Here is a 57,671-nt window from a genome sequence, read left to right as displayed (position 1 = left end):
ACAGCCCCTCGTATTGCTTCGCCAGCCCGAAGTTGAGGCAGATGGACTTGGCGTGGCCGATGTGGAGGTAGCCGTTGGGCTCGGGCGGGAAGCGGGTGTGCACACGTCCCGCGTGCTTCCCCGCGCGCCGGTCTTCCTCGATGATCTCCTGGAGGAAGTTCAGGCCCTGCGTCTCGTTCGTCGTCGTCATGATGGGGGCGAATCCTCGTGAAGCCGCCCGGGGCCGGCAAGGGATTCCTTTCAGAGCGAGTCCAGGAGCGTCTCCCAGGCCCCCAGCGCCTTGGCCGAGGACAGCTCCTCCGCGCGGGCCCGGGCCTTCCGGGACAGGTCCTTGCGGTGCACCTCGTCCGAGACGGCGCGGGCCAGCGCCTCCGCCAGCGCCGGGGCGTCCTCCACTGGAACCAGCACGCCGTGCCGCCCATTCTCCAGCACCTCCGCGGGGCCGGACGGACAGTCGGTGCTCACCACCGGGCACCCCAGGGCGAGCGCCTCCAGGAGCACCATGGGCAGCCCCTCGAACCGGGAGGACAGCGCGAACACCGCCGCGCGGCGCATCAGCGCGTGCGGATTGGACGCGAAGCCCGGCATGAACACGCTCGACTCCACCCCCAGCGAGCGCACCAGCGCCTTCAGCTCGGCCTCCAGCGAGCCCACCCCGAGGATGAGCAGGTGGTGGTCCACGCCCCGCTGGCGCGCCAGGGCATGCGCGCGGATGAGCACGTCGAAGCCCTTCTGGGGCTCCAGCCGGCCCACGGCGATGACCACCGGGCGCTCGAAGACGGGGCCCGCCCAGTCCGGCAGGGGCGCGTTCGCGGCGGCGCGCACCACGTCGCCGTCCACGAAGTTGGGGATGACCTGCAGCCGGTCCTCGGGCACGGGGACCAGGGACTGGAAGGAGCGCGCGGTGTCATGGCCACACGCGACGATGCGCTGCATGCGCGGGTACAGCAGCCTCAAGCCCCACAGCTGGCGGCGGGGCTGCTCGCGGTGGAAGGCGCCCCAGTCGAAGTGGATCATCCCCACCACGGGCTTGCCGAGCAGCTTCCCGGCCAGGCAGGCCAAGAGCGCCGCGCGCCCCTCCTGCCCGGCGACGATGACGTCCGCCTCACGCGCGTGGCGCAGCAGGTGCCACAGGTACAGGGGCAGGTTCTGCCGGTGGTAGTCGTAGGAGTCGGTGGCCCAGGAGACCTCGGTGTTCGCGGGCAGCCGGTCCTCGCGTCCCGGCGGAGGCCGGTGGTGGAAGAACAGCCGGGTGGCGAAGCGCCGGGGGTCCAGCCCCGCGATGACGTTGCACACCGAGCGCTCGATGCCGCCCCCGCCCAGGAACACGAGCGTGAACAGCACTCGCTTCCTCCCAGGGTCTTTCGAGGCGTCTCGTGGCACCGGCACCAGCATCCAGCCCCCCACTCCCTGAAGGCGGGTGCACCGTAACCCAAGGGTGTCACCCCCGCCAACAAGACGGACGGGTGTATCGTCCGCTGGCGACACATGACGCACGGCCCGGCGTACGCTCCGCCGGCGCCCGGGCAGACCGCCGGGCATTCCCGCCCTGTCACGCTCCGTGATGACCGCGCTCCGCCCACGACTCCTCGTCCCCCTGGCCCTGCTCCTCGGCGTGCTCGCGTCCGCGGGGGTGCTCGTCGTGAAGGGCCATCGCATCGGCCAGGGCCTGCTGCACCCACCCCACGTGCCGGTGACGCGGCCGTCCGGCGCGCCGGAGCTGGACGCGATGCAGGACGTCGCCTTCACCAACGCGGACGGGCTGACGCTGCGCGGCTGGTACGTGCCCTCGCGGAACCGCGCCGCGGTGGTGCTGGTGCATGGCTTCGCGGACAACCGCGCGCAGCTGCTCTTCGAGGCGCGCGCGCTGGCCCGGGCCGGCTACGGCGTGCTGCTGTTCGATTTGCGCGCGCACGGGGAGAGCGGCGGAGACCGCGTGACGTGGGGAGACCGCGAGCGCCGCGACGTGACGGCCGCGCTGGACTTCGTGTCGTCCCGGCCGGACGTGGACCCCGCGAGGCTGGGGCTCTTCGGCTTCTCCATGGGCGGCACCACCGCGCTGCTCGTGGCCGAGCACGACGCGCGCGTGAAGGCGGTGGCCGCCGCGGGCGCGTACCCCGCGCTGGAGGCGGACGTGTATTCGGGCTACGGCAAGTGGGGCGCGCTGAGCGCGGAGCCGGTGCTGTGGACGCTGCGCCGCGCGGGCGTGGACGTGGCCGCGGTGCGCCCCATCGACGGCATGTGTCAGCTCAAGGGCCGCCCGCTCCTGCTCGTCAACGGCGACGTGGACCCGGACGCGCCCGCCAAGCTGCAGGCCAGCCTGTTCCGCGCGGCCTGCGAGCCCAAGACGCTGTGGGTCGTCGAGGGCGCGGGCCACGGCGAGTACGCCCGCGTGGCCCCGGAGGAGTACGCGCGCCGGCTGCGCGAGCACTTCGACCGGGCGCTGTTGGGCACGGGCTGACCGGGCGGCTCAGGGCCCGGCGGGCTCGGGCTCCTCCGACGAGGCGGGCACCCAGGAGGGCTCGGCGTCCAGCGCGGGCCGCCCCTGGAGCAGCTCGTGCGGGCGGAAGCCGCCCTTGTAGCGCAGGGACGCGCAGGCCTGGACGCGGAAGCCCAGGTACACGTGGGGGATGCCCCGCGCCTTCGCCAGCTCCACCTGGAACACCACGTTGGCCGTGCCTGGGGACAGCCGCGCGTAGTCCGGGTCGTAGAAGAAGTACACCGCGCTCCACGCGCGCGGCGTCTCGTCACAGATGCCCAGCGCCACCAGCCGGGGGCCGCCCTCCGCGCCGTCGTCGTACCAGGCCACCTCGCGCGCGGAGGGGTGCGGGAAGGAGAACTGGAGTGAGTACTCGCGCACGGTGAGCGGCGAGGGCTCCCACTCCCGCGAGGCCTCCCGCTCCGCGTGCCAGGCCTGGTAGAGCGCCAGCCGCTCCTCGTCCGCCTTGGGCACGCCCACCTCCACCCGCAGGTGGGCGCACGCGGCCCGGGCGCGGCGCTGGCTGCGGTTGGGCCGGAAGCCCTCCACGGGGACGCGCAGCGACACACACTCCTGGCAGTCCGCGCATGCGGGCCGGAAGTACACCGGCCCGAAGCGCCGCCAGCCGCGCACCAGCAGGTGCTCGTACTCCTCCGGCGACACGTCCCGCAGCACCAGGTTCTCCAGCGAGGCCTGCCGCTCGGGCAGGTAGCTGCAGGGGCGCGGGGGCTCGACGTCGTGTGCCAGCAGGAGGGCCATTTCCGTCCATGTTCCTGTCCGGCCCACGGGCCGCCGTCAAGTCGGCCGAGCGCGCCCGGACGCTCCGCGCGGCCAGCGAGCCGCGCCCCGCCCGCCCTCCCCCGTCGCCCGTCGGACGGCCCCTCGCCCTCACCGGCCGTGGCATGACGACTGCAGCCTCTCTCGGCCGACCCCCACGCGAAGGCGGAAGCACATGGCGAGAGACTGCCTGCAGCCCTGGATGGACCGGCTGGCCCATGCCGACGTGGAGGTCCAGGACACCTCGCCCCGCGCCCGCTTCGGTGGCCACGCGTGGGATGGCCAGGGCCTGGCGATGCGGGCTCCCCGAGCGGAAGCGCGCCCCCTGGAGCAGGACACCGTCGCCCCACGGGCGGCGATTTCCCGGCAGGTCGAGGAGGACCCCGGGTGGGATTCGGACGACTTCGATTTCGCGGTGGCGAGCTACTGACGCCCGCGCCGCTTCTCAAGCTCATCCATTTTGAGAACGCACGTTCCCGCAACCCTTGCGCGTGGAGCAGGCGTGCGCGCAAGCCGCGCGGCGGCTCCAACCCGGAGGCGTCTTCTCAGGCCCCGGCGCGAACGCATATAAGCCTGACATGTCCGCAATCGATGTCTCGGTGGTGATGCCCACCCACCGACGAGAGAAGGAAGTGGTGGAGGCCATCCGCTCGGTGCTCCGCCAGGAGGGGGTCCACGTCGAGGTCATCGTGTTGGATGACACGCCGGAGGGCACCGCCCGGGCGTCGGTGGAGGGGCTGGGCGACGCGCGCGTGCGCTACGTGGTGAACGACCCGCCGTCCAAGGGCCGCCCCGCGGTGGTGCGAAACCACGGCGTGACGCTGGCCAAGGGCCGCTACCTGCACTTCCTGGACGACGACGACATGCTGGCCGAGGGCGCGCTGCACGCGATGGTGAGCGCGCTGGACGCGCGTCCCGACGCGGGCGTGGCGGTGGGCTGGGTGGTGCCGTTCGGCGACGACGCGGACTGGCTCAAGGACAAGAGCGAGTACTTCCAGTGGGCCGCCAAGGTGGGCGCCAGCACGCCCAACAGCGCGTGGACGGTGGCGCACATCCTGTTCCGCGGGACGCTGTACGTGAACTCCGCGTGCATGGTGCGCCGCGAGCACTTCGCGACGCTGGGCGGCTTCGACGCGTCCATCCCCGTCTATGAGGACGTGGACTTCTACCTGCGCGGCATCCGCGCCTTCGGCCACGTCTACGTGGACCGCCCCATCCTGCACTACCGCACCGGCCGGCCCTCGCTGATGCACAACCTGGGCAAGGACGGCACGCTGGTGATGCAGTCCAACGAGATGATCCACGGCAAGTACCGCAAGACGAACGGCGCGCTGGAGTACCGCGCGCTGCAGCTGCTCATGCGGACCTTGCCGTTCGACATCGCCAAGAAGCTGCCCTTGTGGCTGCCCAAGCAGGGCCGGGTCTCATGAGCTTGAAGAGTCGGTTCGTCGGCACGGCCAAGCGTCAGGTGAAGCAGACGCTGCGGCCCGTGCTCCAGCGGGCCATGGCGCCCGCGCGCACGGAGATTCCCGCGTCGTACTGGGGGCTGCAGAACGTCCCCGGCCAGGGCCTGAGCCTGGAGGGCGTGGCGCTCAAGTCGTTGGTGGAGCGCTTCGGCTCGCCGCTGCACGTGGTGCACCTGGCGGCGCTCAAGCGCAACGTGGAGCGCTTCCTCGCGGTGCCCTCGGGGCGCGCGGGCGGGTGCGAGGTGTTCTACTCGTACAAGACGAACCCGATTCCCGGCGTGTTGGAGGTGTTGCACGGGATGGGCGTGGGCGCGGAGATCATCTCCGCCTACGAGCTGTGGCTGGCGCTGCGGCTGGGCGTCGCGCCCGAGCGCATCGTCTACAACGGCCCGGTGAAGTCGGAGGCCTCCGTGCGCGAGGCCATCGGCCGGGGCATCCAGCTGCTCGCCGCGAACCACGCGGAGGAGCTGGGCATGTTCGCGCGCATCGCGGCGGAGCTGAACAAGCGCCCGCGCGTGGCGGTGCGGGTGAGCACGGACAGCGGCTGGGCGGCGCAGTTCGGCACGCCCATCGCGGGCGGCGCGGCGCTCAGGGCCTATGCGCAGGCGCGCGCGTCGTCGCACCTGGACGTGGTGGGCCTGCACGCGCACCGGGGCGCCACCATCCGCACCGAGGGCGAGCTGACGGGCTTCGTGGAGGCGGTGCTGGGCTTCACGGACACGCTGCACCAGGAGCTGGGGCTGGACCTGGAGGTGCTGGATTTGGGCGGCAGCCTCTGCACGCCGTCGGTGGAGCACATCGCCGAGCGCGACTGGCGCCTGAACCTCACCTTCTTCCGGGACGTGCCCGCGCCGGACCCGGCGGCGGCGTTGGACATCTCGCGCTACGTGGCGCTCGTGGTGGAGATGGTGGAGTCGCACTACGCGAAGAAGGGGCGCGCGCGTCCGCGCATCTTCCTGGAGCCGGGCCGCGCCATGACGGGCGACACGCAGCTGCTCCTGGGCAGCGTGCACACGCTCAAGGCGGGCGAGGACCGGACGTGGGCGGTGCTCGACGCGGGCGTGAACCATGCCGAGTGCGTGCGCAACGAGTACCACCAGCTCTTCCACGTGGACCGGCCGGACGCGCCCGCCGAGCGCGTCTACACGGTGGTGGGCCCCATCTGCACGCCGGGCGACACGCTGTACCACGCCAAGCGGCTGCCCCAGCTCGTCGAGGGCGACACGCTGGCCATCATGGACGCGGGCGCGTACTTCGTGCCGTTCGCGACGTCCTTCTCGTATCCGCAGCCGGCCATCATCGCGCTGGACGCAGGTGAGGCGCGGCTGCTGCGCCGGGCGGAGACGTTCGAAGACCAGGTGGCGCTCGACACGGTGGCGAAGAGCCCGGGCAAGCCCGAGGCCGCCTGAGCCTTCCGTCCAGCTCCGCCGCCCGTGCGCTGACACACGGGCGGCCGGGGCTTGGGCTAGCGGTTGAGCACCATCATCCGCACGAAGGCGCGCGGGTGGCGCGCGGAGCCGTAGAGGATCTGCGCCACCTCCACCGCGGAGGGCATCGGGTCGTCCGAGTCGATGAGCGGGTCCACCGCCACCTGACGGTGCGTCTGCAGCCAGCGCCGCCACTGCTTCGCCTCGTCGGCGGGCAGCGCGCCGGACAGCCGCTGGAGGTTGAGCAGCATCTCCAGGGCGATGCGGTTGCAGAACACCTCGCCGCGTCCCGTCCAGGCGCGCGCCGACTTCCCCACGCGCTCGAGCGAGTCGGAGTCCCCCAGCGCCGCGTGATAGGCCATGAGCGGCAGCGGCAGTCCGCGCGCGATGTCGAAGCCCATCTGCCCGTAGTAACGCGGGTTGAAGTCGATGAGCAGGAAGTCGTCCTTCGTCTGGATGAACTCCACCTCGAAGACGCCGTGGTAGCCCAGCTTCGCGCACAGCTTGCGCAGGCCGTCGGCCAGGTCCTGGCGCACCGGGGCGGACTCGAAGCACACGCCCACGCCCAGCCGGCGAGGGCGCTGGAGCACCTTCATGGCGCCGCGCACCTCGAACAGCGAGCCGGTCCGGTCCACGAAGCCCGACAGGCTGTAGATGCCCTGGGCCGCCTCGGGGTGGAACTCCTGCACCATGGGCCGCGCCACGGCCGGGTCGAACTTCACCAGCATGGGCGCGTAGCCGTCGCGCGCGAAGGCGCGGTACTCCTCGACGAGCTGCGAGGGCTCCGCGACGGGCAGGCCCTTGCGGTGCGTGGAGTAGAGGATCTGCGTCGTCGGCTTGATGAGGACGGGGAAGCGCGCCTCGCGCGAGATGTTCTCGAGGTCCGCCTCGGACTCGGGGAACCAGGTGCGCGGCAGCGTGAGCCCCACCGACTGGCCCGCCTCGAAGAGCTTGCGCTTGTTGAGCAGCCCGTACACCGCGTCGATGCCGGGGTCGTAGAGATGGAAGTACCGCTTCAGCTCCTCGGCGTGCACGGACACCAGCCACGCCAGCTCGTCGCTGGTCGGATACAGCACGTGACTCATGGGTGCCCGGCGTCCGAAGTCGATGAGCCACGCGAGGAACGCCTCGGGCTGGGATTCGGGAGGACACTGCACGCGATTTCCGACGAAGCGCGACCAGCTCGCGGGGCCCAGCCGCCCGGGGTCCGCCACCGTGACGCGGATGCCATTGCGCCCGAAGCACCGCGCGGCGGCGAGCGTCCCATAGAAGCCAGCGGAGAAGAGCAGCGCGGCCGGCCGCTCTCCCACGCGCTCTGTCGCCGACTGCTGCACCTTCACGTCTTCTGCCTGCACCTGTGCTGTCTCCCGTTGGAGGGCCCCACACCATATCCGCCCCCTCCACCATTTGCCCCTCCCTCTTCACGGCGCTTGATTGGAGGGCGAATCATCCAGGGCGGATGGGGACGAGGCTACCCGGCCGGGTCGGTCTCGACGGCGCGCGTGCGGGAGTGTCGCCACCCGCAGGTCGCGAGCAGCCATCCCCACACGTCGTCAGGGCGCCACGCCGCCCGGCGGCCGCCATAGCAGGTAACCCGCGTCGAGCAGCCATGAGTCGGTGGAGACGCCGTCCACCTGCTGACACAAACGTGAGACAGACTCTCGGAAGGCGTCGGCGGGCGCGGAGTGGCCAGCGTCGCGAGCCTGTTGCCAGGCGTCGACCCAGGACGTGAAGAAGGCGTGCATGCGCTCACCGGGGCGCACGCGGCGGCGCAGGTCACGAGGCAACCAGTCGCGGAACAGCAGCGGCGCGAAGCCCTGGCGGAAGTCGGTGTGGAACAGCAGGGCTTCGCGGACAGGGGGCGCATCGGGGGCGCAGTCGGAGCGACGCAGCAGGTGCGCGGTGAGCACCGAACCCTCCGGGTCCGAGCTGCCCTCCACGAGCAGGCCCGAGGGGAGCAGGAAGCGGCTGAGCGTGTGGTGCACGTCGGAGACCCGCTCCACGGGTCCCTGACGCAGCAGGTTCATGGCCCGCACGAGACGGGCGGGCTCCTCCGGGGACAGCGGCAGCGCGAAGCCGCCCTGGCGGAAGTGGGTGCGCGGCCCCGCATGGGCCTGGGCGGCGAGGGCGCGCGCGTCATCGAGTTCCACGCCGATGACGACGAGCTCCGGGTGGAGCGCACGAAAGGCGCTGGCGCTCTCGAGGGTCGTCCACGGGTGTTCGCCGAAGCCCACGTCCACGAAGACAGCGTGGGACCACGGCCCGTCGACACGAGACAACAGCGTGGGCTCGAAGCGGTGCAGGAAGGCATCGAGCGCGCGCAGCCTCCCGGGCGCGGTGCGCCCCCGCGTCTTCGCGTCGAGCGTGGACATTCCCTGGTCTTCGATGAGGTGGCCCTACCGCGTCAAGCACCCCGCTTTCGGCTGGGGCCAGTTGCAAGCATCGACGAGGCATTCCAAGCCATCGAGCACACCCGTTCTTGAGGGGGGGCATGATTGAAGCGCGTGTCGCACACTTCGACGAGGCAACCGCACTCCATCAGACCCTCCGCTTCTGTCCGAGGCGCGTGGGCCCCATGCGCCAGCCGTGCGCTTCGATGAGGTACCCGATCCCATTGAGCCCCTCGATTCTGTCCGAGGCGCGTGGGCCCCATGCGTCAGCCGTGCGCTTCGATGAGGCACCCGCCCCCATGGAGCCACCCTCCCCTGTGCGAGGCGCGTGGGCGCCATGCGTCAGCTGTGCGCTTCGAAGGCGCCCCAACCCGTCAGTCCTTCGTTGTCGGCAGGCGAGTGGGGGCGCGAGGCACGCTCCACGCATCATGGCAGCCGGCCTCCTGTTTTCGTCCGAAGCGCGGAGGCTTTAGGCTCCACTTTCGTGCGCCCCGCGTCCGCCCTCACCTGCCCCGGCTGTCAGGCGCCCCGCGTGCAGGGGGCCGAGTGTCCTCGCTGCGGCATCATCTACGCCCGCGCCGATGCTCGTGCCGCGCGCAAGGCCGAGGAGGAGCGCGCCCAGCGCGAGGCCGCCGAGCAGGCCCCCGCGCCCTTCGAGGTCGACCCCGCGTGGCTCGCGCCCCCGGACCTGAGTTCGGAGGTGCTGCCCCCAAGCACGCCGTCACTCGACGCGGGCGAAGAGGACGCGGTCCACGAGCTGCGCCTGCGCCTCGTCGTCGTGCCCTTCGCATTGCTGGTGGGCTACCTGGTCGCCACCGGCTCCGCGCGCTTCATCGTGCGACTGCTCACCATGTACGTCCACGAGGTGGGGCACGCGGTCACCGCATGGCTGTGCGGCATCCCAGCCATCCCCGCCCCCTGGGTCACACCCACGGGCTCCGAGCGGTGGTACTCGCTGGCGGCGATGCTCGCGAGCGCCCTCGGCTTCTGGGCGTGGCGCGGATGGAAGCTGCGCCGCTGGGACTGGGTGGCCTGGAGCGCGGGGTTGCTCGCAATCCAGGCCGTCTGCACGCTGGGCATCCCCTTGTGGCGCACCGAGGTGTTCATCATCTTCGGCGGAGACGCGGGGATGCTGATCCTCGGCACGCTCCTGGTCGCGTCCTTCCACGCGCGGCCCGGCGGCCACCTCCACTCGCGGGGCCTGCGCTGGGGCTTCGTCTTCATCGGCGCGCTGGCCTTCTGGGATGGCTTCCACACCTGGTGGCGCGCGCGCACGAACGCCGAGGAGATTCCCTTCGGCCGCATGGAGGGCGTCGGCCTGAGCGACCCGAGCCGACTGGTCGAGGACCACGGCTGGTCCGAGGGAGACCTCATCCGCCGCTACGTCATGCTCGGCATCGCCTGCCTCGTGGCCCTGGCCGTCTTCCACGGCCTCCAACTCTGGAAGGAGCGAGCCCGGCTTCGCGCCGCCCTGCGAGCGCTCCCCTTCCTGAATGGGCGATGAAACGTCCCGGGTTGTGACAGCGGCGTGGAACGCCAGTAGCCTCCCGGCTCAATGGCATCTCCCGTCCAACCGCTCCCTCACTCGGAGCCCTCCTCCTCGACGCCCCCCGACCCCGAGAACGTCCAGCCGCGCTTCGGCTGGCTGCCTCCCGTGGGGACCTGGAAGTACCACCTGCTGCTGAGCGCCGTGGCCCTGTTCATCCTCGGGCCCCTGGGGGGCATCGCAGCCTCGTACATGAACTTCAGCGTGGGCTTCTTCGTCGGAGGTCAGGTGCTCGCCGGCATCCTCGGCAGCGCCGTCACGTACGGCTACGGCGCGGAAGGCAAGCACGGCGCCAACTACATGCAGACGATGGCCGCGTCGGTGGCCTCGCTGTGCGCCATGTCCGTGCTCATCCAGGCCATGGTGTGGCTGGGCATGGAGATGCCGCCCGCCTGGCACCTGATGCTCTTCGTCGGCTGCGTGGGCATGTTCGCCGTGGGCGTGGGCATGCTCTACACGCCGCTGCTCGTGGACCGGCTGCAGCTCGACTACCCGTCGGGCTTCGCCGTGGCCAACATCCTGCGCGCGCTGACGGACAAGCGCCTGCTCAAGGCCTCCATCTCCAAGCTGGGCGGAGGCACGCTCCTGGGCGCCATCGCCGCGTGGATGACCGAGAAGATCGCCGTCGTGGCCGCCCTCGGCACCAGCGCCGCCACCCTGGGCGCGGGCATGATCGTCGGCAGCCGCATCACCGTCCCCGCGGTGGTGATGGCCGTCATCGGCGCATGGCAGGTGCCGCACCTGCGTGAAATGGGCTGGCTCGGCCCCGAGGACCCGTTCCGCAAGATTGGCTTCCTCATCGGCCTGGCGATGATCTGCGGCGCCGCGGTGGTGGACCTGTCGCTGCTCGCGGTGCAAGCCGTGGCGCGCGTGAAGGCCCAGGCCGACGCGCCGAAGGACGAGGAGCCCGCCTGGAAGAAGGTCAACCTGCCCCGGCTCATGGCCTGGGTCTTCGGTTGGGGCGCGGCGACGCTGGTGGTCGGCACGGCGGTGCTGGGTCAGCCCCTGGGCTGGCTGCTGTTCGGCCTCGCGCTGGCGCTCCTGTTCGTGCTCATCAACGGCATCTCCTACGGCATCACCGACCAGAACCCCATCTCCAGCGCGTTCGTCATCTCCATCATGATGATGTCGCTGCTGGGCCTGAAGAACCCGCTGGTGGCGCTGATGGCCGCGACCATCCTGCTCATCTCCACCTCCGTGGGCTGCGACATGCAGCAGGACCGCTCCACCGGGTGGCGCCTGGGCACCAACCGCGTCATCCAGTTCCGCTACCAGGTGATGGGCGTCATCATGGGCGCGCTGCTGTGCGTGGGCCTGGCCCGCGTGTTCATGACGGCCTACCCCGCGCTCGCCATCAACCAGCTCGACAACCCCAACGCCGAGGTGGGCCAGTGGGGCTCGGCGATGACATACAAGCTGGTGGGCGCCATCCGGGACTTGGGCTCGCTGTCGGAGACCAAGGTGAAGGCGATGCTGCTCGGCCTGGGGCTGGGCTTCGGCATCCAGGTGCTGCGCAAGGTGCTGCACGCCAATCAGGCCTACCAGCGCTACATCAAGGGCTCGCGCGCGGGCTTCGCGGTGGGCTGGACCATGGACTCGCTGCTGCTGGCCAGCCCCTATGCGTCCTCCTTCGGCGGCTTCGTGGCCTTCCCGGTGGCGCTGTGGTTCGGCGCGGGCGGCGTCATCGCGTCCGTGTGGAACACCGTCACGCAGAAGCGCGCCCCAGCCTCCGCGGGCAGCCCCGGCCAGGGCGAGGCGCTCCCCGAGGACATGAGCACCATGTCCCTGGTGGGCGGCGGCCTCATCGCCGGCGAGTCGCTCTTCTTCCTCATCGCCGGACTGATTGGCCTCGCGTCGCTGCTGGCGTGAGTCGAAAGGCGACGGAGCCGGGGCGCGCGACGCTCCCGGCTCCCCGTGACTTGACAGTTGCGGGAGGGGCTCATTCCTGACGCACTCAAAGTGAACATGACACAGTCCCTCGCACGGTGCGGCCGGAGCCCGTGAACCCGATTCGAGGGAGTCCCATGAAGCGTGTCTTCGTGTTGTGTGTGTCGTTGTTCAGCATGACGTGGTGGGGCTGCGGTGGCGCCGCGTCCGAGGCGGACGGGGAGTTCGTCTCCACCGAGCCCGCGCAGGAAGCCTCCCAGGAGCTCGTCACCTGTCCGGGGGGCCTCCCCCAGTGCTCCACCTATGAGGGCCAGGGCTGCGTGCGCAGGGTGGACTGCTGCGATGGAGATTTCCTCCTCTGGTGCGCCTGCAACCCCCAGACGAAACGCTACCTCTGCCTGTAGACGTCGGCTCGCGAGCACTTCGCGGCACGTCACCCCTCACGCAAATACAAGCTCTCATGGGAAAACATGGAAACAACCCACAGGGGTCGCAGGCGGTTCCATGTCGTCCTTCCGCGGGAGTTCCCATGAAGCGCGCGTTCGTGATGCTGGTGGCAATCCTCGGTGTCTCGTTGATGGCCTGTGGTGGCGAGACGCTCGAGGTGCAAGTCGATGAAGGCCCGGCGGACATCGAGCTGGAGCAAAGCACCCAGGAGCTCGTCACCTGCAGGACGGACTGCCCGGGCGGGACGTTCATCTCCTGCACGGGGAACACCTGCAGCACCGTCGAAGGCAGGAGCGTGACGTGTGACGGGGTCAGGAAGCTCTGCCCGCCCGCGGTGTGTCCGGGCGACTATCGCTCCTGCGCGGCGATGAATGGACAGCCCTGCCGGAGCGGCACGCAGCCGTGCTGCCGTGGCGACGTCGCGGGCTCTTGTGCCTGCATCGCCGGCCGCTACAGCTGCTGAGCCACCCACCCCGTGAGGGGTTGCCCGGCGGGTCTGGTTGACAATTTCCAGACCTGCCTGCATTTTGTAAGGCGTGAGCTTCGTCAACGTCATCACGACCACCCGCACCACGACTCGCTACGGCGAGGTGTGGAGCGGTGCGCGTCGCGATGTGAGCTGACGACCGCACGGTTCCTCGCCCCGCCTTCACCGGCCGGGGCAACCGTGTGTTCGCTCAGCGCTCCGACCGGCAAGGCATTCCCAACCTTCCGTACCGGAGACGAAGCAATGCTCGACGAAAACGACCACCGCGCCCTCGGCCAACGCCTGGACCTCTTCCACCTGCAGGAGGAGGCCGCCGGAATGGTCTTCTGGCACCCCCGAGGCCTCTTGTTGTTCCGCCTGCTGGAGGAGCACATCCGCCAGCGCATGCAGCGCGAGGGCTACCTCGAAGTCCGTACGCCGCAGCTCTACGCGCAGCCCCTGTGGGAGCGCAGCGGCCACTGGGAGAACTTCCGCGAGAACATGTACCTGGTGGAGGACGGCGGGCGCGCGCTCGCGCTCAAGCCGGTGAGCTGCCCGGGCCACATCGAGCTCGTGCAGCGCATGTCCCTCAGCTACCGCGACCTGCCCCTGCGCCTGAGTGAGTTCGGACTGGTGCACCGCAGCGAGCCGGGTGGCGCGTTGCATGGCCTGTTCCGGCTGCGCCAGTTCACGCAGGACGACGGGCACATCTTCTGTGCCCCCGAACAGGTCGTGGAGGAAGTCGTGAACTTCGTGCGCTCGCTGCGCGAGTTCTATGCGGGCTTGGGCTTCCACGACGTCCAGGTGGCCTTCTCCGGGCGGCCCGCTTCCCGTGCGGGGAGCGACGCCGTCTGGGACCAGGCCGAGTCCTGGCTGGCGGACGCGGCGAAACAGGCGGGCCTGGAATGCAAAGACCAGCCGGGCCAGGGAGCCTTCTACGGCCCCAAGCTGGAGTTCGTCCTGAAAGACAGGCTGGGGCGCGAGTGGCAGTGCGGGACGATTCAACTCGACCTGGTCCTGCCCGAGCGCTTCGACCTGCGCTACCAGGACTCCCAAGGCATGCGGGTCCGTCCGGTGATGCTTCACCGCGCGCTCCTGGGGAGCCTGGAGCGGTTCATCGGCGTGCTGCTCGAGCACCACCAGGGCGCGCTGCCCGCGTGGCTCGCGCCCGAGCAGGTGGTGGTGGCGCCCGTGGGTGACGCCGCGCAGGAGTACGCGCGCGATGTCGCCTTCAGCCTGCGACGGGCGGGCTGCCGCGTCCGCGTGGACGCGCGAGCGGAGTCGCTGTCGCGCAAGGTGCTGGACTCGCACCAGGGAGGAGTGCCCTGGCTCGTGGTGGTGGGCGCGCGCGAGGTGCAGGCGAAGGGCCTGCGGCTGCGACAGCGGGATGGCGCCCAGCGGGACGTGTCGTGGGACGCGGGCCTCGCGGAGCTGGTGTCCGCGTGTGTCCCCGGCGCCCCTGCATGATGAAGCCCCGAGGGGCGCGTGGGAGTCCTCTCCTCGCGCCCCTCGGTTTTCGGACACGGCTACGCGTGTTGCAGGTGCTCCAGCACCGCGCCGGCGCGCAGCACCTCCGCGGGCACGGTGGCCAGGTCATCCAGGCTCAGGATGCCCAGCGGGCGACGGGCCTCGTCCACCACGACGAGCCGGCGCACCATCTTGTCCTCCATCATCTGCTCGGCCACGTCGAGCCCCGCGTCGGGTTCGCAGGTGATGAGGGCCGTGGTCATCACCTCGCGGACCTGTGTGGTGTTGGGGTCCTGGCCCAGGGCCGTGGAGCGCACGGTGATGTCGCGGTCCGTCAGCATGCCCACCAGTTGTCCGGCCTCGGTGACGGGCAGCGCGCCGATGTTGCATTCGCGCATCCGCAGGGCGGCGACTCGCAGCGGCTCGTCCGCCTCGATGGTCTCCACGTTCCGGGTCATCAGCTCGAAAATCCGCATGGCGCCTCCGCTGACGGGTTGAGGGTAGGACTGCGTCCTCAAGCATGGGGTCGACGGTGGCGTCCGACTGGGGAGCACCCGGGCCCGGCGGTGGGGCGGGCGGGCACGCGGCCGCCGTCATTCCAGGTTGGCCAGCGAGCGCGACGATTGGGCAGGATGCGCATCTGACTGAAGCTCCCGGGCGTGGACCCGGGCAAAGGAGCGTGACGGCATGGTCGACAAGCTCACCCTCAGCGATGCGCAGTGGCGCGAGCGCCTGACGCCCGAGGAGTACGACGTCCTGCGCAGGCACGGCACGGAGCGTCCGGGCTCGGGCTGCTTCCTGGGGACGAAGACGCCGGGCACCTATGTGTGCGCCGGCTGTGGCAACCCGCTGTTCAAATCGGGCACCAAGTTCGAGTCGGGCACCGGTTGGCCGTCCTTCACCCAGGCGGTGGGGCCGGACTCGGTGACGCAAATCGATGACCGCTCGTACGGGATGGTCCGCACCGAGGTGCGCTGTGCCCGCTGCGACGGCCACCTGGGGCACGTCTTCCCCGACGGCCCGCCGCCCACCGGCCTGCGATACTGCATGAACTCGGTGGCGATGAAGCACGTGCCCGAGGGCCAGCCGCTGGAGCTGGTCCGGGCGTAGCGACGCGGTACCGAGGCACCCCGGCTCGAGTCATCGAGCCGGGTCCATCCAGCAACGCATCAGCCCAGCCAGGCGCGCGCGTTGCGGAACATGCGCATCCACGGGCCGTCATCGCCCGTCCATTCGCGGGGCCGCCACGAGTGCTGCACCAGCCGGTGGACGCGCTCGGGGTGCGGCATCGTCACGGTGAAGCGGCCATCCCGCGTGGTGACACCCGAGATTCCGTGCGGCGAGCCGTTCGGGTTGGCCGGGTACGTCGCCGCCACCTGACCGTGGTTGTCCACCCAGCGCGTGGTGATGAAGCCCGAGCCGTTGACGCGCGCGGCCGCCGCGTCGTCAGCGAACTCCGCGCGGCCCTCGCCGTGCGCCACCGCGATGAGCATCCGGCTGCCCTCCATGCCCTGGTAGAACAGCGACGGCGTGCGGGAAATCTCCACCAGCCCCAGCCGCGCCTCGTACTGCTCCGAGGCGTTGCGCACGAAGCGCGGGAAGTGCTCCGCGCCGGGGATGATGTCCTTGAGCCCGGACATCATCTGGCAGCCGTTGCAGACTCCCAGGCCGAAGCTGTCCGGACGCGCGAAGAAGCCAGCGAACTCGTCGCGGGCGCGCGGGTTGAACAGGATGGACTTGGCCCAGCCGCCACCGGCGCCCAGCACGTCTCCGTAGGAGAAACCGCCGCACGCCAGCACGCCGTGGAAGTCCTTCAGCGACACGCGGCCCGCGAGGATGTCGCTCATGTGCACGTCCACCGCCAGGAAGCCCGCGCGGGTGAACGCCGCCGCCATCTCCTGCTGGCTGTTGACGCCCTGCTCTCGCAGCACCGCCACGCGAGGACGCGCGCCCTTGCCCACGAAGGGCGCGGCCACGTCCTTGGCCACGTCGAACGTCAGGAGCGGCGACAGGCCCGGGTTGGACGCGTCGCACTTGGCCGCGTACTCCTGCTCCGCGCACAGCGGGTTGTCGCGCAGCTTCTGCAGCTCGTAGCTGACGCGCGACCAGATGCGGCGCAGGTCCATGGTGCCCGCGGACAGGAGCACCTGGCCTGCGTGCCGGACCCGGACCTCCAGCTTCGACGTGGGCCGGCCCAGCTCGTGGCAGTGCACGCCCAGGCCGTGCTGCTCGAGCACCTCACACACGCGCGCCACGTCCCCGGCGCGCACCTGCATCACCGCGCCCAGCTCCTCGTTGAAGAGCGCCGCCACCGCGTCACTCCCCAGCTTCGAGAGGTCCACGTCCACGCCGCAGCGGCCCGCGAAGGCCATCTCGCACAGCGTGGCCCACAGGCCACCGTCGGAGCGGTCGTGATAGGCGAGCAGCCGCCCCTCGGAGCTCAGCGCCTGCACCGCGGAGAAGAAGCCGGCGAGCAGCGCGGGGTCCTCCACGTCGGGGACCTCGGGGCCCACCTGCGCGTGCGTCTGCGCGAGGATGGAGCCACCCAGCCGCTGCCGGCCACGCGCCAGGTCCACGAAGACCAGCCGCGTGTCCAGCTCCACGTCCACCAGCTGCGGCGTGAGCGACTTGCGCACGTCCAGCACCGGCGCGAAGGCCGAGATGATGAGCGACACCGGGGACGTCACGGTCTTCTTCTCGCCGCCGTCCTGCCACACCGTGCGCATGGACATGGAGTCCTTGCCCACGGGGATGGTGAGCCCCAGCGCCGGGCACAGCTCCATGCCCACCGCGTTCACCGCGGCGTAGAGCTGCGCGTCCTCACCGGGGCTGCCCGCCGCCGCCATCCAGTTCGCGGAGAGCTTCACGTCGGACAGCTTGCCGATGCGGGCCGCGGCGATGTTGGTGAGCGCCTCGCCCACCGCCATGCGCGCGGAGGCCGCCGCGTCCACCACGGCCAGCGGCGTGCGCTCGCCCATGGACATCGCCTCGCCCGTGGTGCTCGTCACCGAGGACAGCGTCACCGCGCAGTCCGCCACCGGCACCTGCCATGGACCGACCATCTGGTCTCTCGCCACCTGGCCCGACACCGAGCGGTCGCCGATGGTGATGAGGAACGACTTGTCCGCCACCGTCGGGTGGCTCAGCACGCGCTCGGCCAGGGACTTCAAGTCCGAGGGCAGCGACAGCGGAGCGTGCTCCACCGCGCGCGTCGTCGCGTCGCGGTGCATGCGCGGCGCCTTGCCGAACAGCACGTCCATCGGCAGGTCGATGGGCTGCGCGCCCAGCCGCTCGTCGGACAGCTTCAGCACCTGGGCCTGGGTCGCCTCGCCCAGCACGGAGAAAGGCGCGCGCTCGCGCTCGCAGAACGCGGTGAAGCGCGCCAGGTCCTCGGGCGCCACGCCCAGCACGTAGCGCTCCTGGGCCTCGTTGCACCAGATTTCGAGCGGCGACATGCCCGGCTCCGCGTTGGGCACCGCGCGCAGCTGGAGATTCCCGCCCAGCGCATTGTCGTGCGCCAGCTCCGGCAGCGCGTTGGACAGGCCGCCGGCGCCCACGTCGTGGATGGAGCGGATGGGGTTCTTCTCGCCCAGCGCGCAGCACTGGTCGATGACCTGCTGGCAGCGCCGCTCCATCTCCGCGTTGTCACGCTGCACGGAGGCGAAGTCGAGGTCCGCCGCGCTCGCGCCCTGCGCCATGGAGGACGCCGCGCCGCCGCCCAGGCCGATGAGCATGGCCGGACCGCCGAGGACGATGAGCTTGTCACCGGGCTGCAGCTGGCCCTTCTTCACGTGCTCGGCGCGGATGTTGCCCAGTCCGCCGGCGATCATGATGGGCTTGTGGTAGCCGCGCACCTCCACGCCCTCGGGCGTGGACACCTGCGCCTCGAAGCTGCGGAAGTAGCCCGCGAGGTTGGGACGGCCGAACTCGTTGTTGAACGCGGCCCCGCCCAGCGGACCGTCGATCATGATGTCCAACGCGGAGACGATGCGGTCCGGCTTGCCGTAGGGCTGCTCCCACGGCCGCTCGTGGCCGGGGATGCGCAGGTGGCTGACGGTGAAGCCCGTCAGGCCCGCCTTCGGCTTCGCGCCGCGACCGGTGGCGCCCTCGTCGCGAATCTCTCCGCCCGCGCCGGTGGCCGCGCCAGGGTACGGCGAAATCGCCGTCGGGTGATTGTGCGTCTCCACCTTCACCATGATGTGGGACGGCTCGCGCACCGTGCCCCACTCGCCCGTGTCCGCGTCCGGGAAGAAGCGGTCCACCGTGAAGCCCTCGATGACGGCCGCGTTGTCCTTGTAGGCGGACAGCACGCCTTCCTTGTGCTGGGCGTAGGTGTTCTTGATGGCCTGGAAGAGCGAGCGCTCCTGCGGCTTGCCGTCCAGCGTCCAGCTGGCGTTGAAGATCTTGTGCCGGCAGTGCTCGCTGTTGGCCTGCGCGAACATCATCAACTCGACGTCGGTGGGGTTGCGCGAAAGCTCCGTGAAGCGCGCCACCAGGTAGTCGATTTCATCGTCCGCGAGCGCCAGCCCCAGCTCACGGTTGGCGCGGTCCAACGCCCCTCGCCCGCCGCCCAGGATGTCCACCGTGGTGAGCGGCCGGGGCTCGTGCGTGGAGAACAGGACGGCCGCGTCCTCCATCCGCGTGAGCACCGCCTGCGTCATCCGGTCGTGCAGCACCGGCGCGAGCGCCTCCACCTGCTCGCGCTCCAGCGGACGTCCCTGGGGACCCGCCACGAAGTACGCGAGGCCGCGCTCCAGGCGGCGCACCTTCGCGCCCAGGCCGCAGTTGTGGACGATGTCCGTCGCCTTCGAGGACCAGGGCGAGATGGTGCCCGGACGCGGCACGACGAGCAGCAGGCTGCCCGCGCGCTCGCCCGAGGGGACCCTCGGGCCGTATTCGAGGAGCTGGCCGAGCATCGCCTGCTCGTCGCCAGACAGGGGCTCCGGGGCGTCGAGGAAGTGCACGTGCTCCGCGTAGACGGAGGACACGGATGGCACCTGCTCGCGGCACTGAGCGAGCAGCTTGGCGAGCCGGAATTCGGAGAGGACGGGAGCGCCGCGCAGGAAGTGCATGCTGGACATGGGAAAGGGTAGGCCCTGGGTAACAGCCGGGGCGTCCTTATCACCGTGTGTCGCGAGGGCGAGCACAGACTTCATGCCAGCCCGCTCGCTGCCCGGACGGACAGGGGGCACGGTGGGTGCCCCTCACACGTCAGCGCTGGCGCGGCACGTAGGAGAGCCGGAATTACCCGCCCTTGCCGGAAGCGGCGGGCACGGGCTTCGCCTCCTCCTGGGCCTTGCGCCACAGCGCGAGCAGCTCCGCTTCACGCTCCCGTGGCAGGCCCGCGCGCGGCTTGTCGCGGCGCTCCTGCGGCAGGCCCTTGAAGTACGCCAGCGTGTCGCGGACGGTGACGTCCACGGGGCGGAACTTGAGCCCGGCCTTCACCGCCTTCGCGTTGGAGCGCAGGTGCGTGCCCGCGCTGGCGCCGGTGGGCGGCATGTAGATGGGGAGCCTCACGTCGCCCGTCTCGCCCTGCTTCTCCAGGAACTCCGCGGGCACCCACGTCACCTTCGTGTCCTTGCCCGTCACCTTCCGACAGGTGTCGAGCATCGCGCCCATCGACCACGCCTCCGAGGGGCCCACCGCGTTGAAGACGCCGTTCACCTGGCCCTCGATGAGCAACACCAGCCACTCGGCCAGGTCGCGCACGTCGATGATTTGCAGCGGGTCCTTCGGCGTGCCGGGGGCCAGCATCTCCCCGCCCTGGTCGAAGCGCACCGGCCAGTACGTGAAGCGGTCCGAGCGGTCATCCGGCCCGACGATGTAGCCCGGACGGATGTTCGCCACGCGCCCCGGCAGCGCCGCCTCGGCGGCCTCCTCGCACGCGCGCTTGAGCCCGCCGTAGAACTCGTAGTCCTTGCCCATCGTCTCCACGTTGGGGTCCGCGAGCGTCGCGGTGGGGCCGCGCTCGTCCTCGCCCGCCGTCTTGTCGCTGGCGTAGGCGGAGACGCTGGAGATGAAGACATACTGTTTCACGTTCGGCGCCAGCAGCGCCGCCGACGCGCGGACCATGCGCGGGTAGTAACCCGACGTGTCCACCACCGCGTCCCACTTGCGGCCCTTCAGCGCCTTCAGGCCCTCGTCCTTGTCGGGGTCCCTGTCGCCGCGCAGCTTCTCCACGTCGGGGAAGAGCTCCGGGCGCGTCTTGCCGCGGTTGAAGAGTGTCAGCGAATGGCCTCGCACCCGCGCGGCCTCCACCACGGCGGGCCCGAGGAAGCCCGTGCCGCCCAGGATGAGGATGCGCTTCTTCGCCACCTTCTTCGGCGCGGCCAACGACTCGGGCCCGAGCGCGAGCAACGACGCACCCGTGGCGGAATACACCAGGAACTTCCTACGCGAGGTCTTCATGACAACGGCTCCAGGGGCCGTGGTGTGCTCGGGGGGACGCGCCGGACAACGCCAGCCCGTCTGTTTCATTCCCGAGCCCGCGTCGGGTCAGCGGTCTCCCAGCGCCACGCCCACGCCCAGTGTCCACACGAACCCATGGGTCCAGTCGCCGGTGAACGGCCGCAAGCCCTGGTAGCGCGCCTCCGCGCTCGCCACGAACAACGCGCCCAGCGCCGCCTGGGCCCGCAGGCCCACGGGCACCCCGAAGCGCGAGCCCCCCTCCCACGAGAACACGCCTGCCCCCAGCGAGGCCCGCACGTCCACGCCCACCGGGTACGTCGGCCGCCACGCCCACAAGGGCGGCGACGACAGCGACAGGCTGAAGCCTCCCGTCGCCATGGGACGACGTCCCAGCCCCACGCCGCGCATCCACTCGAAGGACCACCGCGACGCATACGGAAGCGGCAGCCCCGCGCGGAGCCCGGCGACAGGGGAATCGCCCCGCGCGTCTCGCGTCATCCCGCCCAGCAACTGGAAGGACAGCTCCGGCGCGGGGCTGTAGTCGCCGGTCGAAACCCAGACGGCGCCAGGCTCGGCGACCTCCTGGAAGCGCTCGGCCGCCCAGGTGAGGAATGACTGGGTATAGACAATCGCCGCGGCGGCCCGGTCCGCCATGAACACATCAAACACTTCCGCCGAGACACCGCGCGCCTGTCCAAAGACATTCCCAGACGCGCCGTAGACACCGAACGCACCCATCGACCCCGCGTCGGGCTCCACCCAGAACTCGCGCCAGGGGACTTGCGTCCCGTCCTCGGCGCGCAGCGATTGGGTGCGCACCACCTCCAGGGTCTCCCGCGCGAGCGCCAGCTGCGCGTCGGGCCCGGACATCGGCGTCACCTCGCGCGCGGGGAGCCGCTCCAGCACGTCGCGCAGGCCCCAGCCCTCGAAGCCGTCCGCGAAGCCATGGCTCACCGGCACCACGTGCGGCGGTGAGGCCACATCCTGGATGTGGTGCGCCAGATGTCCGGCCCTGTCCCACGCGCGCGCCAGGTCTCCCCCACGCGCCGCGTCCAGCGCCTCCGCCCACAGCTTGCGCACCCGCGCCGCCGAGCCGTCGCGCGGCCCCGAGTCCACCCTCCCCTCCGGCCGGAAGTAGTGGTGCCACCCCGTCCACTTCACATGGAGATTGAGGTCCTCCGCCGTCGCCCCGTGCAGCACCGCGTCACGGTGCTTCTCCAGGCCCGGCGACGCCTGGGCCGCCCGCTCGATGGCGACCCGCGTCAGGGCTTCGTGGTCCTTCACCCAGAAGGCCCCCGCCCCCATCGGCGCCAACAACACCGAGAGGACGGCGAGCCTGGGTGCCACGACACGTCCGCTCAGGCGGCCTCCGCCCGGGGCACGTCGAGCGTGTCCAGGTGGGCGCGCGCGATGTGCAGGTTGTCGTTGTCGAGCGGGTGGAACGACGGCCGCAGGTACTCCTTGAGCCCACGCCAGAGCACCCGCACCAGCACCGGGTCCTTCTGGTGCGCGCGCCGCAGCTCGCGCCAGATGCCACCCCACCCCAGCCCCGGCTCCTGCTTGAGCAGCGTGACGGTGGCCGCGAACCACAGGCCGTACAGCGCGATGATGCCCGCGAGCATCCCCGTCACGCGCAGGCCGTAGCCCGGCGCCACCTTGCGCAGCACGTCGAAGGCCACGGCCTTGTGCTCGATCTCCTCGGCGGCGTGCCACTCGATGAGCTGGCGCATCGCGGGGTGGCCGTCCGCGAACACGCCGAGCGTCAGCGTGTTCTCACCCATGATGGCCGTGTAGTGCTCCAGCGCGGCGGTGATGGCCAGCCGCAGGGACGGCGGGAAGGATTTGTCGATGAAGCCCCAGACGATGCGCTGGTACGCCTTCATGAAGCCGGTGATGACGTAACCCTGTGACTCCAGCAGCTCGATGTAGTCCTGGTGCTCGCGGGCGTGCTGGCCCTCCTGGGCGAAGAACGCCTTCACCTGCGCGCGCAGCTCCGGCGCGTCGGCCAGCGCGGGCAGGTAGTGGTTGACGCTGCGCACGAAGAAGCGCTCCCCCTGGGGGAAGAGCAGGTTGAGACCGTTCCACAGGTGCGTCGAGCCCAGGCCGTTGTGATGCCAGACCCGGGGGAAGGTGGCATCGAAGTGAAACTTCAGGTGCGGTCTCGGGATGATGCGACCGGGTTCGGGGGGATTGACCATGAGTGGGGGGATTCTCGTGCGCCGGCGGGGGACGGCGGGTCAGAAGGAAGGGGGCGTGACGGAACGCACCCTTCGGGGGAATTCGCGCTCGAGCTCGGTTCGGAAGGCGATGAGCCGCTCCCGGGCGGTGAAGGGACCGCTGCCAGCGATAGCGCCGAAGAAGCGCTTGCGCACGCCTTTGCGCGTCACGCAGAGCACCTCCGTGACGCACAGGGCCACCCCGCCACCCACGGCGGGCAGCGGCCGCATGGTGTTGAAGTGGATGGGCGTGTGCCGCTCCAGCGCGGCCTCGTCCTCCACCTCGAGGGTGATCTTCGACAGGAGCGCGTTGCCGCACAGCGCGGTGGCCACCTGCCGGAGTCCCGGCGTGTAGGCGAAGCCGTGCGTGGTGAGCGACGGCATCCACCAGGGCAGCGACGGCGAGTACAGCGTGGTGAAGATGTCCTCCAGCACGCCGCCCTCCGCGCGGGTGTGCTCGAGCAGGTGGGAGACCTGCGCGGGCGTCACCGGGCCCTCGCTCGTGAGGGACGGAATCACCGCGATGCGGATGCGCCTCCAGGGCCGGGGCACCGACGTGGGCCCGTCCGGCAACACCGGCACCAGCATCGTCGGATTGTCCGTGCGCAGCAGCCCCCCGTGAGAGCGCCCCAGCGCGCCCAGCACCGCGCACGCCAGGTTGCGGAAGTCGAGCTGCTCGGGCAGCGCCACGCGCAACAGCGGCGAGGGGTCCTCGGGGCCCGTGAGCCACTCGCCCCCATCGCCGCCCTGGGGCAGGCGGGGCAGCGCGGAGGCAATCGCCCGCGACACCTCCATCATCGCCGTGCCGTCCATCACCAGGTGGTCGAACGCCAGCTCCAGGGAGCCCGTGGTCCGCTCCACCCGCGCCCCCAGCCAGGCGCTGGTCGTCAGCAGGTGCGACGTCCAGGCGCTGTCGCCGTGGCCCGCGGCATCCACCACCACCTGGGGATGCAGCCCGTCGCGGCGCGCCTCGGAGAGCGAGCAGGGCGCGCGCGCCTCCAGCAGCGCCGCCACCGTGTCGGGCGTGAGCGACGCGTCCACCAGGGGGAGCCGGGCCACCCGGAAGCCGCCCCCGGGCACGGTGACGGCCACGGTGAGCACGCCGTCATCCGCGACGCGCTGACGGGCATCCAGGCCCATGCGCCCCAGCCCCGCCAGCCAGACATCCGTGGGCTGGTTGTGCCGACGTCCCCGCGTGCCCAGGTGCCAGCGGGCCACCTGGACCAGCAGCGCGGGCACCCACCCTCCGCCCCGGGTGTCGATGCCCAGCGGCTGCACCGTCATCATGATGCGGCGCGAGCGCGGCTCGGTGGAGAGGAAGCGCTCCCACGACGTCAGCTCCGGCACCACGTCCGACACCTGGCTCGCCGGGAAGGTGCGCTGCCAGCCGTCGCACGCCCCCACCAGCACGGACAGCGCCTGACGCGCCACCGGCACGAAGTGCGGGAACTTGTGCGCCATCGACTCCCGCACGCGCGAGCGGGTGTCCCCGGCACGGTGAACAGGGAACGAAGGAAAGGAACCAGAGCCGTCCATGGCACGTGTCCCGCGCAAGCGCACCGGTGAGGTGACCCACTGCATTGGCCGTGGAGTGTACCGGACACTTCCCGCCAACGGGATTCTGTTGCACGTCTTCATGTCGAGACACACCCCTCACTCGTACGGGTGGTGAAGGACTCACGCCCTCAGCCCCGTTTCATCGCGCGCAGGGAACCGCGAGCGGCACCTCACCGAGTCCCAGGTCGACACACGCACAGCGCGGGCCGCCCCCACGGTCTCCAGCCGGGCGCAGCGGGGCGGGACACTTCCACTCCCAGCGGCGCGAGGGCCTCGCCTCCGGACGCCGTCCCACGTCCTTGCCAAGGAGGCCCAGCAGCCGCCACGCCGCGCTCGCCAGGCCACGTGCGCGCGGTCCGTGACACATCCGTGAGCCGTCCCTGTCGCATCGCGCACGCGTGTCAGCCGCCCACCCCGAAGCCCACGACGCACGCCGCCGTGCGGTTTCCACGCAGACGACTCCTCCAAGCACTTGCATCAGAACGACAAGCGACACGCGCGCGTGACGCGCTCGCCCGCCGACCCCTCGGGAAACCCAAACAAAATCAAACTAGATTTCACCGACAAAACAACATTGAACGACAAAGTCGCTTTAACCAGACTCACACTGGCAGTCACACCCGCAATCGGTAGGATGGGTTCGTCCAGGAGGAAGCACCCCGTCTGGACAAGGGGGGGAATCCAGCCACACGGCACTTGAACCGGCTTCGGTGCCCGCACGGTGACGGGCGGGCGACCGAGACGCCAACACGCGGCTTGCGCGCCCATGGCACGCGGGCACGGGACGGGTGCGCCCTCTATTCCTCACGCCACGCAAAAGGAATCCAATCCATGAAGAAGCTTCTCGCTACCACCGCGGCCGCGGCGCTCTCGCTCACCGCGACGCAGGCGCTCGCGGCGCCGATGTCTCCGTCCGCCAAGCCGATGTCGCAGTATTTCTCCCCCACGGTGCAGGACGCGTTCACCCTGCTGGGGGACACGGACAACAACAACCTCGTCTATTACGTCCCGCGCCGCGGCGGCGTGGCCGTCCAGTCGCCCCAGACGACCAACCCCATCCCCCGCTTCCAGATCACCTCCTTCATCCCCATCTTCGGCTACTTCGCGGGCCTGGAGCTGGCGAACCTGGGTGGCTCGTTCTCCACCACCAGTGATCTGGGCGCGCTCAACCGGCTGTCCACGGAGGCCGCCGCGCTGGGCTTCCAGATCGCCCCGGCGCCGGCCAACCGCTCCACCACGCAGTTCGTGCTGTCCGGTTACGCGCCCCTCAACGGCCGCGTGGAAGTCGACTGTGACTTCGAAATCATGGTCGTCAACGGCCGTGAGGTGCGCGTCCCCGTGTGCTTCACGCACCTGGACCCGTCCCAGCCGTACGACATCAACACCAACGTGATGTACAAGTTCAACACGCTGCCCGCCGTCAGCGGCAGCGTCGTGGCGCAGGACATCGCCTTCCAGGCGACCACCCTGCCCGGCTGGACGCCGCAGCTGCGCGCGCTGATGGCCACCGGCGCCCAGTGGGACAACATCATGACGGCGCAGATCGACTGGGACATCAAGACGCACAACCTCACCCGTCAGGCGCGCTTCACGGTGAACTGGCGCTCGCTGTTCGAGCAGGCCAGCGCCTTCGCGGCCTTCCACCTGAGCTCCTGCGTGGACATCGAGGTTCGCGCCTTCTTCGAGCGCCTGGTGACGTGTTCCGCGGAGAACCAGTGCGGCGTCCGCATCGAGTACCTCGGCACCAACGGCCAGTGGGGCCCCACGGCGCCCAGTGACGCCAACTTCGTCAACGTCGTGAACGCCGTCCAGGCCCGCCTCCAGGACGAGCTGTTCAACGAGGTGCGCCGCTACACCACGCCGGTCAACGGCCAGGTCTCCAACCAGACCAACTCCATCTTCACCATGCGCGCCAACTACGAGAAGCTCATCCTGGAGCGCAACGAGGTCGTCTACCTCCAGTACAACCCGGGCCCCACGGACTTCACCGTCAAGACCAACCTCAACGTCACCTGCCTCATGGATGGCTTCGAGATGGGCCGCGTGAACTGGAACATGAACGACGCGGGCTGCCGCGCGCTGCTCGGCCAGCCGTAATCACACGTCGCGCTGATTTTCGATTTCGGGGCGGAGGCCACCTTCCTGGCGGCTTCCGCCCCCCCTTTCCATCCTCACCCCAGGCCCTGCACCCATGCGATTGCTCTCGCTCTGTCTCACGCTCGCCCTGTGTCTGGCGGCTGCTCCCGCCCAGGCCCAGACGGACACGCCCCCGCTCGACTACGCGCGCACCATTCGCGAGTCGGAGATGGTGTTCATCCCATACATGGGCATGAACCGCGGTCCCATCTTCTATACGCAGTACGCCCAGGTCGCGACGGACTCCGTGGCCACGGTGGGCGGCATGCGGCGGCTGTTCGTGAACCTGCACCCCACCGCCCATACGCTCAACCTGTACAACGGCTTCATCAGCCGTCACGGAGTCACGGACGCGCGCCTGTTGCCCACCATGCCCGCCACGGGCTGCCAGCCGACGCAGGCCATCATCGACCTGCTCCCCGGCATCCCCGCCAGCTACAAGCCCAAGGCGGTGGGCGGCAACTACCCGCTGGTGTGCGGCATCAGCGTCCACTTCCTGCCGGCGGACGAGGCCATGGTGCGCGCCCACATCGCCGCCAATCCGGTCATCACCCTGCGCGTCACCGTGCCGCTGTGCGCGCCCTCCAGCCCGCTGCTCAACGTCCCGGGCATCAACCAGGTGCTGGCGACGAACGGCGCGCTCCAGTCGCAGCCCAGCGGCGGCGTGACGGGCAACAGCTGGGATGTGCTCTTCGAGTCCGCGAAGCTCGCGCAGACCAATCCCTCGCTCTTCGTCACCCCGGATCCGCAGGTGGGTTGGGAGACGTATGTGAAGGCCTTCACGCTGGACCTCGCCGCCCAGACGGCGACGATGACGCCCGCGGTGGCCGGGAGCTCCTCGGCCATCTGCACGCCCGCGCCGCTGGCGCTCGAGCACGGCTGACGCCGCGCCCGGACACTCGAACCCTCACATCGGCAGCCGGGGGCGGACATGGCGTGGCCATGACGCTCCCGGCTCGGGAGCTTTTCATGAAGACACGATGGGTCTGGGTCCTGATGGGACTCGTGGGATGCATGGCGTGCTCGGACAAGGACGACCCCGACGAGGGCGAGACGCCCCAGCAACGCCGCGCCAGGCTTCAACGCTGCATCGTCACCCGGCTGCCACCGCCCACGGGCTCCGCGGAGCCCACGTGGTCCGTGTCCGGCCTCGCCCTGGTGGGCGCCTACCAGGCCTGTGAGTCGAGCGCGGAGGCCGCCACCGCCGCGGACTTCCGACAGGTCGTGCAAGGCCTGGCGCGATGGGAGGCGGAAGACCTCACGCGCGTGAGGCTCACCCCACCGGAGGAGGCCGCGCCGTGAGGCCCCTGGCCGCGCTCGTGCTGGTGCTGCTCGCGGGGATGGCGTCCGCGTCCGCGCGCGGCGTGGTGGCCCAGGAGTGCACCGGGTGCCACACGTCCCAGCGCACCGAGCCCCAGACGCGCTTCGCCAACGGCCTGGGCCGGTGGACCGACAGCCAGTGCTACGGCTGCCACGCCGAAATCAACGACGTGGCCCGGAAGCGACAGAAGCGGGAGGCAGATCCTCGCTACTTCGCGGTGCCGGTGCGCGAGGACAAGCTCGTCCACCTGGCCACCACGCCGCTGTCGTACATGAACGCGCCGGAGCGGCTCGAGGAGCCCGGACACGCGGTGCCGCGCATCTCCACGCGGGGCCTCGCGGCGTTCCTCAAGCGCCCGAGCACGCTCTCGCAGAAGGAGGGCAGCCGCGCGCCCCGGATGATGGCCTACCCCACCCTCCGCCCCAGTGACGTGCAGGACATCGCCGCGCTGCTGGCGGTGCGTCTGCCCGCGAAGGAGGCGCCGCTGGCGAGGCTGACGCCCCAGGAGCGCCCCGCCGCCGAGGCGCTGTGGAAGGCACGCTGCGCCGCGTGCCATACCGGCCCGCGTCCACTCTCCGGACGCGACGGCGTGTCGCTGGGCCTCTACACGCCCGAGTGGACCTACGAGTACTGCCGCGAGCCCTCGCCCCACGCGCGCGCGGACCGGCAGATGCCCGAGGTGCCGCTCACGTTGGACGAGGCGAAGCTGCTGCACCGTCTGTTCGACGAGCAGCGACGGGAGAAGGAGCGTGAGCTGGATGCACGCGTCACGGCCCTCGCGGTGAAGCAGGCCGCCGCGCCGGGCCCCGTGCCTCCGCCGATGCTCGCGTATCTCTGGGGGCCGTTCTTCCGGGACGCCACGTGCGTGCACTGCCACGCGACGAGCCCGCGCGCCGCCAGCGCCTTCACCGCGGACGCGCAGGGGCTGAAGACCTATCTGAAGAAGAAGTCCGGCGAGGAGTTCTGGCGGCGGTTGGAGACGCGCGCGCTGGAGGCCGAGCACGGCCTGGTGGCGGCCTCGCCCGGCATGCCCATGGCGGGCGTGGAGCTGCCCTCCGAGCTGAGGGCGCTCGTCGCCCGGTGGGTGGTGGACGGCTGCGAGGATACCGAAGGCAAGTCCTGGTGCCGTCGCTGACGGCCCTCCCGAGGAGGCTCGAACATGTTCTGGAACAGGTCTGCTGCGACGTCGAGGAGTCCGCTCTCAGGGTGCCTGCTGCTCGGCCTGTGGCTGCTGGCGGGCTGCGGCGAGTGGACGGCGCCACCCGAGCCGCCCCTGCGACAGGTCCTCGTGCCGCTCGCCGGCCGCGGCTCCGCGTCGCGCCTGTCGCTGGGGCAATACCACTCGGTGGGCGTGCACTCGGACGGCACCGTGTGGGCCTGGGGCTACAACCGTCAGGGACAGCTGGGCAACGGCCAGCTCACCGACAGCCCGACACCGGTGCAGGTGAGCCAGCTCACGGACGCGGTGGCGGTGGCCTCGGGTGACTACCACTCGCTGGCGCTGCGCTCGGACGGCACTGTCTGGGGATGGGGCGACAACTACTCCGGACAGCTCGGCACGGGGACGACCAGCGCGAGCGTGCAGCCGGTGCGGGTCCAGTCGCTGACGGGCGTGCTCGCGGTGGGCTCGGGCTTCTCGCACTCGGTGGCGTTGCGCTCGGACGGCACCGTCTGGGCCTGGGGTGACAACCGCTACAAGCAGGTCGGTCCCCACTCGGCGACGAGCAACTCGCTGCCCGTCCAGGTCCCCGGCCTGCGCGAGGTCATCGCCGTGGCGGCGGGCGGCAACACGTCGCTGGCGCTGCGCTCGGACGGCACCGTCTGGGCCTGGGGCGACAACCGCAGCGGGCAGCTCGGCGATGGCACGGTTACGACCCGCGGGCAGCCGGCCCAGGTGCTCGGCCTCACGGGCGTGGCGACGGTGTCCGCGGGCGCGTCGCACTGCGTGGCCTTGCGCTCGGACGGCACGGCGTGGGCCTGGGGACTCAACGCCACGGGGCAGCTGGGAGACGGCACGGTGACCAACCGCGCCACGCCCATCCAGGTGCCGCTGACGGAGGTGATGGCCGTGGTGGCCGGCAACTACCACTCGCTGGCGGTGCGCTCGGACGGCGCGGTGTGGGCCTGGGGTGACAACCGCTACCGGCAGCTCGGCAACGGGACGCTGACGAGCAGCCGGGTGCCCATCCTCGCGGGGCTCACGGGTGGCGTGACGCTGGTGGCGGGCTTCAAACACTCGCTGACGCTGCGCGCGGACGGCACCGTCTGGGCCTGGGGCGACAACGCGTTCGGCCAGCTGGGTGACAGCACCTTCCAGCCGCGCATGTCACCGGTGCGCGTGGGGACGACCAACACGCTGGGCAACCCGGGCGTCACGTCGGGCCAGTTGCACTCCGTCTACCTGGACGCATCCGGGAACATCTGGAGCTGGGGCGACAACGAGAGCGGCCAGCTGGGCAACGGCACGGGCGCGGACCGGCTGACCCCCGCGCGCATGGGGCTGTCGGGCGCGGTGGCGGTGGCGGCCGGCAACAAGCACTCCGTGGTGCTCAAGGGCGACACCACCGTGTGGGCCTGGGGCGTCAACAGCCGGGGTGAGGTGGGCGACGGCACCCGGCAGGACCGCTCGCAGCCGGTGCGCGTGGCGAATCTCACGGGGGTCACAGCCATCTCCGCCGGGGCGCTGCACTCGCTGGCGCTGCGCCTGGATGGCACCGTGTGGGCCTGGGGCTTCAATCGCTATGGCCAGTTGGGCGACGGCTCCACGGTGGACCGCGACGTGCCCGTGCAGGTGACGGGGCTCGCGGGCGTGACGGCCATCGCCGCCGGCCACAGCCACTCGATGGCGCTGCGCTCGGACGGCACCGTGTGGGCGTGGGGCTACAACTTCGACGGCCAGATTGGCAGCGGGACGAACGCCTGGCACATCGTCCCGGTGCAGGTGGTGGGGCTGACGGGCGTGACGGGCATCGTCGCGGGCGGCTACCACTCGCTGGCGCTGCGCTCGGACGGCACCGTGTGGTCCTGGGGCTACAACGGCTCGGGACAGTTGGGGAACAACTCCACGACGAACCTCAACGCGCCCGGCCCCGTGTCGAACCTCACGGGCGTGGTCTCCATCGCGGCGGGGAACTTCCACTCGCTGGCGCTGCGCTCCGACGGCACGGTGCGCGCGTGGGGGTTCAACTTCGATGGCCAGCTGGGCGACGGGCAGCTGGAGAACCGCCACGTGCCGGTGATGGTGGCGGGGATGAGCAACGCGGTGGCCATCATCGCGGGAGACCACCACTCCATGGCGCTGCGCTCGGACGGGACGGCGTGGGCGTGGGGCTACAACGGCGAGGGGCAGCTGGGCGACGGCACGCGGGATGACCGCCTCATCCCCACACAGGTGGAGATGTTCTGAGGCGCCACGCTTCACGGGACGGCCGTCAGGTCCCTTCCGCAGCACCCGACAAGGAGACACCCATGTTGCCTCGAAGACTGAACGGGCGGGCGCCTGGCGCGCTCGCGGCCAGCGGACTTGCCCTGGTGTTGCTGGGCGGCACCGAAGCGTGGTCCTTCACCGAGGAGCACGTCATCATCCTCATCGACCGCAGCGGCTCCATGCTCACGACACGCGCCTCGGGCCAGACGCGCTTCGTGGAGGCCGTGACGCGTGGACGCGACTTCGTGCAGACGCCCAACGTCCTGCCGCGCCGCTTCGCCGTGTGGACGTTCGAGGGGGCCACCTACCGCCGTGAGCAGGGCTTCATGGACGGGGCGTCGACGGTGACGACGCTGAACAACCTGGCCTCGGGCCTGGGGGCCACGCCGCTGGCGGTGGCCGTCTGTGATGCCGCGGACGAGCTGCTCCAGTTCGAGCCCGGCGTGGACGCACGCAAGGTGGTCCACCTCATCTCCGACGGGGAGGAGAACAGCACGCCCGAAGACTCGCTGTGCTACGGGCCGTCCAGCAACAAGCGCTACCCGGACCTGGAGGAGGGCTCGTGGCAGTGGAAGGTCCGCAACATGCTCAAGACGGGCGACCCGCTGCGCGACAGCCCGAATCCCTTCCAGCTCGTGTTCGACGCGGACGTCTTCTACAACCACCTCAACCTGTCGCCCTTCGCGGACCCGCTCGAGTCCCCCTTCCTCACCTTGCTCCGGGGGCTGTCGCGCGACTCGGGCGGTCAATACATGCCCATCGAGGACTCACGACCGCTTCCCATTCCGGGTGACACGGATGGCAACGGGTGCATCGACTCGAAGGACTACTACCTCATGCTCGCCAACTACGGGCTGAGAATCCCCCCCGGAGACCCCAAGGCCGACTTCAATGGAGACAAGGTCGTGGACTTCACTGACTACAGCATCGTCCTGGGCAATCTGGGCCGAGGCTGCACGAGTGGGCCACAGCCTTGGGTCCCCGTGAACGTGCGGCGAGAATGATCGACCCCGGCACGGACCCGGCACGAAACACATCGCCGGGTCCGCACCCCGAAGCTTCAGGTCAGAAGGTCACGTTGCATCGACCGCCCATTCCCCACTGCGCGATGACCATGGAGTAGTCGTTGTAGTCGACAATCAGGTCGCCGTTGATGTCGGCCCGCCTGTCCCCCGGCGGAACGGTGTTCCCGAAGTTGGCGAGAACCAGGTCCAGGTCCACATTGTTGACGCACCCGTTCCGGTCCACGTCACCGAGCGCGGGAACGGGCTGGTTGTCCTCGACGATCGTGAGCCGACCACCTGCTTCCTCGGCAATGGCGCTCAGATACCTGACGAAGGGGCCGCCGGCGGGGGCTGGAATGTTCGCATCCGCGACAAGCCTCCCGTCCCTCGAGACCTCCGGAGCCACGTCCGAGCCGCCATCCCGAAGGGACAGGAAGCTCCCGAAGAAGGTGATGTGAGAAACAATCTCAAAGCCGGCCGGAGGCACATTGGTATTCTGGGCGTTTCCGGTCCGCAGCTTGTTTCTCACCTTCCACTGCCAGGACTGGGGCGCCGTCGTGGGGCTGTCCGGCCCCTGGCACTCGGAGCCCACGGGGCTGTCATTCTCCTGGCCGTCGGAGGTCAATTCGATCCGTTTCTGCGCGAAGACATTCGTGCGAAACCCTTTCAGCCGATTCACCGCTTCACAGGCGGAATAGGCCAGAGGGGTCGTTCCCCCCCCCGCCTGCAAGGCGCTCAAGGCGTTGAAGATGAGCTGGGGCTCCGTCGTGAAATCCTGATGCACCTGATATGAATTATTCTCGAAGGACCAGACCGCCATGTATCGCGGTATCGACGACCCCGCCTCCACGGCATCTCTGGCCATTTGCATTCCCACTGCAAATCGCTGTCGATTGTCCAATGAGCGCACAGTCGTCATCGACCCGCTGCGATCAATCAGGAAGACCACATGCATTTCTTTGAAGGGGGGAACTGGCTGCGCCATCACCACGCCTGGAATGGAGAACACCCACAGTCCCAGGAGCATGGCCCAACGAACGACGGCTGCGTGTTTCGTCACGGGGTCATCCTTTCGTCACGGAATCAGGGTCAGGCCCGCCCCACTTGGACCTCGACTTCGACGAGCGGGTCCGAAACGCCAGACAGTGGGCGTCATCAGTCCTATGCCACGCATTGCAATATCGAGAAATAGTGGACAGTCCTTACCTCAAACAAAAACACATCAACCCAGAATGAAGTCAGCCAACGCCTGATTCACCTCACGAAAGGCCGCCGCGCGAGCCCCAGGGGAGGAATGGCGACCGCCCACGCCAACGAGCAGCACGTCATCCTGCTCATCGACCGGAGTGGTGTCATGAACGCCATCGAGTCGGATGGGCGCATCCGCTTGCAGAAGGCCATCCGTCGCGCCCAGCAACGCGGCCTCGCGCCTTCGACGGCGGCCCGCCACTTCGCCGTGTCATCGTTCGAGGGGTCGAGCGACATCGAGCAACTTGCCTTCACGCCGAACCCCTGGGCGCGCAGTGCGTGGGCCCCTGGAGCGCGGCGCCGTACCCCCACTTCGCGCCGCAGTCCTGGCAGTGGAAGGTCCTCAACAAGCTCCGGACGGGCCATCCCCAGAATGCGAACGACCCGGGTGGCTTCGCCCTCATCTCGAACCACGACAGCGTGTTCTCCGCCATCGCGAACGCCGGCCCCGTCATCCCCTGAGCTCCCCCCCACCGTGCGGGGCACGTCGACGGGACTGGCCTTGGGAGGTCGGCTCCGGAGAGAATGCGCGCGCCGGTGGGTGGCCGGCGACCTCGGGGGAAAGCGCATGAGCCAGGAGCGGGTCATCTTCGGCAACACGGTCGACAGCCTGTATCTGAAGACCCTCGACAAGGACTTGTCCTACGACCTTCGCAACGAGCTGCGTGAGATGGGCATGGACCTGGACGGTCCGCTCCAGGCCGCCTATCCCCACGCCGTCTGGGTGAGTTGCCTGGACACCGTGGCCCGCGCGCTCCATCCGGACCGGACGCTCGAGGAGGCGCGCCGGTTGCTCGCGCGACGCATGATTGAAGGCTATGCGCAGACGGTCATGGGCGCGGCGGTGCTCACCCTGGCGCGCGTGCTGGGTCCCATGCGCTCGCTGGGCCGCATGACGCACAACTTCAGGAGCGGCAACAACTTCACGGAGACACGCGTCACGGTGGTGAACCCCACCACCGCGGACCTCTGGTTCAACGAGCCCCAGGCCACCGAGGGCTTCGTCGAAGGGGTCCTCGAAGAAGGACTGCACCGCATCGGTGTGCGCGGGCTGACCATTTCCCGCACCCGTCACGACGAGGACTCCTGTACCTATCGGCTCGAGTGGTACGACCCCTCCGCTCGCTGACCTCCTTCCCCGAGCCCCCTGATGCCCCGCCTCCTCGACTCCCTCCCCGAGCTCTACCGCGAGCTGCTCCCCGGCTTCTTCCGCCAGGACGTCCCCGAGGAGACCAAGGCCACCTGCTCGAACTGCGCCATGTGCGAGGGCTCCGCCCAGGGCAGCGTGGAGGCCGTGGACGGCGTCAGCCGCCTGTTCCGCCCCGACACCAAGTGCTGCACCTACTTCCCGCGCCTGCCCAACTACCTGGTGGGCGCGCTGCTGTCGGACGAGCGACCGGAGCTCTCCGAGGGCCGCTCGCGCATGGAGGCGCGCATCGCCGCGCGCATCGGCGTGACGCCGCAGTGGGTGAAGCCGCCCGCCAAGTTCAACTTCCTCTACAAGAACGGCACCCAGTTCTTCGGTCGGGCCGCGTCGCTGCGCTGCCCCTACTACGCGCAGCAGAGCGGCGGCTGCACCATCTGGCCCTACCGCGAGGCGGTGTGCTCCACGTTCTTCTGCAAGTACGTGGCGGGCGCGGACGGCCGCAAGTTCTACATGTCCCTCAAGACGTACCTGACGCTGACGGAGATCCAGCTGTCGCGCTGGACCGCGCTGCAGCTGCTGCCCGACTACATCCTGTCCGGCAAGGACCGCCCGGAGCTGCACCCCTCACCGCTCGCCGTCGAGGACCTGGACGACGCGCCGCCTCCCGCGCGCACCTACGCGGACCTGTGGAAGGGCTACGTGGGCCTGGAGCTGGACTACTACCGCGAGTGCCACCGGCTGGTGCGCGGGCTGGACGCGGCGGGGCTCGACAAGCTGCTCGGCCTGGACGGCCTCATCGAGCTCAAGGGGCTGGAGGCGCACCTGGGCACCGCCGTGTCCTCCAAGCTGCCGCGCACGCTCAAGTTCAACGCGGACGCCACCGTGCAGTGGATGCCCGACGGCAGCGTGGCCCTGGGCGCGTACAGCGACTTCGACGCCGTGGCCCTGCCCGGTGAGGCCTACGGGCTGCTCGTGGAGTTCACCGGGCGACAGAGCGTGGAGGCCGTGCGCCACCACCTGCGCGAGCACAAGCAGGCGGACCTGTCCGAGGACGTGCTGCTGGAGCTCTACCGGCACCGCATCCTGGTGGAAGTCTAGGCGCGACTACGGAGGGCCGGACAGCGCGCCCAGCTCCTGCAACAGGCGGCTGGACGCGTGCGCCTCCCGCCACGCGGGCACCGACGCCGACAGGTGCTCGGCCAGCCACGCGCAGAAGCCCGGGTCTCCGGCGCCGAGCCACTCCGCCGACTCGGTCAGCTCCGCCTGCGCGGACTCCCACGCCCGGCGGTACGCGCTCGCCGAGGACATCACCTGCGTCACCGCGTGCGTGAAGGCATCCAGCGACGCCCTCAACTCCAGCGCCGCCGAGGGCTCCTTGCCGCGCGACTCGCGCAGCCGCCCCAGGTGCAACAACAGCCCCTGCTCCAACGCCGCGGTGGTGCCCAGCCGCGCCTGCGCCCCGCGCAAGAGCAGCTGCAAGTCCTCGTTCAGCTCGCGCAACAGCTCCTCCGCCGAGCGCGCCACCGGGCGGCCCAGTCGCGTGCAGACGGCCTGCCAGAGGTTGCTGTACGCGAGCAGCTCGCTGACGCCGCGACGCACGTGCGGAGGGATGCGGTCCAGGAACTCCAGCGCGGCGCCGCGCGCCTCGACGGCCAGCGCGCCCGAGCCCTTGGCCAGCTGCAACAGCTTCCAGGCCCACGGCAGGGCCTGCTCGGTGGCGCGGAAGAGCGCCTCGCAGCTCGCGCTCAGCGCGCCCGCGTGGCTGCCTTCCTTCGGAACCGCGGGGGCCTGGGCCATCTTCACGGGCTCCGGTGCCTGGGGCTCATGCTGAACACTTCGCTCGTGCTCGCGCCGCGCGCCTTCCGACGAGGGGGTTTCGCGTTCCGAAGAGCTGTCGTCCAGCCACATGCATCTCCTCCGGCCTCGTCGGCGGACCCCCGGTTATCGCACGCTCCGTCGGCAACCTCCAAGAGCCTCGCGCCCCTGCATGAAGGACACCTGACGTGCGTCCCGGACGTCGACGTCCACCGACGCCCAGGCATTCAAAAGGTCACACGCATTCCCGAAAGTTGAGAGCCCCAACAAAAGCGGGCCCGGACCCGCGACGCGCGCAGGCCCGGGCCCGTGTCCTCGGGGCCGCCCGCGCCTCAGTGCAGGGTGTGCTTCAGGTGGCTGAGCTTCTTGTGCGTGCTCTTCTGCTTGGGCAGCAGCTCCATGCGCACGAAGCGCCGCAAATCGCCATGGACCTTGCCCGCGTTCTGCTCGTAGTCGCGCAGGCCCTTGTCCTCGCCCTCTTCCAGGGCGGAGATGGCCTTGTCCTCGCCCAGGAGGTCCGCGCCGCCCTGGACCACCTTCGCGAAGATGCCCCACACGCCCGAGCCCTCCGCCGGCTCACCGTCGAGCTGCCGGATGCGCTCCTTGAGCGCCTCCACGCGCTGCTCGTGGTCCTTCAGGCACTCCTCGAGCGTGCGCCGCCGCACGTCGTGCTCGATGTGTCCCATCGCCTGGCGGTAGGTCTCCACCGCGGAAATCTCGCCCCGCAAGAAGGAATTCAGCGTCTCGACATCCTTGCCAGCCTGAGCCATCGACGGCCTCCTGGTGAGGGTGAACGGGTTGCAGTTCCAAGAAGTTGCGGCGCGGCCGGCGGCTCGCAACGAGGGCTCCCTCCCCCGCCACCTCCCCTGGGCCACACGCACCGTCCGTGTTTCCACGGAGGCCGGCGCGACTGTCCGGGTAGTCTGTTTGCAAGAATGCGTCAGGGCTGTGAAGCTGATCCCAGAGTACCCCGGTTCCTGTGCCGTGCCCCTGGCCCGTGGGAAGCTGGCCAGGCAACCCAGCTCGCACCTCCTCGACGAATGACCGCCCCGTCGCCTGCTTCACCGTCGCGCCCGCTGCTCACGTTCGCCCTCGTCTGGCTGGGTCAGTTCGTCTCCCTGTTCGGCTCCGGGCTGACGTCGTTCGCGCTGGGCGCGTACGTCTACCAGCTGACCGGCTCCACGACGCGCTTCGTGCTCATCTCGTTCTGCGCGACGTTGCCGTTGGCGGTGTTGTCGCCGTTCGCGGGCGTGCTGGTGGACCGGTGGGACCGGCGCAAGGCGATGCTCTGGAGCGACGTGGGCTCGGGTCTCACCACGGGGCTCATCTGGACGCTGCTGGTGGCGGACAACGCGGGCTGGCTGAAGTTCCAGAGCTGGTACATGTACCCCATCGTCCTGTTGGGGGGCTGTTGCACGGCGTTCCGGTGGCCGGCGTGGCAGGCGACGACGCCGCTGCTCATCCCCAAGCGGCACCTGGGACGGGCCAGTGGGCTGGCGGAGCTGGGCGCGGCCCTCAGCCAGATTGCCTCGCCGGTGTTCGCGGGCGTGCTGGTGGGCAGCATCGGCCTGCACGGCGTGCTGTTCATGGACGTGCTGAGCTTCCTGTTCGCCGCGAGCGTGCTCGTCGCGGTGCGCTTCCCCTCGCCGCCGCCGAGCGCGGCGCGGGCTTCCGGCAAGCGCTCCATGCGCGCGGAGCTCGCGGAGGCGTGGCGCTTCGTGCGCGAGCGGCAGGGCCTGACGTATCTCCTGTGTTTCACCACCTTCACCAACGCGAGCCTGGCGCTGGTGCTGCTGCTCATCACGCCGCTGGTGCTGAGCTTCACGGACGTGAAGAGCCTGGGCGTCATCGGCTCCGTCTCCGGCCTGGGCATGCTGGCCGGGGGCGTGCTCACCAGCGTGTGGGGCGGCCCCCAGCGGCGCATGCGGGGCGTGGCGGGCTTCCCGCTCATCGCGGCGGCGATGTTGCTGCTGGCCGCGCTGCCGCCCAGCGTTCCGTTGCTCGCCACCGCGGCGATGCTGTTCCTGTTCTCCATGCCGCTCACCGCGGCCAACTCGCAGGTCCTCTGGCAGACCAAGGTGCCGCTGGAGATCCAGGGCCGGGTGGCCGCGCTGCGCAAGACGGTGGGCCAGTCCGCGGTGCTGCTCGTCACGCTGGTGGCGGGCCCGCTGGCCGACCGCGTCTTCGAGCCGTGGATGGCTCCGGGCGGCGCGCTGGCGGACAGCATGGGGCGCCTGCTGGGCACCGGCCCTGGCCGCGGCATCGCGCTCCTCTTCGTCGTCATCGGGCTCACGGTGCTGTGCGCCGTGGGCCTGCTGCTTTCATCCCCCCGCGCGCGGCGCGTCCAGGAAGAGCTTCCGGACGTGATTGCCTCCCCTCCGCTCGCCTCGACGCTTCCTTCCGAACCGCCCGCGGCCGACGCCGTGCCCGAGACCAAGCTCTCGGCGACGGGGAACTCCCCGTCTTGAGCACGTCGCAGTTCTGGCCGTCCGCGCCCATGCATTGACTGGAGTATCCGTGAGCACGCGCATCGACTCTCCGACGTCCGTCGGCCCCGTCACCCCATCCGACGCCCCCCTGGCCACCTCCGGCTCGCCGCTGGTGGTCCTGCGCGCGGGTGACGACAAGACTCCGCCGCTGTACCTGGTGCATCCGCTGGACGGCCGGCTGGATGCCTACGCCGCGCTCGCCGGGCACGCGCCCGCGTCCCAGCCCGTGCTGGGCTTCCAGGCGCGAGGCCTCACCGACGGCCGCGCCCCGCTGGAGTCGCTGGAGGCGATGGCCGTCTTCTACGTGGAGGCGCTGCGCGCCGAGCGGCCCGAGGGCCCCTACCACCTCGCGGGCTGGGCGCTGGGCGCCGTCATCGCGTGGGAGATGGCGCGCCTGCTCCAGCGCGACGGGCACGCCGCGCGGCTCACGTTGCTCGAGCCGCCCCCCGCCTCGCCCGACCGGAGCGTGTCCGCCACCGCGCTCGCGGCCCATGCGGCCCTGTTCGCGAAGGACCTGGCGCTCCAGGCGGGCCTGCCTCCGCTGGAGCTGCCCGCCGCGCTCACCACGGGCAAGGACCCGGAGCCCCTGCTCGCGCACCTCCACGCGCACGGCGCTGGCGCCGGCCTGCTGTCCGGGGACGCGTCCATCGAGGGGCTGCGCGCGCGCTTCAAGGTCTTCTCCGCGCACCTGCGCGCCGCCCGCCGCTACACGCCGGAGCCCTTCCCTGGCTCCGCGCGCGTGGTCCGCGCCGCCGAGGCCGCTGACGAGGGTGACACCGGGCAGGACCGGGGCTGGGCGGTGCTCGCGGAGGAGGGCTCGCGGCTGGAGGTGACGCCGGGTGACGGCTACACGCTGCTGCGCGAGCCACACGCGAAGGCGCTCGCCGCGCGACTCTTCGAGTCCGCCCGCGCGGGCGAGGGGCCCATCCCCACGGGGCATGGTGACGGCGCGCCGCTGTCCTACGCGCAGCAGCGGCTGTGGTTCCTGGATCAGCTCCAGCCGGGCAGCCCCGCGTACAACATGTTCTACGGCCTGCGCTTCACCGGGCCGCTGGAGCACGCGCTGCTGGAGCGCGCCTTCACGGAGCTGGCGCGGCGCCACCAGACGCTGCGCACCACGTTCCGCGCGTTGCCGGAAGGCCCCGTGCAGGCCGTCGCTCCGCCTTCGCCGTTCAGCATCCCGGTCGTCGACTTGCGCGCGCTGTCCCCGGAGGCGCGCGACGCGGAGGCCCAGCGACTGGCGGACCAGGCCGCGCGCACGCCGTTCGACCTGGCCGAGGGGCCGCTGCTCCGCGCGACGCTGCTGAAGCTGGATGCGCACGAGCACGTGCTGCTCATGGTCATCCACCACAGCATCTCGGATGGCTGGTCCATCGGCGTGCTCACGCAGGAGGTCCCCGCGCTCTACCAGGCCTTCGCGCAGGGCCGGCCGACGCCGCTGCCCGAGCTGCCCGTGCAGTACGCGGACTTCTCCGTGTGGCAGCGCGGGTGGTTGACGGGGGACGTGCTCGAGTCGCAGCTGGCGTACTGGCGCACGCAGCTCGCCGACGCGCCGCACGCGCTGGAGCTGCCCACCGACAGGCCCCGCCCGCCCATCCAGTCCCTGCGCGGCGACATGCTGCGCGTGGACCTCCCGGAGGCGCTGGCCCCAGCCGTCTACGCGCTGTGCCGCGAAGAGGGAGTCACGCCCTTCATGGTGCTGCTCGCCGCGTTCCAGACGCTGCTGGCGCGCTACTCCGGCCAGGACGACATCATCGTCGGCTCGCCCATCGCCAACCGCACGCGGGCGGACCTGGAAGGCCTCATCGGCTTCTTCGCCAACACGCTCGCGCTGCGCGCCCGCTTCAAGCAGGGCATGACGTTCCGTGAGCTGCTGCTCCAGGTGCGTGAGACGACGCTGGGCGCGTACGCACACCAGGACGTCCCGTTCGAGAAGCTGGTGGACGAGCTGCGTCCGGAGCGGGACCAGAGCCGCACGCCGTTGTTCCAGGTGATGCTCGCGCTGCTCAACACGCCGAAGGCGGTGGGCCAGGATGACGGAAGCTCCCCGCTGAAGGTCCGCCCGCTGGACGCCATCAGCGGCACCTCGAAGTTCGACCTGACGCTGCTGATGTCCGATGACGGCACCGCGTTCCACGCGGTGTTCGAATACAACCTGGACCTCTTCGACACGGCCACCATCCAGCGCATGGCCACGCGGCTGGTGCGCCTGTTGGAGGCCGCCGTCCGCGAGCCGGGCCAGTCCGTCTACCGGCTGCCCCTGCTGGAGGACGCCGAGCGCCAGCAGCTGCTCGTCGACTGGAACGACACGTCGAGGGACGACTTCACGCCCTCGCCCATCCACGTCCCCGTGGAGGCGCAGGCCCGGCGCACGCCCGATGCCGTCGCCATCACCGATGGCACCCACGCGCTCACGTACGCGGAGCTGGACACGCGGGCCAACCAGCTCGCCTGGCACCTGCGCGCGCGCGGCGTCGCGACGGGGAGCACCGTCGGCATCTGCCTGGAGAAGTCGCTCGACATGGCGGTCGCCGTCCTGGCCACGCTCAAGGCCGGGGCCAACTACCTGGCGCTCGACCCCACCTATCCCTCCGAGCGCCTGGCCTACATGCTCGCGGACACCCGCGCGCCCGTGGTGCTCACGCACTCGAGCCTGAAGTCCGCCCTGCCCTTCCTGGAGTCCACCCGCGTCATCACGCTGGATGACGAGGCGCAAGCGCTCGGACAGCAGCCGCGCCACGCGCCCGGCATCGACGTCCCGGTGGAGGCCACCGTCTACGTCATCTACACCTCCGGCAGCACGGGCCTGCCCAAGGGCATCGTCATGCCCCACCGCGCGCTGAGCTCGCTGCTGACGTGGCAGGTGCGCCAGTCGGCGCTGCCCGGGGCCACGACGCTCCAGTTCGCCTCGCTCAACTTCGACGTCTCCGTGCAGGAGCTCTTCTCCACCTGGTGGACGGGCGGCGCCGTCGCGCTGCCCACGGACACGCTGCGCCAGGACATCCCCGCGCTGCTCGACTTCATGCACCAGCAGGGCGTCGCGCGGCTCTTCCTCCCGTTCGTCGCGCTGCAGGCCATGGCGGACGCCGTCGCGCACGGCGCCACGCTTCCGCGCGCGCTGCGCGAGGTCGTCACCGCCGGCGAGCAGCTGCAGGTGAGCGCCAGCGTCACGGCCTTCTTCGAGAAGCTGCCCGGCTGCGCCCTGGAGAACCAGTACGGCCCCTCCGAGGCCCACGTCGTCACCGCGTTCCGCCTGCGCGGCGAGCCCGCGTCCTGGCCCGCGCTGCCGTCCGTCGGAAGCCCCGTGGGCCACACGCGCATCTACCTGCTGGACGCGCTGGGGCACCCGGTGCCCGTGGGCGTCGCCGGTGAGGTGTACGTCGGCGGTGAGCACCTGGCGCATGGCTATCAGCGGAAGGCGGACGTCACCGCGCGCAGCTTCGTGCCGGACCCGTTCTCCCGGACGCCGGGCGCGCGGCTGTACCGCACGGGCGACGCCGCGCGCTGGCGCTCGGATGGGACGCTCGACTTCCTGGGCCGCCTGGACTCGCAGGTGAAGCTGCGCGGCTTCCGCATCGAGCTGGGCGAAGTGGAGACGGTGCTGCGCGCCGCGCCGGGGCTGCGCGACGCGGCCGTGGTGGTGCGTGAGGACGTCCCGGGGGACCGGCGGCTCGTCGGCTACGTCGTCTCCGCCTCGGACGCGGCGCCCGACCTCGAGGCCCTCCGGGACTTCCTGCAGGAGCGGCTGCCCGAGTACATGGTGCCCAGCGCGTTCGTCGCGCTGGAGGCGCTCCCGCTGATGCCCAGCGGCAAGCTCGCGCGCAAGCGGCTGCCCGCGCCGGACGCGGAGAGCCTGCGCAACGGCGTCGCCTTCGCCCCGCCGCGCACGCCGCTGGAGGAGAGGCTCGCGACGCTCTTCGCGGACGTGCTGCACGTGCCGCGCGTGAGCGTCACCGACAACTTCTTCGCGCTCGGGGGACACTCCCTGCTCGCCACGCAGGTGGTGTCACGCGTGCGCTCCGCGCTCGGCGTGGAGCTGCCGCTTCGCACCGTCTTCGGCGCGCCCACCGTCGCGGCGCTCGCGGCGCAGATCGACACGATGCTGCTGATGTCGGGCAAGCGTCAGCCGCCTCCGCTCGTCCCCGTGCCGCGCACCGGGCCCCTGCCCTTGTCCTTCGCGCAGCAGCGCCTGTGGTTCCTCGACCAGCTCCAGCCCGGCACCGCGACGTACAACATGCCGTCCTTCGTCCGGTTGGACGGACCGCTGGACCGCGCCGCGCTCCAGCGCGCCTTCGACGAGCTGGTGCGACGTCACGAGGCGCTGCGCACCACGTTCCTCCAGCAGAACGACGAGCCCTTCCAGCTCATCGCGCCGCAAGGCGAGCTGCCAGTCACGCACGTGGACCTGAAGGACCTGGAGCCCGAGGCGAAGCGCCAGGAGGTGGAGCGCCTGCTCCACGAGGAGTACCTGCGCCCCTTCAACCTCTCCACCGGGCCGCTGGTGCGCGCGCTGGTGCTGGAGCTGACGCCGACGGAGCGCATCCTCGCGCTCAACATGCACCACATCGTCTCCGACGGTTGGTCCATGGGCGTGCTCGTCCAGGAGGTCGGCGCGCTCTACGGCGCGTTCGCGCTCGGGATGCCGTCGCCGCTGCCCCCGCTGGCCCTCCAGTACGCCGACTATGCCGTGTGGCAGCGGGACTGGCTGAAGGGCGAGGTGCTGGAGCAGCAGCTCGCGTGGTGGCGGGGACGCCTGGGCGGAGTGCCGCCGCTGGACCTGCCCATCGACAAGCCCCGGCCTCCGGTGCAGACGTTCCGCGGAGCGCAGGCGCCCCTCACCTTGAAGCCGGAGGTCTCCCGGCGCCTGAAGACGCTCTGCAACCGCGAGGGGACCACGCCGTTCATGGCGCTGCTCGCCGCGTGGCAGTTGCTGCTCTCCCGGCACACGGGCCAGGACGACATCGCCGTCGGCTCTCCCATCGCGGGCCGTCAGCGCGCGGAGCTCGAGGGCCTCATCGGCTTCTTCGTCAACACGCTCGTCTTCCGCGCGCGCGTCGACGCGCGGGCGTCCTTCCTGGCGCTGCTCAGGCAGGTGAAGGAGAACGCGCTCGGCGCGTACGCGCACCAGGACGTCCCCTTCGAGCGGCTCGTCGAGGAGCTCCAGGTCCGCCGTGACTTGAGCCGCAGCCCGCTGTTCCAGGTCCTCTTCGCGCTCCAGAACACGCCCGGCACGTCCGCCCAGAAGCAGGACGCGGCGCTCGAGCCGGTGGAGGTGAAGGACACCGTCATCAAGTTCGAGCTGGAGATGAACTTCGTGGACGGGCCCGAGGGGTTCCTCGGCGCGCTGACCTACAACACGGACCTGTTCGAGCACGCCACCATCGCGCGCATGGCGCGGCACTTCGAGGTGCTCGTCGAGGCCGTCGTCGCCAGGCCCGACGCGCCCCTGGCCTCGCTCTCCATGCTGCCGGAGGAGGAGTCCCGTCGGCTCCTCATCGACTGGGCCTCCACGCCCGCCCGTGTCCCGGCGGACGCCACGCTTCCGGAGGTCTTCTGCCGCGTGGCCGCCGAGCGACCCGACGCCACCGCGCTCCTCTTCGGCGACACCACCGTCACCTACCGGCAGCTCGACGAGCGCTCGAACCAGCTCGCCCGGCACCTGCGCTCGCTCGGCGTCACCACCGACTGCCGCGTCGCCGTCTCGCTGGAGCGCTCGCCCGAGCTCATCGTCGCCCTGGTCGCCATCCTCAAGGCCGGCGCCGCCTACGTCCCGCTCGACACGTCCTATCCGCGTGAGCGCCTGGTCTCCATGCTCGAGGACGCGCGGCCCGACGCCCTCGTCACCTCGAGCGCGCTGCGCGCCCGGCTCCCCGCCGAAGGGCTCACGTGCGTGCTGCTCGAGGAAGCCCCGCTGGACCTCCTCGACACCACGCCGCTCACGCCGGCCGCGCTGCCACATTCGCTGGCCTACATCGACTTCACGTCCGGCTCCACGGGCAGGCCCAAGGGTGTCGCCTGCACCCATCGCGGCGTCATCCACACGCTCATCGGCATCGACTACACGCGCTTCGGGCCCGAGCAGACGCACCTGATGCTCGCCCCCATCTCCTTCGACGCCTCCACGTTCGAAATCTGGGGCGCGCTGCTGCACGGCGCGCGGCTGGCCCTCCTGCCGCCGCAGACGCCGTCGCTCGAGGAGCTGTTCCAGACCGTCGCCCGCCACGGCGTCACCACGCTCTGGGCCACCAGCGGCCTGTTCTCGCAGCTCGTCGAGAGCCGCCTCACCGCGCCCGCCTCCCTCCAGCGCATCCTCACCGGTGGCGACGTCGTCTCCGCGCTGAACGCGCGCCGCGCCGCGGCGGACTGGGGCATCCAGGTCACCAACTGCTACGGCCCCACCGAAATCACCGTCGTCGCCACGACCTTCACCGTCACGAGCCCCGACGACGTCGGCGTCTCCATGCCCATCGGCCGTCCGACGAACGGCACGCACGTGCGCGTCCTCGACGGGTCGCTGCAGCCGGTGCCCGTCGGCGTGACGGGCGAGCTGTTCATCGGCGGTGATGGCCTCGCGCGAGGCTACGTCGGCCAGCCCGCCTTCACGGCGGAGCGCTTCGTTCCGGACCCGTTCTCCTCCGTGCCCGGAGCGCGGCTCTACCGCTCCGGCGACCTCGTGCGCTGGCGGCAGGACGGCGCGCTGGACTTCGTCGGCCGCGCGGATGCGCAGGTCAAGGTCCGCGGCTTCCGCATCGAGCTGTCCGAGGTCGAAGCGGGGCTGCTCTCCCATCCCTCCGTGCGTGAGGCCGTGGCCATCGCCCGCGAGGACGTCCCCGGCGACAAGCGCCTCGTCGGCTACTTCATCTCGGACGAGCTCGACGCCGTCACCCTCCGGGCCTTCCTCAAGTCGCGACTGCCCGAGTTCATGGTGCCGTCGTCCCTGCTGCGGCTCGAGGCGTTCCCGCTCACCGCGAACGGGAAGGTGGACCGCAAGGCGCTGCCTCCGCCCGAGGCCGTCCTCACGCCGACGTCCGCCGCCGAGCTCGTCGCGCCGCGCACGCCCACCGAGGAGCGGCTCGCCACGCTCTGGATGCAGATCCTCCGTGTCCCGCGCATCGGCGTCACCGACGACTTCTTCGCGCTGGGAGGACACTCGCTGCTGGCCACGCAGCTCGTGTCGCGCATCCGCACGGCCTTCCAGGCGGAGCTCGCGCTGCGGGAGCTGTTCGAGGCGCCCACCATCGAGACCCTGGCCGCGCGCCTCGACGCGATGTCGCTCGCGGGCAAGGGCCCGGTGCGGCCGCCGCTGGTCCTGGTGCCGAGGGATGGCAGCCCGCTGCCGTTGTCCTTCGCGCAGCAGCGCCTGTGGTTCCTGGACCGGTTCCAGCCCGACAGCCCGTTCTACAACGTCCCGTCCGCGCTCCCGCTCGACGGAGCGTTGAACCTGGACGCGCTGGAGAAGGGCATCCAGGCGCTCGTGCGGCGACACGAGGCCCTGCGCACCAGCTTCCACGTGCAGCCGGACGGCGTGCCCTTCCAGCGCATCCACGAGCACGCGGAGCTGCGCCTGCCCGTCGTGGACCTGAGCGCGCTTCCCGAAGCGGAGCGCGAGGCCCGTGCGGTGGAGCTGGCCGCGGCCGAAGCCCAGAAGCCCTTCGACCTGGGACAGGCGCCCCTCATCCGCGCCTCGGTGCTGCGCCTGTCCGCCGAGCGCCACGTGCTGCTCGTCACCCAGCACCACATCATCTCCGACGCGTGGTCCAACGGCGTCGTCTCGCGTGAGATTGGCGTGCTCTACGACGCCTTCGCGCGCGGGCAGCCCTCGCCGCTGCCGCCGCTGACGTACCAGTACGCGGACTACGCCGTGTGGCAGCGAGGCTGGCTGCAGGGCGAGGTGCTCGCGCGGCAGGTCGAGTGGTGGCGGGCGCAGTTGGAGGGCGCGCCGCGCGTGCTGGAGCTGCCCACGGACAGGCCCCGGCCGCCCGTGCAGACGGCGAACGGCTCCACGCTCAACGTGCGCCTCGGACGCGAGCTCACCGCGCGGCTCCAGGCGATGTGCAAGCGCGAGGGCGTCACGCCGTTCATGGCGCTGCTGGCCTCCTTCCAGGTGCTGCTCGCCCGCTACTCCGGACAGGACGACATCGTCGTCGGCTCGCCCATCGCCAACCGGCACCAGTCCGAGGTGGAGGGCATCGTCGGGTTCTTCGTCAACACGCTCGCCCTGCGCGCCCGGCTCACTCCTGGCTTGAGCTTCCGCGAGCTGTTGAAGCAGGTGCGTGACACGACCCTGGGGGCCTATGCCCATCAGGACGTACCCTTCGAGAAGCTGGTGGAGGAGCTGCGTCCCGAGCGCGACCTGAGCCGCTCGCCGCTCTTCCAGGCCCTGCTCGCGCTCCAGACCTACGAGCGCACCAGCGGCGACGGAGGCGACTCCGACACGCTGGACGTGGACAGCGGCACCGCCAAGTTCGACGTGTCCCTGCTCCTGTTCGACTCCGGGAACGACATCGGAGGCATGCTCGAGTTCAACACGGACCTGTTCGACCGGAGCACGGCGGAGCGGATGCGGGCGCACTGGACGCGGCTGCTCGCGTCCATCGTGGACGCCCCCGAGCAGTCCATCTGGAGCGCCCCGCTGCTGGCCGAGGAGGAGCGCGGCCGGCTCCTGGTGGACTGGAACAGCACCGCGAAGGGGCCGCACACGGCCACGCCCATCCACGTGCCCGTGAGCGCGCGGGCCGGGCTCACGCCGGACGTCATCGCCGTCACCGACGGAGCGAACTCGCTCACCTACGCGCAGCTCGAGGCCCGCGCCAATCAGCTCGCGCACCGGCTGCTCGCGCTCGGCGTCGAGGCGGGCGTGCCCGTGGGCATCTGCCTGGACAAGTCGCTCGACATGGCCATCGCGGTGCTGGCGTCGCTCAAGGCCGGTGCGTCCTACCTGCCGTTGGACCCGAACTACCCCGCCGAGCGCCTGGCCTTCATGCTCGAGGACTCGGCGACGCCCGTCGTCCTGTCGCACTCCTCCCTGCGCGCCTCGGTGCCCGCGTCACGCGCGAAGCTCGTGCTGCTGGATGAGGAGGCCCAGGACCTGGCCACCCGTTCCACGCGCGCCCCGGAGGTCTTCGTCTCGCCGGAGTCCCCCGCCTACGTCATCTACACGTCGGGCTCCACGGGCAGGCCCAAGGGCGTGGCGCTGCCGCACCGCGCGCTGAGCCACCTGTTGACGTGGCAGCTGAGCCAGTCGCCGGTGCCCTCGGCGACCACGCTCCAGTTCGCGTCGCTCAGCTTCGACGTCTCCTGCCAGGAGCTCTTCTCGACGTGGTGGGCCGGCGGCACGCTGGTGCTCCCCACGGGAGGACTGCGTCAGGACATCCCCGCGCTGCTCGACTTCATGCACCGGCAGGGCGTCGCGCGGCTCTTCCTCCCCTTCGTCGCGCTGCAGGCCATCTCGGACGCCGTCGCGCACGGCGCCACGCTTCCGCGCGCGCTGCGCGAAGTCGTCACCGCCGGTGAGCAGCTCCAGGTGACGCCCGCGCTGGTGGCGTTCTTCGAGAAGCTCCCGGGCTCCATCCTGGAGAACCAGTACGGCCCGTCGGAGACGCACGTCGTCTCCGCGTTCCGGCTCCAGGGCCCTCCCGCGTCCTGGCCCCGGCTGCCGTCCATCGGCGGCCCGCTGCCGCACACGCAGCTCTACGTGTTGGACACGCTCGGCCAGCCGACGCCCGTGGGGGTTCCTGGCGAGCTGTTCATCGGGGGCGCCCACCTCGCGTTGGGATACGCGGGTCGTCCCGAGCTGACGGCGGAGAAGTTCGTCCCCCATCCGTTCAGCCCCACGCCGGGCGCGCGGCTGTATCGCACGGGCGACTCCGCGCGGTGGAAGGCGGACGGCACCGTCGAGTTCCTCGGTCGCCTGGATGGTCAGGTGAAGCTGCGCGGCTTCCGCGTCGAGTTGGGCGAGGTCGAGTCCGCGCTGCGTGCCCTCCCGGGCATCCGCGATGCCGCCGCCACGGTCCGCGAGGACGTGCCCGGCCTCAAGCGCCTCGTGGGTTACCTGGTGCCCGCGGCCGAGTCCGCGCCGCCGGGCCTCGAGGCCCTGAGGGCCACGCTGCTCCAGCGCCTGCCCGAGTACATGGTGCCCTCGGCGTTCGTCACGCTGGAGGCGCTCCCGCTCACGCCGAGCGGCAAGGTGGCGCGGCGCCAGTTGCCCGCGCCGGACGTGAATGAGCAGGCGCGCGAGGCGACGTTCGTCGCGCCCCGGACGCCCCGGGAGGAGAAGCTCGCGGAGATCTTCTCCAACGTGCTGCACCTGCCGCGGGTGAGCATCACCGACAACTTCTTCGCGCTCGGTGGGCACTCGCTGCTGGCCACGCAGGTCATCTCGCGCGTCCGCTCGGCGTTCGAGCTCGAGCTGCCGTTGCGCGCGCTCTTCGAGGCGCCGACGGTGGCCGACCTCGCCGCCCGCATCGAGGACGAGACGCCCGGAGCAGGTCGGGCGCCGCCCCTCGTGGCCATGCCGCGTGACGGCGCGGTGCCGCTGTCCTTCGCGCAGCTGCGCCTCTGGTTCATCGACCAGTTCCAGCCCGGCGGCGCCGCGTATCACATGCCCTCGTTCGTCCGACTGGAGGGCCCGCTCGACGCGGCGGCGCTCCAGCGCGCCTTCGACGAGCTGGTCCGGCGCCACGAGGCGCTGCGCACCACCTTCTTCCAGCAGGACGACCAGCCCTTCCAGCGCATCGCGCCGCACGGCGAGCTGCCGCTGACGCGAGTGGACCTGAACGCCCTGGAGCCCACGCGGGCGCACGAAGAGGTGAAGCGCCTGCTCCTCGAGGAGCTCGCCCGTCCCTTCAACCTGTCCACCGGGCCGCTCATCCGCGCCCAGCTCCTGGCCCTGTCGCCCACCGAGCACGTGCTCGCGCTCAACATGCACCACATCGTCTCCGACGGTTGGTCCATGGGCGTGCTCGTCCAGGAGGTCGCCGCCCTCTACGACGCCTTCGCGCACGGCAAGCCGTCACCGCTGCCGCCGCTCACGCTCCAGTACGCCGACTACGCCATCTGGCAGCGCGCCTGGCTCCAGGGCGACGTGCTGGAGGGGCAGCTCTCCTACTGGCGCCGTCAGCTCTCCGGCGTCACGGCCCTGGACCTGCCCACGGACAAGTCGCGGCCGCTGGTCATGTCCTCGCGCGGTGGCAACGTCGGCGTCTTCCTGCCGGCCACCACGGCGAAGAAGCTCGCGGAGCTGTGCCAGCGAGAGGGCGCCACGCCCTTCATGGTGCTGCTCGCCGCGTGGCAGGTGCTGCTCTCGCGTTACTCGGGCCAGGACGACGTCACCGTCGGCTCTCCCATCGCCGGCCGTCAGCGCGCAGAGGTGGAGGGCCTCATCGGCTTCTTCGTCAACACGCTCGTCTTCCGCGCGCGCATCGATGGGCAAACGTCGTTCCAGAGCCTGGTCAAGCAGGTGAAGGAGTCCGCGCTCGGCGCCTACGCGCATCAGGACGTGCCGTTCGAGCGACTGGTGGAGGTGCTCCAGCCCGCTCGAGACCTGAGCCGCAGCCCGCTGTTCCAGGTCCTCTTCTCGCTGCAGAACACGCCGGCCTCCGCCATCCAGAAGCAGGAGCTGACGCTCAGCCCGGTCGACATCGACGACACCACGTCCAAGTTCGAGCTCAACCTCAACCTCGTGGAGCTGCCGGACGGGTATGCCGGTTCGCTCGGCTACAACTCCGACCTGTTCGAGCACGCCACCATCGAGCGGCTCGCGCTCCACTTCACCCAGCTCGTCGAGTCCCTGGTCTCGCGTCCCGAGGCGCCCATCGCCGGCCACGCGCTGCTCACCGCGCAAGAGCAGCAGAAGGTGCTGGTCGACTGGAATGACACGCGTTGGACCATTCCCACGGAGCCGTTCGTCCACCGGCTCGTCGAGCAGCAGGCTCGGCTCACGCCCGAGGCCGTGGCGGTCCTCTCCGATGACGGAGCGCTCACGTACCGTCAGCTCGAGGCTCGCGCGAACCAGCTCGCGCGACGGCTGGTCTCGCGTGGCGTGAAGCCGGGAGACTTCGTCGCCCTCCTCACGCACCGCACGCCCGAGCTTCCCGTCTCCCTGCTCGCCATCCTCAAGGCGGGCGCCGCGTACCTCCCGCTCTCACCCGACTACCCGCGCGAGCGCCTGGCCTTCATGCTCCGCGACAGCGGCGCTCGGCTGGTGCTCACCCAGGAGTCCCTGCTCGGGCTGCTGCCCGAAGGTGTCACGGCCGAGCGGCTGGACTCCGCGGCGCACCAGGAGGCCCTCGCGCGTGAGTCCGCCGAGCCGCTCTCCGCGCGGCACGAGCCCGAAGCGCCGGCGTACGTCATCTACACCTCCGGCTCCACGGGTCAGCCCAAGGGCGTGCTCATCCCGCACCGCGCCCTCGCCAACCACATGGCGTGGTTCCTCCGCGCCTTCCCGCTCACGGCCCAGGACAAGGTCCTCCTCAAGACGCCGCTGGCCTTCGACGCGTCGGTCTGGGAGTGCTGGGCGCCGCTGCTCGTCGGCGCGCCGCTGGTCCTCGCGCCCCAGGACGCACACCGTGATGCCGCGCTCCTGCTCGACTCCGTCGTCCGGCATGGCATCACCGTCCTCCAGCTCGTTCCGTCCCTGCTGCGCTTCGCGCTGGATGAGCCCGCGCTGTCTCGGGTCACGTCGCTGAAGTGGCTGTTCTGCGGAGGCGAGGCGCTGTCCTCGTCGCTCGCGTCGAGGGTCCGTGAGCAGCTCGCGGGCGCGAGGCTCGTCAACCTCTACGGCCCCACGGAAGTCACCATCGACTCGACGTCCACCGTCGTGGGCGAGCCCGTGGCCGGGGCCTCCATCCCCATCGGCCGACCGGTCGCCAACACGCGGGCCTACGTCCTGGACGGCGCGCTGCATCCCGTGCCCGCCGGTGTTCCGGGTGAGCTCTACCTGGGTGGCGCGCAGGTGGCGCTCGGGTATCTCGGCAGGCCCGCGCTCACCGCGGAGCGCTTCATCCCCGACCCGTTCTCCTCCACGCCTGGAGCGCGGCTCTATCGCACGGGGGACAGGGCGCGGTGGCTCGCCGAGGGGCAGCTCGAGTACCTGGGCCGCACCGACTTCCAGGTGAAGCTGCGCGGCCTGCGCATCGAGCTGGGTGAAATCGAGACCGCGCTCCGCACTCAACCGGGCGTGCGCGACGCCATCGTCCTGGTGCGCGAGGACGTGCCCGGCCAGCACCGGCTCGTCGCCTACCTCGTGTCCGGACCGGTCGACAGCGTGGCCCTGGTGGCCGCGCTGCGCGAGCACCTGCCCGAGTACATGCTGCCCACGGTCTTCGTGCCCCTGGAGGCCCTGCCGCTGACGCCCAACGGCAAGGTCGACCGGCAGGCCCTGCCCGTTCCGGAGCAGAGCGCCGAGGACACGCTCTTCGTCGCGCCACGTGACGCGCTCGAGACGGCCCTCGCCGCCATCTGGGCCGAGGTCCTCCAGCTCGACCGGGTCAGCGTCACCGCCAACTTCTTCTCCCTGGGTGGGCATTCGCTGCTGGCCACGCAGGTGGTCTCCCGCGTGCGCAGGACGCTCGACCTGGAGCTGCCGCTGCGCGCGCTCTTCGAGTCGCCCACCGTCGCCACGCTCGCCGCCCGCCTCGCCGAGGCCTCGGGCACGTCCGTGGGCACGAAGACGCCCGCGCTGGTTCCGGTGCCGCGCACGGGCGAGCTCCCGCTGTCCTTCGCCCAGCAGCGACTGTGGCTCATCGACCAGTTGGAGCCCGGCAGCTCGACGTACAACATCCCGCTCGCGCTGCTCCTGCAGGGGCCGCTCGACGTGACGGCGCTCCAGGGGGCCTTCACGGCGCTGGTCGACCGGCACGAGTCCCTGCGCACCACGTTCGTGACGCGCGAGGGCGCCCCGCGTCAGCACATCCACGCCTCCGCTCCGGTCCAGATGGCCGAGGTGGACCTCCAGTCGCATCCCGAGGCGACCCGGCTCGACGAGGCTCACCGGCGGGTGAGCGCGGAGGCCTCGCGCCCGTTCGACCTGGAGCGTGGCCCCGTGCTGCGCGTGCTCCTGCTGAAGCTGGAGACCGAGCGGCACGTGCTCGTGGGGACGGTGCACCACATCGCGTCGGATGGTTGGTCCATGGGTGTGCTGCTCCGCGAGCTGGCGGAGCTCTACTCCGCGAAGCTCAACGGGCGGGCTTCCCAGTTGGAGCCCCTGCCCATCCAGTACGCGGACTTCGCCGCGTGGCAGCGCGCGTGGCTGCGTGACGAGGCGTTGGAGCGGCAGCTCGCGTATTGGAGGCAGCAGCTCGCGGACGCTCCGCCGTTCCTGGAGCTCCCCACCGATAAGGCTCGGCCTCCCGTCCAGACGAACCGGGGGGCCACGGTCCCCGTGCGTCTGCCTCGCGCGGTGGCGGAGCGGCTCGCGGCCTTCTGCCAGCAAGAGGGCATCACGCCCTTCATGGCGCTGCTCGCCGTGTGGCAAGTGGTGCTGTCTCGCTACGCGGGACAGGACGACATCGCCGTGGGCTCGCCCATCGCGGGTCGCACGCGCGCGGAGACCGAGGGCCTCATCGGCTTCTTCGTCAACACGCTGGTCCTGCGCACGCAGGTCCCCGCGTCGCTGCGCTTCCGTGAGCTGCTCACGCGGGTGAAGCGCACCACGCTGTCCGCCTATGAGCACCAGGATGTGCCCTTCGAGAAGCTGGTCGAGGAGCTCAATCCTCACCGCACACTCAGCCACTCGCCGCTGTTCCAGGTGATGCTCGTTCTGCAGAACGCGCCGACGTCGAGCATGGAGGTGCGCGGAAGCACGGGAGAGGTCAAGGCCCCCCTGCGCCTGGAGGCGTTCGATTCGGGCGCCCCGAGCGCGAAGTTCGACCTCACCCTGACGCTGGGCGAGGGACTCGAGGGCGGACTGGGCTACCGCACGGACCTGTTTGAGGAGGCCACCATCGTCCGGATGGTGGAGCACTTTGGAACGCTGCTCGAGGCCGCGCTCGGCTCGCCGGATTCACGATTGAGCGAGCTGCCGATGCTGTCCGCCGAGGAGCGCCGCCGTGTGCTCGTCGACTGGAACTCGACGCGTCGCGAGCTGCCCTGGAAGGGCGCATTCCACGAGCTCTTCGAGGCACAGGCCGCTCTCACGCCTGACTCCCTCGCCGTCCTCGACGACTCCTCCTCCCTCTCCTTCTCCGCCCTCAACCAGCGCGCCAATCAGCTCGCTCACCTGCTGCGCTCTCGTGGCGTCGGGCCCGAAGTCCGTGTCGCCTTCTGCCTCGAGCGCTCCGTCGACTCCCTCGTCGCCCTCCTCGCCATCCTCAAGGCCGGCGCCGCCTACGTCCCTCTCGACTCCGCCTACCCCCGCGAGCGCCTGGCTTTCATGCTCCAGGACTCCGGCGCTCCCTTCGTCCTCACCCAGTCCCACCTCCTGCCTCGTCTCGACACCGGCGTCTCCTCGCCCCTGTGCCTCGACGACTCCTCACTGCGTGACTCCCTCGCGGCGCTCCCGGACTCCAATCCGTCCCGCGTCTCGCTGCCCTCCCACGCCGCCTACGTCATCTACACCTCCGGCTCCACTGGCAGGCCCAAGGGCGTCCTCATCCACCACTCCTCCGTGGTGAATCTCCTCCACGCCCTCTCTTCTTCCGTCTACTCCGACGTCCAGCGCCCTCTGCGCATCTCCCTCAACGCCCCTCTCTCCTTCGACGCCTCCGTCAAGCAGCTCGTCTTCCTCGCCCTCGGACATGCCCTCTGCTTCGTCCCCCAGGCCGCTCGCGAAGACGTCCCCCTCCTTCTCTCCTGGCTCGCGCGTCACCACCTCGACGTCCTCGACTGCGCCCCCTCCCACCTCCGCCTCCTCCTCGACGAGGGCCTCGCTTCTTCTCCTCGCCCACTCCGCGTCCTCATCGGCGGTGAGTCCATCGACGACTCCCTCTGGGCAACTCTCTCCTCCTCGCCCTCCCTTCGCGCCTTCAACGTCTACGGCCCCACCGAAACCACCGTCGACGCCACCGCCCTCCCCATTACCTCCGCGTCCCGCCCTGCTCTCGGCCCGCCTCTCCTCAACGTCTCCACCTTCATCCTCGACGCCTCCCTCCAGCCCGCTCCTATTGGTGTCCCTGGAGAGCTCTTCGTCGGCGGTGACGGTGTCGCTCGCGGCTACCTCGCTCGCCCGGACCTCACCGCTGAGCGCTTCATCCCCAACCCCTTCTCCGACATCCCCGGCTCTCGCCTCTACCGCACCGGCGACAAGGCTCGCTGGCTGCCTCACGGCCACCTCGAGTACCTCGGCCGCATCGACTTCCAGGTGAAGCTGCGCGGCTTCCGCATTGAGTTGGGTGAAGTCGAGGCCGCGCTCGAAGCCCTTCCTTCCGTCCACCACGCCGCTGCACTCGTCCGTGAGGACGTCCCCGGACTCAAGCGCCTCGTCGCCTACGTCACCCCCGCTGACGTCGACACCTCCGCACTCCGCACCCAGCTGCTCCGCAACCTCCCCGAGTACATGGTGCCCTCGGCCTTCGTCGCCCTGGACGCTCTGCCTCTCAACACCCACGGCAAGCTCGACAGGAAGGCCCTCCCCGCTCCCGACTCCGGGCCCTCCGACTCCTTCCTCGCCCCTCGCAACCCCACCGAGACGCTCCTCGCCTCCATCTGGGCCGAGGTCCTCCACCTCGACTCCGTCAGCGTCTCCGACGACTTCTTCTCCCTGGGGGGCCACTCCCTCCTCGCCACACAGGTCGTCTCCCGCATCCGCAAGGCCTTCCAGGTCGAGCTGCCCCTGCGCGCTCTCTTCGAGGCGCCCACGGTCGCGTCGCTCGCGGCACGCATCGAGGTCGAGAAGCAGTCCGAGCCGACGAACGAGAAGCCGGCGCTCGTGGCGGTGCCTCGCACGGGACCGCTGCCGCTGTCCTTCGCTCAGCAGCGACTGTGGTTCCTGGATCGACTCCAGCCGGGCAGTCCCTTCTACAACATCCCCTCCGCCATTCAGCTCCACGGAGGAGTGAACCTCGATGCGCTGGAGCGTGCGCTGCGGACGCTCGTCCAGCGACACGAGGCCCTGCGCACGTCCTTCCACGTCCAGGCGGATGGCGAGGCCGTGCAGCACATCCACTCCGAGGTGACGCTGTCCGTCCCCGTCGTGGACCTGCAACACGTGCCCGAGTCCGAGCGGGAAGCCGAAGCCCTGCGACAGGCCCAGACTGAAGCGCAGAAGCCGTTCGACCTGGCCCACGCACCGCTGCTCCGCGCCTCCGTGCTGCAGCTGTCCGAGCAGCGACACATCCTGCTCGTCACGGTCCACCACATCGTCTCGGATGGTTGGTCCAACGGCATCCTCACCCGCGAGGTTGGAACGCTCTACGGCGCGTTCGCGCAGGGCCAGCCGTCGCCGCTCGCTCCGCTGGAGTTGCAGTACGCGGACTACGCCGCGTGGCAGCGTGGTTGGCTGAGGGACGACGCGCTGGCCCAGCAGGTGGGTTGGTGGAGACAACAGCTCCTGGGTGCGCCGCACGCGCTGGAGCTGCCCACCGACAGGCCCAGGCCGCCGGTTCAGACATCCAACGGGTCCACGCTGCCCATCGAGCTGGGAGCCCAGCTCTCGGCGGAGCTGCGCGCCCTGTGCCTGCGCGAGGGCGTCACGCCGTTCATGGCGCTGCTGTCCGTCTTCCAGGTGTTGCTCGCGCGCTACTCGGGACAGGACGACATCGTCGTCGGCTCGCCCATCGCCAACCGGCAGCAGGCGGAGGTCGAAGGCATCGTCGGGTTCTTCGTCAACACGCTCGTCCTGCGTGCGCGGCTGTCCGCCGGAATGACCTTCCGCGAGCTGCTCACCCAGGTGAAGGAGACGACGCTCGGCGCCTACGCGCACCAGGACGTGCCGTTCGAGAAGCTCGTCGATGAGCTGAAGCCCGAGCGCGACTTGAGCCGCTCTCCGCTGTTCCAGGTGATGTTCGCCCTGCAGAACACGCAGCGCGCGACCGGACCGAAGGACGGTGAGGACGCGGGCGCCATCCGGCCGATGCACGTGGACAGCGGCACCGCCAAGTTCGACCTGTCCCTGCTCTGCGGTGACTTCGGCGACGACATCGGCGGCCTGCTCGAGTTCAACACGGACCTGTTCGAGCGGAGCACCGCGGAGCGTCTCAGCGCGCACCTGCTGAACCTCTTGCGCGCCGCCGTGAGTGACCCGGGGCAGTCCCTCTGGAAGCTCCCGCTCCTGGGCGCCGAGGAGCGTCAGCGCACGCTCGTCGCCTGGAACGACACCTCACGCCACGAGCACGCGGCCACCACGATGCACGGGCCCGTGGAGGCACAGGTGCGCCGGACGCCGGATGCCATCGCGCTCTCCGACGGCACTCACTCGCTCACCTACTCCGCGCTCGACGCACGCGCGAATCAACTCGCACACCACCTGCTCGCACTCGGGGTCTCTCCCGGCAGCGCCGTCGGCATCTGCCTCGACAAGTCCCTCGACATGGCTGTCGCCGTCCTCGCCACCCTCAAGGCCGGCGCCTTCTACGTCGCTCTCGACCCCAACTACCCCGCTGAGCGCCTCGCCTTCA

The 57,671-nt window shown here is 70.6% G+C and carries 34 protein-coding genes and 1 pseudogene (1 of these 35 running past the window's edge); 21 read left to right on the top strand and 14 right to left on the bottom strand.

Translation table 11 applies throughout. The annotated features are described in order from the left end of the window. Both LXT21_RS16785 and LXT21_RS16780 read right to left on the bottom strand, forming a co-directional pair. On the bottom strand, positions 1-190 hold the start of the coding sequence (locus LXT21_RS16785; protein ID WP_254039156.1) for a glutamine--tRNA ligase/YqeY domain fusion protein. Its footprint begins 1,493 nt before the window's first position; the window shows 190 of its 1,683 coding nt (coding positions 1-190); its start codon is at positions 188-190; the stop codon falls past the left edge of the window. Positions 191-240: 50 nt separating this feature from the next. Continuing rightward, positions 241-1,344 (bottom strand): glycosyltransferase, encoded by a 1,104-nt coding sequence (locus LXT21_RS16780; protein WP_254039155.1) that lies wholly within the window; start codon positions 1,342-1,344, stop codon positions 241-243. Positions 1,345-1,564: 220 nt separating this feature from the next. Here LXT21_RS16780 and LXT21_RS16775 point away from each other — a divergent pair, with 220 nt between their 5' ends. Next, the gene (locus LXT21_RS16775) at positions 1,565-2,461 is read left to right on the top strand and encodes an alpha/beta hydrolase (RefSeq protein ID WP_254039154.1); all 897 of its coding nucleotides are present in this window, start codon (positions 1,565-1,567) and stop codon (positions 2,459-2,461) included. A 9-nt stretch (positions 2,462-2,470) separates the two neighbouring features. On the opposite strand, the gene LXT21_RS16770 is transcribed toward LXT21_RS16775, so the two are convergent. Then, positions 2,471-3,238 carry an arginyltransferase gene (locus tag LXT21_RS16770; protein ID WP_254039153.1) on the bottom strand — a complete coding sequence of 256 codons (768 nt, stop codon included), beginning with the start codon at positions 3,236-3,238 and terminating at the stop codon, positions 2,471-2,473. Between the two features lie 193 nt (positions 3,239-3,431). On the opposite strand from LXT21_RS16770, the gene LXT21_RS16765 reads away from it, so the two are divergent. The 3 genes from LXT21_RS16765 (at position 3,432) to LXT21_RS16755 (ending at position 6,131) form a co-directional block, all read left to right on the top strand. Further along, positions 3,432-3,686 (top strand): hypothetical protein, encoded by a 255-nt coding sequence (locus tag LXT21_RS16765; protein ID WP_254039152.1) that lies wholly within the window; start codon positions 3,432-3,434, stop codon positions 3,684-3,686. A 148-nt stretch (positions 3,687-3,834) separates the two neighbouring features. After that, positions 3,835-4,686, top strand: coding sequence for a glycosyltransferase family 2 protein (locus tag LXT21_RS16760; RefSeq protein ID WP_254039151.1), 852 nt, complete (start codon positions 3,835-3,837; stop codon positions 4,684-4,686). Further along, positions 4,683-6,131 (top strand): type III PLP-dependent enzyme domain-containing protein, encoded by a 1,449-nt coding sequence (locus tag LXT21_RS16755; protein WP_254039150.1) that lies wholly within the window; start codon positions 4,683-4,685, stop codon positions 6,129-6,131. The genes LXT21_RS16760 and LXT21_RS16755 overlap by 4 nt, the downstream gene beginning before the upstream one ends. Positions 6,132-6,187: 56 nt before the next feature. Here the strand turns inward: LXT21_RS16755 and LXT21_RS16750 are convergent, their stop codons facing one another. Both LXT21_RS16750 and LXT21_RS16745 read right to left on the bottom strand, forming a co-directional pair. Next, positions 6,188-7,504 carry a carboxylate--amine ligase gene (locus LXT21_RS16750; protein WP_254039149.1) on the bottom strand — a complete coding sequence of 439 codons (1,317 nt, stop codon included), beginning with the start codon at positions 7,502-7,504 and terminating at the stop codon, positions 6,188-6,190. Positions 7,505-7,702: 198 nt separating this feature from the next. Beyond that, positions 7,703-8,521, bottom strand: a complete 819-nt coding sequence (locus LXT21_RS16745; RefSeq protein ID WP_254039148.1) for a methylase — start codon at positions 8,519-8,521, stop codon at positions 7,703-7,705. A gap of 502 nt (positions 8,522-9,023) precedes the next feature. Here LXT21_RS16745 and LXT21_RS16740 point away from each other — a divergent pair. From LXT21_RS16740 to thrS, 5 genes are all read left to right on the top strand, one after another. Next, the gene (locus tag LXT21_RS16740; RefSeq protein WP_254039147.1) at positions 9,024-10,043 is read left to right on the top strand and encodes a hypothetical protein; all 1,020 of its coding nucleotides are present in this window, start codon (positions 9,024-9,026) and stop codon (positions 10,041-10,043) included. A 51-nt stretch (positions 10,044-10,094) separates the two neighbouring features. After that, a complete protein-coding gene (locus tag LXT21_RS16735) occupies positions 10,095-11,954 on the top strand; it encodes an OPT/YSL family transporter (protein ID WP_254039146.1) in 1,860 nt (619 codons plus the stop codon). A gap of 155 nt (positions 11,955-12,109) precedes the next feature. Beyond that, on the top strand, positions 12,110-12,376 hold the full coding sequence (locus tag LXT21_RS16730) for a hypothetical protein (protein ID WP_254039145.1): 267 nt from the start codon (positions 12,110-12,112) through the stop codon (positions 12,374-12,376). A gap of 125 nt (positions 12,377-12,501) precedes the next feature. After that, a complete protein-coding gene (locus LXT21_RS16725; RefSeq protein ID WP_254039144.1) occupies positions 12,502-12,882 on the top strand; it encodes a hypothetical protein in 381 nt (126 codons plus the stop codon). 12 nt (positions 12,883-12,894) lie between these two features. Next, positions 12,895-14,352, top strand: a complete 1,458-nt coding sequence (gene thrS, locus LXT21_RS16720) for a threonine--tRNA ligase (protein WP_323394576.1) — start codon at positions 12,895-12,897, stop codon at positions 14,350-14,352. 59 nt (positions 14,353-14,411) lie between these two features. Here the strand turns inward: thrS and LXT21_RS16715 are convergent, their stop codons facing one another. Beyond that, positions 14,412-14,828, bottom strand: a complete 417-nt coding sequence (locus LXT21_RS16715) for a CBS domain-containing protein (protein ID WP_254039142.1) — start codon at positions 14,826-14,828, stop codon at positions 14,412-14,414. 211 nt (positions 14,829-15,039) lie between these two features. On the opposite strand from LXT21_RS16715, the gene msrB reads away from it, so the two are divergent. Continuing rightward, a complete protein-coding gene (gene msrB / locus LXT21_RS16710; protein WP_046712614.1) occupies positions 15,040-15,462 on the top strand; it encodes a peptide-methionine (R)-S-oxide reductase MsrB in 423 nt (140 codons plus the stop codon). A 59-nt stretch (positions 15,463-15,521) separates the two neighbouring features. On the opposite strand, the gene purL is transcribed toward msrB, so the two are convergent. The 5 genes from purL to LXT21_RS16685 all read right to left on the bottom strand — a co-directional run bounded on the left by purL (position 15,522) and on the right by LXT21_RS16685 (position 24,437). Next, a complete protein-coding gene (purL, locus tag LXT21_RS16705; protein WP_254039141.1) occupies positions 15,522-19,433 on the bottom strand; it encodes a phosphoribosylformylglycinamidine synthase in 3,912 nt (1,303 codons plus the stop codon). A gap of 163 nt (positions 19,434-19,596) precedes the next feature. Further along, complete coding sequence (locus LXT21_RS16700; protein ID WP_254039140.1) at positions 19,597-20,760, bottom strand: NAD-dependent epimerase/dehydratase family protein; 1,164 nt, start codon at positions 20,758-20,760, stop codon at positions 19,597-19,599. Positions 20,761-20,847: 87 nt separating this feature from the next. Continuing rightward, positions 20,848-22,107, bottom strand: coding sequence for a phospholipase C/P1 nuclease family protein (locus tag LXT21_RS16695; RefSeq protein WP_254039139.1), 1,260 nt, complete (start codon positions 22,105-22,107; stop codon positions 20,848-20,850). Between the two features lie 11 nt (positions 22,108-22,118). Then, complete coding sequence (locus LXT21_RS16690) at positions 22,119-22,958, bottom strand: metal-dependent hydrolase (RefSeq protein WP_254039138.1); 840 nt, start codon at positions 22,956-22,958, stop codon at positions 22,119-22,121. Between the two features lie 39 nt (positions 22,959-22,997). Continuing rightward, on the bottom strand, positions 22,998-24,437 hold the full coding sequence (locus LXT21_RS16685) for a hypothetical protein (protein WP_254039137.1): 1,440 nt from the start codon (positions 24,435-24,437) through the stop codon (positions 22,998-23,000). Between the two features lie 927 nt (positions 24,438-25,364). On the opposite strand from LXT21_RS16685, the gene LXT21_RS16680 reads away from it, so the two are divergent. The 6 genes from LXT21_RS16680 (at position 25,365) to LXT21_RS16655 (ending at position 32,421) form a co-directional block, all read left to right on the top strand. After that, a complete protein-coding gene (locus tag LXT21_RS16680; RefSeq protein ID WP_254039136.1) occupies positions 25,365-26,630 on the top strand; it encodes a hypothetical protein in 1,266 nt (421 codons plus the stop codon). Positions 26,631-26,724: 94 nt separating this feature from the next. Further along, positions 26,725-27,552, top strand: a complete 828-nt coding sequence (locus tag LXT21_RS16675; protein WP_254039135.1) for a hypothetical protein — start codon at positions 26,725-26,727, stop codon at positions 27,550-27,552. Positions 27,553-27,638: 86 nt separating this feature from the next. After that, complete coding sequence (locus LXT21_RS16670; RefSeq protein WP_254039134.1) at positions 27,639-27,971, top strand: hypothetical protein; 333 nt, start codon at positions 27,639-27,641, stop codon at positions 27,969-27,971. Beyond that, complete coding sequence (locus tag LXT21_RS16665; RefSeq protein WP_254039133.1) at positions 27,968-29,125, top strand: hypothetical protein; 1,158 nt, start codon at positions 27,968-27,970, stop codon at positions 29,123-29,125. Before LXT21_RS16670 ends, LXT21_RS16665 begins: the two co-directional genes overlap by 4 nt. A 24-nt stretch (positions 29,126-29,149) precedes the next feature. Further along, positions 29,150-31,396, top strand: coding sequence for an RCC1 domain-containing protein (locus LXT21_RS16660; RefSeq protein WP_254039132.1), 2,247 nt, complete (start codon positions 29,150-29,152; stop codon positions 31,394-31,396). 62 nt (positions 31,397-31,458) lie between these two features. Beyond that, positions 31,459-32,421 (top strand): VWA domain-containing protein, encoded by a 963-nt coding sequence (locus LXT21_RS16655; protein ID WP_254039131.1) that lies wholly within the window; start codon positions 31,459-31,461, stop codon positions 32,419-32,421. 667 nt (positions 32,422-33,088) lie between these two features. Here LXT21_RS16655 and LXT21_RS45655 read toward each other — a convergent pair. Beyond that, positions 33,089-33,376: pseudogene (locus LXT21_RS45655) on the bottom strand (VWA domain-containing protein); the annotation flags it as partial. Between the two features lie 572 nt (positions 33,377-33,948). Between LXT21_RS45655 and LXT21_RS16645 the strand changes: the two are divergent. The 3 genes from LXT21_RS16645 (at position 33,949) to LXT21_RS16635 (ending at position 35,914) form a co-directional block, all read left to right on the top strand. Continuing rightward, positions 33,949-34,131 carry a hypothetical protein gene (locus LXT21_RS16645; RefSeq protein WP_254039129.1) on the top strand — a complete coding sequence of 61 codons (183 nt, stop codon included), beginning with the start codon at positions 33,949-33,951 and terminating at the stop codon, positions 34,129-34,131. A gap of 106 nt (positions 34,132-34,237) precedes the next feature. After that, complete coding sequence (locus tag LXT21_RS16640; protein ID WP_254039128.1) at positions 34,238-34,798, top strand: DUF2378 family protein; 561 nt, start codon at positions 34,238-34,240, stop codon at positions 34,796-34,798. A 21-nt stretch (positions 34,799-34,819) separates the two neighbouring features. Beyond that, positions 34,820-35,914 carry a hypothetical protein gene (locus LXT21_RS16635; protein ID WP_254039127.1) on the top strand — a complete coding sequence of 365 codons (1,095 nt, stop codon included), beginning with the start codon at positions 34,820-34,822 and terminating at the stop codon, positions 35,912-35,914. Between the two features lie 6 nt (positions 35,915-35,920). Here the strand turns inward: LXT21_RS16635 and LXT21_RS16630 are convergent, their stop codons facing one another. Then, the gene (locus LXT21_RS16630) at positions 35,921-36,613 is read right to left on the bottom strand and encodes a hypothetical protein (RefSeq protein WP_254039126.1); all 693 of its coding nucleotides are present in this window, start codon (positions 36,611-36,613) and stop codon (positions 35,921-35,923) included. 350 nt (positions 36,614-36,963) lie between these two features. Further along, complete coding sequence (locus LXT21_RS16625; protein ID WP_254039125.1) at positions 36,964-37,401, bottom strand: DUF2383 domain-containing protein; 438 nt, start codon at positions 37,399-37,401, stop codon at positions 36,964-36,966. Positions 37,402-37,671: 270 nt separating this feature from the next. On the opposite strand from LXT21_RS16625, the gene LXT21_RS16620 reads away from it, so the two are divergent. Next, positions 37,672-39,099 carry an MFS transporter gene (locus LXT21_RS16620; RefSeq protein WP_254039124.1) on the top strand — a complete coding sequence of 476 codons (1,428 nt, stop codon included), beginning with the start codon at positions 37,672-37,674 and terminating at the stop codon, positions 39,097-39,099. A 49-nt stretch (positions 39,100-39,148) separates the two neighbouring features. Next, a partial coding sequence (locus LXT21_RS16615; protein WP_254039123.1) for a non-ribosomal peptide synthase/polyketide synthase occupies positions 39,149-57,671 on the top strand: 18,523 nt, incomplete at its 3' end.

Source organism: Myxococcus guangdongensis, assembly GCF_024198255.1.
In the GTDB taxonomy this organism is placed as follows: Bacteria; Myxococcota; Myxococcia; order Myxococcales; family Myxococcaceae; genus Myxococcus; species Myxococcus guangdongensis.
Note: the sequence above shows the minus strand (reverse complement) of the source record. Positions and strands in the feature narration are given on the sequence as shown.

Bases quoted from the DNA above. Each gene is read 5' to 3' on its own strand.
- LXT21_RS16775 (WP_254039154.1), top strand. From the start codon at position 1,565: ATGACCGCGCTCCGCCCACGACTCCTCGTCCCCCTGGCCCTGCTCCTC.
- LXT21_RS16770 (WP_254039153.1), bottom strand. From the start codon at position 3,238: ATGGCCCTCCTGCTGGCACACGACGTCGAGCCCCCGCGCCCCTGCAGC.
- LXT21_RS16765 (WP_254039152.1), top strand. From the start codon at position 3,432: ATGGCGAGAGACTGCCTGCAGCCCTGGATGGACCGGCTGGCCCATGCC.
- LXT21_RS16760 (WP_254039151.1), top strand. From the start codon at position 3,835: ATGTCCGCAATCGATGTCTCGGTGGTGATGCCCACCCACCGACGAGAG.
- LXT21_RS16755 (WP_254039150.1), top strand. From the start codon at position 4,683: ATGAGCTTGAAGAGTCGGTTCGTCGGCACGGCCAAGCGTCAGGTGAAG.
- LXT21_RS16745 (WP_254039148.1), bottom strand. From the start codon at position 8,521: ATGTCCACGCTCGACGCGAAGACGCGGGGGCGCACCGCGCCCGGGAGG.
- LXT21_RS16735 (WP_254039146.1), top strand. From the start codon at position 10,095: ATGGCATCTCCCGTCCAACCGCTCCCTCACTCGGAGCCCTCCTCCTCG.
- LXT21_RS16730 (WP_254039145.1), top strand. From the start codon at position 12,110: ATGAAGCGTGTCTTCGTGTTGTGTGTGTCGTTGTTCAGCATGACGTGG.
- LXT21_RS16725 (WP_254039144.1), top strand. From the start codon at position 12,502: ATGAAGCGCGCGTTCGTGATGCTGGTGGCAATCCTCGGTGTCTCGTTG.
- LXT21_RS16715 (WP_254039142.1), bottom strand. From the start codon at position 14,828: ATGCGGATTTTCGAGCTGATGACCCGGAACGTGGAGACCATCGAGGCG.
- msrB (WP_046712614.1), top strand. From the start codon at position 15,040: ATGGTCGACAAGCTCACCCTCAGCGATGCGCAGTGGCGCGAGCGCCTG.
- purL (WP_254039141.1), bottom strand. From the start codon at position 19,433: ATGTCCAGCATGCACTTCCTGCGCGGCGCTCCCGTCCTCTCCGAATTC.
- LXT21_RS16700 (WP_254039140.1), bottom strand. From the start codon at position 20,760: ATGAAGACCTCGCGTAGGAAGTTCCTGGTGTATTCCGCCACGGGTGCG.
- LXT21_RS16690 (WP_254039138.1), bottom strand. From the start codon at position 22,958: ATGGTCAATCCCCCCGAACCCGGTCGCATCATCCCGAGACCGCACCTG.
- LXT21_RS16685 (WP_254039137.1), bottom strand. From the start codon at position 24,437: ATGGCGCACAAGTTCCCGCACTTCGTGCCGGTGGCGCGTCAGGCGCTG.
- LXT21_RS16680 (WP_254039136.1), top strand. From the start codon at position 25,365: ATGAAGAAGCTTCTCGCTACCACCGCGGCCGCGGCGCTCTCGCTCACC.
- LXT21_RS16675 (WP_254039135.1), top strand. From the start codon at position 26,725: ATGCGATTGCTCTCGCTCTGTCTCACGCTCGCCCTGTGTCTGGCGGCT.
- LXT21_RS16670 (WP_254039134.1), top strand. From the start codon at position 27,639: ATGAAGACACGATGGGTCTGGGTCCTGATGGGACTCGTGGGATGCATG.
- LXT21_RS16660 (WP_254039132.1), top strand. From the start codon at position 29,150: ATGTTCTGGAACAGGTCTGCTGCGACGTCGAGGAGTCCGCTCTCAGGG.
- LXT21_RS16655 (WP_254039131.1), top strand. From the start codon at position 31,459: ATGTTGCCTCGAAGACTGAACGGGCGGGCGCCTGGCGCGCTCGCGGCC.
- LXT21_RS16640 (WP_254039128.1), top strand. From the start codon at position 34,238: ATGAGCCAGGAGCGGGTCATCTTCGGCAACACGGTCGACAGCCTGTAT.
- LXT21_RS16635 (WP_254039127.1), top strand. From the start codon at position 34,820: ATGCCCCGCCTCCTCGACTCCCTCCCCGAGCTCTACCGCGAGCTGCTC.
- LXT21_RS16630 (WP_254039126.1), bottom strand. From the start codon at position 36,613: ATGGCCCAGGCCCCCGCGGTTCCGAAGGAAGGCAGCCACGCGGGCGCG.
- LXT21_RS16625 (WP_254039125.1), bottom strand. From the start codon at position 37,401: ATGGCTCAGGCTGGCAAGGATGTCGAGACGCTGAATTCCTTCTTGCGG.
- LXT21_RS16620 (WP_254039124.1), top strand. From the start codon at position 37,672: ATGACCGCCCCGTCGCCTGCTTCACCGTCGCGCCCGCTGCTCACGTTC.